Origin of the sequence: Bacillus cereus group sp. BcHK124 (assembly GCF_027712065.1) — a bacterium.
Lineage (GTDB): Bacteria > Bacillota > Bacilli > Bacillales > Bacillaceae_G > Bacillus_A > Bacillus_A pacificus.
In genome coordinates this window covers 1-43,064 of record NZ_JAQFPJ010000029.1, presented here as the reverse complement: position 1 = coordinate 43,064, position 43,064 = coordinate 1, and the positions used below count along the sequence as shown (strand labels likewise).

Sequence of the window (43,064 nt, the reverse complement as noted above, 5' to 3'; positions counted from 1 at the left end):
ATATCGGAACCATCTTTTAAGTGCTTGATTTTTCAGGGCTTTTTTATTAAACTGTCCATTTTATAGGGTACAGTTCACTTTTTTATGTTCCTTATTTACGCTTCAATCGATTGATTTTCAGCAATATTTCTAAATTGTCGTTTGTGCATCCAAGTTAATGAAGCGATTGTTCCAAGTGATAATGCAACGATGAAGATTATGAGCATTCCAATGTTTTGCCACATGAAGTTAAAGTCTCCGCTTGATACGACTGCCTTCAATCCAGATACAGAGTATGTCATCGGTAACCAAGCATTGAATGGTTGTAAAAACTTCGGAATCAATTCTAGCGGGAATGTTCCGGCACTCGTTGTCAGCTGAATAATTAATGTGATGATGGCAATGAAACGTCCTGCATCCCCGAACGCTGTTACTAAACATTGAATTAATGCGATAAACGCTAAGCTTGTAACGATGCTAAAGAGTATGAAATACGAAATACTTTGTACTTCTACACCTAATCCGAATAGTAATATGATATCTGCTACTACAGCTTGAATAATACCGACTGATAGTAAAACGCCGAACTTACTAATAAACCAGCTAAACCTGATTTTGGAACACCAACTGTGTCACGTAATGGATATACGATTGATAATAGTAATGCCCCAACAAATAAACCGAGTGATAAGAAATACGGTGTAAATCCAGTTCCGTAGTTTGGAACTTCTGCCATTTTCTCCGTCTTCACTTTTACAGGGCTTGCAAACATATCATACGTTTTATCCGTTCCTTTTACTTCACTAGTTTTCTCTGCCCCTTCGCCAAGTTTCTCAGCAAGTTCACCTGAACCATCATTTACTTTTACGAGGCCATCCGTTACTTTCCCTGATCCGTCTTCCAGTTTATTTACGCCGTCGATTAGCTGAGTTGAGCCAGTTGACATTTTGTTTAGGCCACCATTTAGATCGCCCAGACCTGTTGTTACTTGATTTGAGCCATCTGCTAATTTGCTTACTCCTACAGATAATGTGCCTAAACCGCCTGTTACTTGACTTGAACCGTCCGCTAATTGATTTATTCCACCTGCCATTTGATTTGCTCCTACAGATAATGTACCTAAACCACCTGTTACTTGGTTTGAGCCATCTGCTAATTGATTTGCTCCTTCAGATAATTGGCCTAATCCTGCTGTCACTTTTCCAGAGCCACTTTGTAATTGCGTTACTCCATCAATTAATTGAACTGATCCATCTTTTAATTTATCGGCACCTATTTTTGCATTACCTAATCCTTCACCTAATCCATGGAACTTACTTACAAATTCGCTTTGTGCATTCGCTAATTTTTTAATACCACTCGTTAAATTTCCTACATCTTCCGGATTCGGCATTTTGCTTTGCATCCCACTTGTCTTTTCACCGATTTCACCTTTTAATTGTTTTACTTCTTCATTTAATCTATTTGTTCCACCTGCTACTCCGGCAGCTTTTTGCTGAACTGTCGTTGTACTTTTTACGGCACTTGTTATGAATGGTTGTAACTGCTCTTGATATTCTTTCGGTAAACTTTCAATTTGCTTTTGTAAATTCGCTACCTCTTGCGCTGCATTTTTTGCATCTCCTGCTGTTGATTGCGTAAGTTCATTTAACTGATTTACATTCTCTCCAGCTCCAGTTATTTTCTCATTTACTGTATTCAATATAGAAGGAACTTTCAACTGCATTTCCTCTAAAGCTCCAGCAGACTTTTGTACGTTACTATTTAATTCCTGCAAACCCTTTTGAATTTCTTGAGACACTTTTTCTAATTGATTTTGTCCTTCAACAAGTTTCCCCATACCATTTGATAGATCCGTTGTTCCTGTTTTTAATTCACCGGATTTACTTACTAATTTGTTCAAACCACCAGTCACTTTCTCAGATCCATCACGCAATTCACCCACTTTACTATTTAACGTATTTAAACCTGCTGTTACTTTTCCGGAGCCATCTACTAATTTCCCTATACCTGTCTGCAATTCACCTGTTTTGCCATTTAGCGTATTTAAACCTGCTGTTACTTTTCCGGAGCCATCTACTAATTTCCCTATACCTGTTTTGCTATTTAGCGTATTTAAACCTACTGTCACTTTCCCTGACCCATCTACTAATTTATTAGATCCATCTGCTAATTTCTGAACTCCATCCTTCATCTCTCCAGACTTCCCTTGAAGTGTATGAAGGCCGTCCGTCACTTTACTTGAACCATCATGCAGCTCACTTGATCCGTCGTGAAGTTTATTTGCTCCTTCCGCCCCATCTGCTAATCCTTTTGAGACGTCTTGAATGGAATCAAACATTTTCTCTGCATATGTTTTCGTTAACGTACTTGATACTTCACCTTTAATTTTTTCAATGGCTGTTCCGCCAATTTGTGAAGATAAGAAGTTCAAGCTTTCGTTTGGAATGTATTCTAAGTTTAATGGTTTTGGATCATCTTTTAATAACGTTGTAGCGTTACTTGAGAAGTCATCTGGAATGCGTACTAACATGTAATACTTTCTACCTTCCATTCCTCTTTTCGCTTCTTTTTCACTTACAAATTCCCATTTAAAACTTGTATTATCTTTTAAATTATCAACGAGCCCTTTTCCGACCTCAATTGGTTTCCCATCAAATACTGCCCCTTTATCTAAATTGACTACCGCAACTGGTAAATCATCTAACTGTTTATACGGATCCCAGAAGGCCCATAAAAACATACCTGCATATAAAATCGGTACGAATAAAACCGCGATAATTGGAATTAATATTTTTTTACTTTTTATAATTTGTGTGAACTCTTTACGAAGTAACTGATTTCCTTTCATTATTTCTCCCCCTTTTTAAAATGACCAAAACGTTCAATTGGTCATTTTCACCCAAACAAAAAGGCTATACTTATTCATACATATGCCTTATCCCCGAATTTATACTATGCAACTGTTCCTTAATTTGAAAGTAATATTTCTATTATCCCCCCTTAAATTGTATATATGACCATTTTGTTCATATGGTCATTTTTATAATAATAAAAGGATTATCTTAATTTGACAATCCTTTTAATAAATAAAGTTCAAATAATTCTGCAATTTTTTCTTTTTCTAGCGGTTCATGATTTTTTTCCCAATCAAAAATAAGCGATACATATAAGCGAAGCATAATAAATGCTGTAATTTCTGGATCACATTTGCTAATTTCACCTTTATCAATCGCAATCTTTAAATACGATTGAATGACAGAAACGATTTCCACATCTACTTGTTGCATGACTTCTTGTACTTCTTTCGTTCCCATATCACGCTCTTCTTGAATTAACTTAATCATGAGCTGATGTTCTTTTCTGAATTCTAATATGCTATATAATGCTCTATGTACATTTTCAAAAAATGAAACTTCTGAACGAATTGCATTTTCTGCAACTTGCTTCATTTCTGTAATTAAATTAGAAATAATCTCGCCAAATAGCTCTTCTTTATTTTTAAAAAAAGTATAAATCGTTCCTTTTCCTACATTCGCTAACTTCGCTACTTGATCCATCGTTGTTGCTTTATAACCGAATGCTGAAAAAGACTTTGTTGCAGCTTCAATAATAGAACGTTTTCGATCTATCGCCACATCTTCACCTCCAAAAATGACCAATTGGATAATATAGTCAATTAGTACATCTTTGATATTACCACACGCTTACATTGTATACAAGTTCTCTTTTTTATTATTTCCATCATAAAAAATTTCAGTCAAGTTATATCATACTTTCCATAGTTTATCAGAAGAAAAGAGAAAAGGAAAAGGTGTTCTTGCGATATACAGCTAAACCTTACTTACAAACAACAAATTTCTCTTTTTTTAAATAATCAAATAAAAAAACAAGAAAATCTTTACATTTAATAGTAATATAGAAAATAGACAAGTTCATCAAAATAGTGGAGGCTTTTTCAGTCATGATGCGTGCGCTTCGTTTAAATATAAAGCAAGCTTTTTGTAATCGTGTTTCTTTAATTATTATGTTTAGTGGATTCGTTCTTATTTGTATTTATCATTATTATTATGTCATTCGTTATTTAGGAGACGCTGCGAGCGGACCTATATCAACAGATATAAAATGGATTGGATTTCGTGATAATGAAATGGATGTTTATTTATTATTAATGCCAGTTATTGCGAGTTTCCCCTTTAGTACAAGTTACAATGCCGATAAGTCAGATGGTTTTAAACCGTTCGTAAGTAAAGGAATTTCGTTATTTCCTTATGCAATAACGAAATATATCGTTACGTTTTTTTGCGGAGGATTTCTTTATACATTTCCGTTCATCTTATCATTATTATTTTGCAAATTAACAATTCCAGACGGAGAACCTATAGCTGGTTCAGGCATCATAAATGATGATGGAATGTTCGCAAACCTATATTTAGATGCGCCTCTCACTTACATTACGGTATATATCGGAATTAATTTTTTATTTGCAGGTTTAATGGCCCTCTTAGGACTCGCTGCATCTGCATGGTCACAAAAGGACTATATGGCGATTCTATTTCCATTTGCTGTTAACTCCATTCCGTACGTCCTGCTAAATACAATATTCCCTACAATAGGCGGAGCACCTATTCATTTATATGACCCAAAGCAACCATTGCAAGGCATGTCATCGTACATTTTAACGATACAATGTGCTTTCTTCCTTCTCGTTAGCTTACTTATGTATATACAAGGAGTAAAGCGGGATAGAAAGAAATATAGAAGAAGACTGCAAAGAAGAGATCGGTGTAGAAAAGCGTTTCAAGTAATTTCAGACTAAATCATTGAGCGAATAAGAGCGTAATTCCCTGAGTTAGCTTAGGAAATTACGCTCTTATTATCATTTACATGTATCAATCGTATATTTTTACTATTCATATCATCACCCTCCCCTTTACGGCGTACCAGCCAATCCCCATAAAATAACGACCGCTACAAAATAAATCGCTTTAATACCTACCACTAAACATAATGAAATAATTGCATATTTACTTAATTCTCTTCTTGCGCCAATTAAAGTAAAAATAACTGCCAAACTAAATGTTATATAAGATGCCGCTGTATGTATTAAGTTATATGTAATATCTAAACTTTGCGTAAGTCCTATTACCTCCGCTACAAATTGGAGCATGACGATTGTACTAAAAAAAATTGCAAGCTGATTTATTAATTTTCCATTTAACCATGCTTGCATCTTCAACCTCCTCGTTAATAATACTGAATTTTTAAATAATGTTAACATAATTTTTACAGAAAAAGAACGCTCAGTATATCTCTAAGCGCTCTTTCTCAACTACTTAAGAAGCTTTCTTCAAATCAATTTGAGCAAGTACTGGGTCGTGGTCACTTACACGTCCATGTTCTTTCATAATGTTTGAGTTTAAGTGTACTGGATCTACGATTGTGTGCGGTGCGATGTTGTTTGTTACTAAAATATGATCTAACACTTGTGCATTTCCTTCATGGATGTACGTGTAGCGGTTCTCTTTTGGCACTGTGTTTAACATATTTTTCAAGATTGTTCCTTCTAACGTTTTTAATGGTTTAGCGAACTCAAAATCGTTCATATCCCCTAACACAACAACTGGTGCATTCGTGTTCTTTTTCTGAATACCTTGTACGAAATTGTTTACTTCTTGTGCTAATTGAACTCGTTTTTCTTCACTTTTTAATACGAGCGGTTGTACTTTTCCAAATGGCGTTGCATCTCCTAGTTTTGAGTTTAAGTGATTTGCAACGACGACAACGTTTTGTCCTTGGAATGTAAATTCTGCCGCAAGTGGTTTACGTGTACTTTCAAACAATGGGTTTTCGTCTCCAATGCGAACGACATTTTTATCAAGTAACTTCGGTACCGCTGCTAATTTCACGCGTGATGGGTTGTAGAAGAAACCGACGCGAATATTCGCTCCTGGCGCTCCACCGTCTAGATTATTATGCGGAGCAATTTCTACATACTCATACTTTGGCCCGCGAATTTCTAGCACCGCATCAATAATACGTTTTGCGCTTAATGAAGCATCTGTTGTACCGTCATTAATCGTTCCATTATTATCTTGCATTTCCTCTACCCCGATAATATCTGGCATTTTTAAATTGTATTTAATAGAATACGCTAACGCCTTTACTTTTTCATCTGTTGTTTCTTTTTTATTCGCCGAGAAGTTTTCAATGTTATATGTAGCAACTGTTAACTTATCAAGACGCGGCTGAATATTCGCCCCTACTTGCTTAAATCCGCCGTCTACTACAGATGGTAATTCCGTTATTGGCGAAATGCGGAACGCACCATAATCATATCCGACTACTCCTGTTATATCTCCAGTGAAAGTATCTCCTACTTTCGCTACATAATCACGAGGTACTTTTACAGAAAGACGCTCTGGATTTAATTGATTTTCATCTAATACAGGTGTGCCATATTTCGTTACGACTTTATTCCCGCCATTTTTCACTGTTACATATAAATTCCCGTTTTTCTGAGGGGCAATAATTTTTGGCGTTGGCATCGTAACGCGCATACCTTCTATACTTTCATAAAAGTCGATTGCATCTTCATTTGGATCAAATAAACCAAATGCATCATTATCGATAATTTGATCAGGAATTTTCACACCGTTTTCTCCAAGTACAATCGGTGCTGGTAAAGCTTGATCTTTTGCGATTACAGCAACGCGGCTCGCTTTAATTTCCGTCGTCGTTAAGTCTGTTTCAAACCTTTCTGCATATCCAGGTCCAACATATTCTTCTACTACTCCATCAACTTGAATAAGATCTCCTACTGCTACATTCGCATCTTTTTTGTATACGTATATACCTTCTGAAGTAGCTGGATCATTATCTGGCTGGTTGTCTTCTATATAAAAACCATTTTTATCAAGCGCTGTTACAACGCCTTCCACATTGTATACTTTCTTCCCGTTGTAAGGAGAAATATGTGATTTTCCTTGAATATCATGAATACGAACTGGCTCATTGTTTACAATAATAAATGAAAAAGTTGAAACTGCTGAAGAAGTAAGCCCTTCTTTTTCAGCAATTGCTTTCACTACACTGTTTTCATTCACTATAATTTGTCCATTATAACGAACACTTTTATTTGTAGGATTAGAACCATCTAACGTGTAATAGATTGTTGCTCCTTCTGTATTCGTTGTTAACGTTATCGCTGTTCCTTTCGCAACTTCTCCGCCACTAGGTGAAGCTACTACATCGCTAACACGGTTTTGTCCTTCTCCTTGAAACTTATGAGCTGTTACTGATTTTAAACCTGGGCTACTAAAATATAATTCAAGTGTCCCTGTTAAACTAACTTTCTTCCCAATATTTTCAGGATGATCTTTTACGTTTACTGCCGCTCTCACATCGCCCTTTGGCAACTGAACAGGCATAATTTTGTCTGGATTCGTTTCATTTGGCGAATCGGCAATTGCCACATTTGTGTCGTCAAACTTAGCCGGATCCTTCGTGTATTTAGAAGGACTTTGCGTATATCCAACGATATATCCTTCCACTATCCCCTTCGTTTTCCCTTGCTGCTTAAATACTTGAATTGCTTTTTCTACTGACATAGAAGTAGTTTCTTCTGCTTGTACTAAAGTTCCAGTAAATGAAAGCAATAGTATGAATGATAAAAAGACACTTAACAATTTCTTCACAGCCATTTCCCTCTCCCTATTTCATATTTTCTCAGCATTTCTATCATATCAAATGATTCGTTATATAGAATGATATTTCGACAAGTTTTACAAAAAATTCATTTAATTTACAAGCTTTCAAACTATAATACAAAATAATAATTTTACACCTTCTACGAATGCGTTTTATAATATGAAAGAGAAAAAAACAGAAATATCGAATTTTAATTGGCATGTAAAATGGATTCATTTGAATAGGAGTGATTGGATGGAAGTGCAAACAGAAACATACCGCGCAGCTATGAATGGAACATTAGAACGTCATTTTTCAGATATGATTGCTGTTATACCAACTAGAATTACAATTGAGCAATTAAAACAGCGGCTAGAAACTATCGCTACTAAAGTTGATGAGTTAAAAATTGTTTATAGTGATGAGACAAGCCTTATCGTTGAGTTACATATGGATGATAAAGTTATACCATATGAACTGCATATTGATGAGGCGAATGACCCAGAAGAATATAAAATGTACAATAGACAAGATTCTACAATCGTAGATCGTAATTTTGAAGATGCGGCTTTCGGTACTGAAATTTTCACTCGTACGCTATTTGTAGGCGATGTACTGGACTGCTTTTTCCAACAGTTACAATTTTTATGGAACCTCGCCCCAGATTTGTTATTTGTAATCGATTCAAGTGCCGCAATGAAGGTGATATCTAGAAGCTATATTGAATATCACGTTGAAAATGAATTATTACCTGACATTCCTGACTTATACGTTATTCATTCCGTTTATGAAGACGATAAAGAAGGCGAGCCTACGCAATATTGGTTTCATACACACGGCCTTTTAAGAGCGGGCGTAACAGAAATAGAATTAATTATTCCAAATCGTATTTCTTCCTACTACGGCATTGGTGACCTCTTTCAAACATTTGCGAATAATGCCGTTGAGAATGGACAAGTCCCTATGAATGAGCCTATCGTTATCGCGCATAGTCAGCAAGGTTCGATACATACAGTAGCTGTTCCGTGGGAAAAAGGATTATCTTATATTGGGCATAAAACGAGTATGGATCAATTATCTTCAATTGAGAATGAAGAAGTGAAGCTACAACCAATAGATGCACAAAACACATTCTTAGGCGGGATGGATGACCGAGATGAATACCATCAATCACCATCTGTTCTCTTGTTCAAATTTCATACTTCAGAAGAATGTATCGAAAGCTTTTTTAAAGAACACGAGGAAGCTACAGGACTTATGTTCTATAAAACAAATAGTGAAACCGATCGTATGGCTTACAATGCGAAGAATACTTTCGGGTATTTCAGCAACATTTTTCAAATTGAACAATCGAATGAAGATTTTCGTTTTCTCGCTAAGTTTGGTGTTTCCTACGAAGAGGGAAAAAGTGAACATATGTGGTTTGAAATGCAAAACATTACGGAAGAATTCATTCAAGGAATACTCATTAACGAACCATATTTTATAAAAGATATGAGTGAAGGAAATAGTTATCATTTAGATTTTGATGACTTAACAGAATGGGTTATTTATGCAGGAGATGCCGTTATAAATCCAAATAACTTATATATGTTTATTGGTGAATAAGTAACAAAACGCCTTCAATGTGATTGAAGGCGTTTCTCTTTACTGTGCGATTAATTCTGTATCCATTACTTTCTCCAAATGAGCTAGCACACGCTTTGCTGCTTTCTCACCTTGATCAATACAGTCCGGCAGACCAGAACCAGCGTAGGAACTACCTGCCAAGTATATACCTGGTAACTCTTTCTCCATAAATGTTGTGAGTTTCTTCATTCGCTCGTTATGGCCTACTGTATATTGGGGCATCGCTTCTTTCCAGCGGCTTACGACTGTAAACTCTGGATCCTCTGTAATATCCATCGTCTTTCGTAAGTCTTCTAGTACGAGCTGAACGAGTTCCTCTTCTGTTTGTTCTACAACTGCTTCATCACCAGGTCGTCCAGCGTAACAACGAAGTAGCATTTTTCCTTCTGGCGTTGTATGTGGCCATTTCTTATGTGTCCACGTACATGCTGTAATTGTGTAATCACTATTTCGAGAGACAACAAACCCTGTGCCATCAATATCGCGCTGAATGGCTGATTTCGGGAAAGCCATTGCTACATTCGCGACTGATGTGGACGGGATGTTACGGAAGAAACGAAACTGCTTGTACTGCGCAAACATAGATGGCAATACTTTATGCGAAGTTGCCACTATGACCGCGTCCGCTTCTATTTCTTTGCCGTTACTAAGAGTAATCGTATAGCCATCACCCTGTTTTGCAACTTTTTCAATGCGAGTTCCCTTTATTATCGTACCTTCATGCATCTTCATTTCGAGAGATTCTACTATAGATTCTAAACCGGTTTTCACTGTTTGAAAGATTCCCTTTTTCGGTTCAGCTTTCTCTGCTTTCGGAGCGAGCGCACGCATACCAAGTGAAATACTGCGATGTTTCTGCTCAATTTGATACATTTGCGGGAATGTTGACATTAAGCTCATTTCATCAATATCTCCTGCATAAATACCCGATAGTAACGGTTCTATTAAGTTTTCAACCACTTCGTTTCCAAGACGATGTCTGAAAAATTGTCCGAGTGATTGGTCACATACTGGCTTTGACCTCGGCATTAATAGATCAAAACCAGCTCTTAGTTTACCAATTGGGGAGAACAGCCCGGAGAATAGAAACGGCGTAATTTGCGTTGGAATTCCCATCATTGATCCATTCGGCATTTTATGTAACCGATTGTTTACGAGGATAAATGATTGACCGGCCTGATTATTTACAAGTTCATCGCCAAGACCTAATTCTTTCACTAATCTAGCTGCACTTTCTTTTCGTGCTAAGAAAGAATCCGGTCCGCGCTCAATTGTAAATCCATCTTTTTGAACGGTTTGAATTTTTCCGCCAAGTTTACCCGATGCTTCTATCAGTAATGTATCAATCGGCAAGTTTTTTTCATGAATATGTTTTTGTAAGTTATACATTGCTGTTAATCCAGTGATGCCTCCGCCGATGATTACAACTTTTTTCCTCAAGCAGGCTCCCCCTTTCTTCTTACAGTACAGATTCTTTTTTCTTTAATACAACATCTGTTAAACAATCAATAAATGAGTCCGATGCATTTGGCATTTCTGGACGATAATATTTCGCGCCAATTTCATCCGTTACAACTTTACACTCAAAGTCGTTGTCATATAAAACTTCTAAATGTTCCGCAACAAATCCAACTGGTGCGTATACGAATGAAGTGTAACCGTACTTTTCATTTAATTCTCTCGTTAAATCTTGTACATCTGGACCAATCCAAGGATCTGGTGTATTTCCTGCACTTTGCCAGCCTACTGCATAGTTTGCTACTTCAGCACCTCTTGCAATATAGTCCGCTGTTTCATTTAATTGATCTGGATATGGATCGCCCATTGCAATAATCTTTTCTGGTAAGCTATGAGCTGATACGATTAATACTGCTTTTTCGCGTTCTGCGTCTGACATACCGTTATATATACCTTTCACTGCATCAACCCAGTACTGGATAAATTTCGGTTCTTTATACCAGCTATCGATGCCGTGAATTGTTAAGTTTCCAAGTTTCTCAGCTTCTTCTTGTGCTCGTCCAACGTATGATTTTACGCTAAACGTAGAATAGTGCGGCGCAAGAACAAGCGCGATTGCATCTTGTATACCATCGTTATGCATATCTTTCACTGCATCTTCAATAAACGGTTCAATATGTTTTAAGCCAAGATACATATGGTACTCTACTTCATCTTGTACTTCATTTAAACGCTTCTCTAACTTTTTAGCTTGCTCTAATGTAATAGTAGCTAAAGGAGAAATACCACCAATTGCACGGTAACGCTCTGTTAAATCTTCTAGCATTTCAGGACTTGGCTTTCTTCCTCTGCGAATATGTGTATAGTAACGTTCAATATCTTCTTCTTTATATGGCGTTCCGTATGCCATTACAAGCAAACCAATTTTCTTTTTCATACAGCAATGCTCCTTTACTTCGCTAACTGCCCTTTAGAGTATTCATGAATAAATGTAGTTAAACGTTTTAATGTATCTGGATTTACTTCTGGGAATACACCGTGACCTAAGTTAAAGATATAACCCGGCTGCTTCATCCCTTGATCTAAAATACCTTTTACATGTTCTTCAATAACAGACCATGGCGCAAGTAAGAATGAAGGATCCATATTACCTTGTACCGCCTTATGAACGCCGCGTGCACGTGCTTCTTCAATTGGTAAACGCCAGTCTAAACCGACTACATCAAGCGGTAAGTCGTGCCATTCATTTACTAAGTGTGCAGCTCCTACGCCGTGCATAATCATCGGTACACCCATCGTACGAACTTCTGCAAAAATACGCTCCATTGCTGGTTTAATAAATACGCGGTAATCTGCTACATTTACTGTTCCAACCCAAGAATCGAAAATTTGAACTGCTTTTGCTCCTGCGTTAATTTGCGCTTTTAAATATGTAATAACCATATCTGCTAGTTTATCCATTAATGCGAACCAAGCTTTCGGCTCTGCATACATGAACGCTTTCGTATTATGGTAGTTACGAGATGGACCGCCTTCAATCATATAGCTCGCTAACGTAAATGGAGCTCCTGAAAAACCGATTAACGGTACGTCTAACATTTCTGTCGTTAATAAACGAATTGTATCTAATATGTACGGTACGTCATCTTCTGGATTGATTTCCCCTAGTTTTTCTACGTCTTGTAAAGAACGGATTGGATTATCAATAACTGGGCCAATACCTGATTTAATTTCTACATCCACACCAATTGCAGGTAGTGGTGACATAATATCTTTATATAGAATTGCTGCGTCTACGTTATATTGATCAACTGGCAGTTTTGTAACGTAAGCACATAACTCTGGATTATGTGTAATTTCAAATAAAGAATACTTTTCTTTTATCTTTCTATATTCCGGCTGCGAACGACCTGCTTGACGCATATACCATGCTGGTACATAATCAGTACGTTCCCCCCTACATGCTTTTAAAAATGTCTCATTTATAGTTCTTACCAAGACCCTTGCTCCCTTCCTTACCAATGCTTCGAATACGTTCGATATTTATCTTTTTTTACTATACAGCTTGTAAAAACAAAATGCATAATATTATGTACGTTGTTCATTAAATTGACACAAACATTCTTAAAAACGCTTACTATTTTCACAACATTCTTATTATAACACAGAGAAAAACTATGGTTTAGCTACTTTTGACTTTTCTCCTTCGCGTTTCGTTTGTGTGTTATATGGCACAACGTAAAAACTCGGTTTTGAAAAGATGTTAACGAACTTTTCCTCATATTCCCCGGCACCGTTTACAGTACCTACATGCGTATGAATTCCGTTTTCCACTCTATAAATACGGTACATAATTCTTTCATCTGGAAGTGGTGTCCAGCTTAATTTCGCTTTAAATAAACCGAAAGGACTAAATGCTAATTTCATTTTCACATCTTCAATCTTGCGTAGACGAATCGGAGCACCGATTGTTTCCACACCTTCTGGCTTCCTAAATTGCTCTTTCTGTTCTACATTTGCTTTCGTTAAAATTTTCTTAAACAATTTCGTTGCTGACGCACTTTCTCCTTGCAACTGATGCTCTTTATCTATGCGGTCATAGCCAATCCAAACAGCACCTACTAAATTTGGCGTATAGCCAACGAACCACATATCTCTAGCTCCATTATCGTCATTTGGTAAGGACGTTGTACCTGTTTTCCCAGCTAACGCCCCGTTATATACACCGGCTTTCGCTGTCCCTTCCTTTACAACTCCTTCAAGCATTTTCGTCATATACCAAGCCGTTTGTTTCGAGAAAATTTTCGTTTCTACTTTTGGCGATTCTCCAATGACTGCGCCGTGTCTATTTAACACTTTATCAATCACGTGCGGCTCAATAATATCACCATTTGCTAAAAACGCACGGTACATTTTCACAAGATCAAATGGTGAAACCCCGTTTTTTAATCCGCCAAGCGCTGTACTTAAACCAACATCGGCAATATGAACATTTCCTTTCTCTAAATATTGCTTTCCTTCTTCTACCCCTAACTCATTTAATAAAGAAACTGCCGGTACATTTGCTGACTCTAAAATCGCATCGTACATCGTCATTTCTTTTGAATACTCATGATTATAATTTCGAGGTTCATACCCTTCAAAAGAATGTCTTTCATTCTTTAATAAAGAATACGGATTATACTTTTTCGTTTCGAGTGCTGGCGCATAAACGATAAGTGGTTTTAGCACAGAACCGGGCTGTCTTTTTGCAAAAATACGATTGAACCCTCTCGGAACGTACTTTCTTCCGCCAATTGCAGCTTTAATACCGCCCGTACGATTATCCATTAATAAAAAAGCACCTTGCGCCCCCTCTTCTTTCCCAGGGAAATTCCTTACATCTTGAAACTGGTTATATGCTACCTTTTGAATCTTTTCATCCATCGGTACAACAAACGTATATCCTCCGCGAAGTACTTCTTGATGAGACAATCCGTATAAACGTGCTGCTTCATCTATGACCATATCAATATACGGCATATATGCGAGTTCATTTTCATCTAAGTTTTTATATAGAGCAATTGTCTTCCCTTGATAACGTACGCTTTCTTCGGCAGTCAAATAGCCTTGTTTATGCATAAGTGACAATACGAGATCACGGCGCTCTTTACTCTTCTCTGGAGAAAAATAAGGTGAATATCCGTTTGGTGACTTCGGAAGACCTGCAAGCATTGCCCCTTCTTCTACTGTTAAATCTTCTACATTTTTATTAAAATATAACTTTGCTGCAGCTTGAATACCGTAAGCTCCATGGCCAAAATAAATATGATTCATATACATTTCAAGAATTTGTTGCTTCGTATATTTTTGCTCTAATTGAAGGGAAATTGCGACTTCCTTCAACTTACGCGTAAATGTTTTTTCACGAGTTAAAAAGACGTTTTTAGCAAGTTGCTGCGTAATCGTACTACCGCCTTCGACCTTCTCTCCAGCTAACGTGTCTTTATACAGAGCGCGGAATATAGACGGATAATCGATTCCTTGATGCTCATAAAAACGAGAATCTTCCACCGCAACGAACGCCTGCTGCACATATTTCGGAATTTGCTCGATTGGCACCAAGTCTCTATTTTCTACGTATAATTTCGTAATTTCTTTCCCTTTCTGGTCAACGATACGTGATGAAGAGTGGAAAACGAGCTGCTTTTCATCCATCATATAGCCACCAGCTAACACAATTAGTTTATAAAGGACAATCGCTAATAGTAGCGTTGCTAACCCACCTAATAAAGTCCACTTTACTTTCTTCATACATCGGCCTTCTTTCCAAATGATGGTACATTTATTATTTGAAAAAGAGGTATCTTTATGTATATAATCTTCGAAGTTTTTTAAGAGAGTTGATATAATAGAAACAAATAAATAAGGGGGCATTAAAATGAAGGCTATTATTTCATACGAAACACCTCTAGAACAAGCACATTTCACTGCAAAAAATGATGAAAAAAATATGTTTTATAAAGAAAATACAGAAGAATCTGTAGAAGGATCTCTTAAGTATGACGTACTAGACGCTGTTGGAGAATTTAAAGGTCAACCTGGCTATATCGTTTGTAATAATATTTCTGTCACAGACGAAGGCCGCCCTGTATTTGAAAACCGTTTCAAAAACCGCGCAGGCCTTATTGAAAACGAACCAGGATTCCAAGCGATCCGTGTTCTACGCCCATTAAGTAACGATACATATGTCATCTTAACGATGTGGGAAACAGAGCAAAACTTTAAAGACTGGACAGAATCACGTTCATTCGAAAACGCTCATAAAAAACGTCCTGCCCAAGCAGAAGGACAAGCTCCGGCGCATCCACATGCAGAACAGCAAAAGAGTATTTTCTCTCGTCCATCTTTCGTGACTACTTTTGATGTGTTAGTTTAGGGTTTTGGAGTTCGAAGGCCACGGTATGTGAAATTATATCGGCGATTTTCCGAATATATCGGCGCAACTTGAAATATATCAGCGATTTTCCGAATATATCGGCGCAACTTGAAATATATCGGCGATTTTCCGAATATATCGACTTATCGACAAATGACGACATAAAAAAGGAAACACCGTTACACGCCAGTGTTTCCTTTTTCTTTATACCAATTATATATACAAAGCGCGTCTTCTTTTTGCATATGTTTCACTTTGTAAGCGTGCCCCGCTACCGATACGACAGCTGTACATAGCTCGTCTTTCTTTTGAAAATACGATTGACTGTATCCGACTGCTTGAACATGCCTTCTTCGCATGATTCCTGTATATTTCGCGAGTCCTCGGTACACCATGACTAACTGATTGTCTCGTATCATATAACCACTACTTGTATACCGCGCGTATGCAAGTAACGTAAATATAATACATAGTGGTATGAGAGTGAATAACGCGATATTTTGTTTAAAATATATACTCGCACCTATGATTGGCCCAGCGAGTACGGCACTTGTAATCCAGCCCATGATGACGTAACGACGTAATGCTGCTTTTGGTAAATGAACGATTTCCGCTTCCATTTCATACGGCAACTGTAAATATGCGAGTAACTGCTGCACATCTTTTTTCTTCATAAAAGGATGTAACATCACTTCATTTCCTGCCGCTTCTATACTTTGAATGACTTCTACTTCGACAGAGCAATATCCGAAAGGCTGGCGGAGAATGCCTTCTTTCACCGTAATCGCTTGAATACGGTGTAATTTTAAAACAAACTCTTTCTTATCAAATAAACCTTGCACGATGCGAACTTCATTTCCGTTTCGCTCAATTTTAAAGTTCGCATATTTTAATGCATAACCTGCTGTTGAAATGACCCACGAAACTGCCATTAAAATCGCCGCCATAACGATTAATTCATATACACCGTTATCCATCACATACGCTTCTACTTTATTGATAAGCCATTCTGGTAGAAATTGATTAAACTCTGTGTAAAGGATGACTAACATAGAAAACACTAATCCGAATCTACCAGATGTAATAGATGCTGCTAAAATCTCTTTCGTTGTTAACTGATATACCGTCTTACTTCCTTCTTCCGCAGGCCCTTCTTCACTCACAACACTTCTTTCTTTATGTAATAAAGCAATGAGTTCCTTCGCTTCTGCTTCTCTAATACCCGCCAACATCACTTCTGGCTCAGTACCGCCGCCTGCCACTTCAATATTTAATTTCGTCAGTCCGAGCACTTGATAAATGATGTTAGAAGACGTACTAATATTTTGCACACGTTCTTTATTTAAATAACTTTCTTTCTTAACGAACACACCGTGCTTTATATGTAAAATATTACTTTCGACCCAGTACACTTTGAAATACCATTTTATCGCTGAGAAAATTGCCATAATGAATAATATGGCTAAAAGAACGAGATGAAAGAAATACCAAGGTTTTACTTGACCATCTGATTTAAATAAAACAAGGAAAATAAAAGGCAATAAACCCGCAATTCGAATACCTAATAAAATCGTGATCGGATGTTGCCTCTTATACATCCTCATCACTCACTTTCGCAAGTTCTCCAATTTGTCTTTTCAGCTGCTCTGCTTCTTCTTTCGTTAAACCTGGAATACTATGAGAAGTTGCTGCTGTTGAAATATGTAATTCTGCTAAATTGTACTTTCTCATAATCGGGCCCTGTTCAATCGTTACGTGCTGCACACGAATCATCGGAATAAGCACACGTTTTACAACGAACATTCCCTTTTGAATCTCAATCTCTTCTTCATTTAATCTATAACTATAATAGCGCTGACGTAAATTTGGAAATACAAAATAATCGAGCGGAATAAATAGAATAGCTCCTGTGACTAACAAGCCAAACAACCAACCCCACCAATTAAAATTGATCATAAAAAAGAAATACGCAATTACGACTGCTAGTATAACTGCCGCCCCAATTAAAGCATGAATTCGCCACACTTTCAGCATATTAGAATGAATCTCCCTTTCTAACGGCTGCATCTCATCACTCCAATTATATGAATTTATTACTTATATATTAGTTGGTATATACATTTTTGTAAAATTATAGTTTTTTACATCGTATCGAGAACTTCTTTAAAATTCCCTTCATTAATGGAATACACTTGAAACTGAATGTAATCTATCTCATTCGTATCTGGCTTAGCAAATGGCAAAATGTTAAATCTAGAAGCCGATCTTCCTAGCATATCTACAATCATAAGAGAAACGTCAATATACTCGAAGTCTACACAGAATATGACTGCTTCTCCCGTACATTCATACTCTTTAATCGCATCATAAGACTTATTAGCACTAATTAACATCACTTTTAATAGTTGGTTCAAATTTTCTGGTTTAAAATTAATCATATACGTGGCTCCTTTTTCAACAAAACACTACAAAAATAGTGTAATCTTATACTTTCATAGCTTCACACATCAATTATATTAAAAATAAAGCTAGTTTTTTATAAATTTTTTGATATAATTACATACGGGAAACGGGAAGAATTTTGTCTTCCCTTGTGTTTTTATTTGCATCTAGTACTTTTGCTAGATGCTTTTTTTATGCTAAAAAGGTATCCTCAAACACTTTGAGGATACCTTTCCATTAATTTAGTGCACTTCAACAATTGTACCATCTTCAAATACTTTAAATACGCCAGTAAATCCTGATCCAGCTGCGCCTTCTATTTTATATGTCGTACGCACTCTAATTTGATAATATTTCTTTCCATTCTCTACTTGCGTATTTTCTAGCGTATAATCATAGTCTTCTTTATATTCATTTTTAATATATTCTTTCGCTTTCTCAAAAGTAAATGCATCTTGAGTCTTTCCTGTCTCTACCTTTTGGTTCTTCTCTGTCGTTACCTCCTGGTTCTTTTCTGTCTCTACTTTTTGAGACTTCTCTGTTGTTACCTTTTGATTCGTTGCTACATTCGTTTTTTCTGCCTTCGCTACTGTTGCATTCTTTTCTGCTTCACCAATTTTAGTAATTAATCCTGAAGCCTTTTTATTATATTCTTCAAGATTTTTGTTATCTTTTGTTTCTGAAACTAGCTTATTTAATATATCTTTCGCTTCTGCGTAATTTTTCTTATTTATTAACTCTTCGCTTTTCACCAGTTGCTCGCTATACTTCTTTTTTTGCTCTAAAATGGCTAGTAATGCTGTTCGTTCTTCCTTTGCCTGCTTTATAAGCGCATTATTTCCATTCTTCGTGTTCTCTACTTTTTCAAATAATTGAATGGATTCTTCTATCTTTGTCTCTTCTTTTAATTTCACCGCTTCTATCATGATTTTCGTTTGTTCTACAAGCACTATTGCATCTGAATCGTCTTTTTTCTCATCCAGCGCTCGTTCAAATGATGATAAGGCATTTTTATATTCTTTATTCGTTAACGCAGTCTTTCCTGCATCCATTTCTTTTTCAAAATCTCCATTACTGCATCCTGCTAACATTAAACATGTAATTCCAATTACCGTTAATAACTTCCTCATTGTTTCTCCCCCTATGTATTCCTAAAACAATAACGTCATATGTATAAAAGCCTGCGTAGTAATTAGACTGAAAGTAAATATGTACTACATTGTGTGTGGGAAAGGAAGTACATTTCATTTACTATCATTAGTTAAAACTCCTAAATAGTTGGTAGTTGGTTTTCTTCTTTTAAGACAGAAAGGAATTTTAATAATGTGCGTAAAGCTCTCATCAGGTTCTTTACTACACACGCTCTTATACACACAGAAAAATTATTTTTAGTTTGGTAGTTTTTCTATGTGTATATTCTCGGATAATCCGTAACATACCGAAAAACAACAGAAAACAAACCGTAACAAAAGTTACACCTTGTAACTTATTTGTAACACAAATGTAACATAAGATTTTAAAACACACAATAGTTTTTTTACATTATTCCCCCCCCCCGCTTTCTATATTTTAAAGCGTTAATCAGGTTCCCCCTTAGTGTAATAAGCATTTTTTTATAACAATCACGCCCCCCAAAAAAGCGGTAATTTACATTTCTAAGTGAACAGGTACAAAATGATTACTTTCGAATATTATAAACTTCTTAATGTGAAGGATATGAAAATGAAAAAACACGCTATTCTTTCCTATGAGCCTACAGGAAGAAAGAATAACGTATTTTTCAAAAATGAGTTCTTTTATACAAACGCTTTAGTTCTATATCACAATTAAAAGGGCAATCAACGCTAATATAGCTGGAAGCCCTTGTTTCACAATAATTGATTTATTAGATGTGAAACCGCCGAACAGAGCTGCTACTACCACACACATTACAAAAAATAATTGAACCATATAACCAATTGAATTGAAACCAAGTATAAGTCCCCAAATGAGACCAACGGCTAAAAATCCATTATATAAACCTTGGTTTGCAAACATAATGGCTACGTTTCGATCTCCTTCTAAATGCTCAGGTAATTTAAAAGCACGTTTTGCCACTTTTGAATTCATAAAAAACATTTCGAGGATCATGATAAATAAATGTTCTAATGCTACGATCCCGACTAAAATAGCTGCGATTATTTCCACAGTATTGTGCCCCCTCTATCTTCGCTTTAATCTTATAGCTTATATAAAAATCCGACATCGTCTGAATAACACGTTTTCAAAAATTCCTCCTTCTTACTTATTAAAACATTAATTGACATATCAATATTTGATATATCAATTAATGTACAACTCCCCTTTTAGTTTTGCAAGTTTTTTTGCTCAATTCGTTTTATCCCACTTTAATGGGCAGTAAGACCACCATCTCAAAATTCAGCGAGAGCAAAGAATTTAAGTGGGGATCAACTGCCCATTAAAGTCCGATTAGTTCAACTAATAATCAGTGGGGATGAAGAAAACCCAAACTGATTAAAGTTTCACTTTATTTTGTTCCATCATCTTTAAATCAATTCAAATCCTATGTTAGCTCCCTAGAAACTATACTGTTTTTTAATAACTCTATAAAAGGAATCAGCTATATCGTCAAAATACATTATTCATTATTTTCACATAAAAAACAGCCCGCCTTCCGCAAAAGACGAGCCATTCCATTTAATTTTCACTTATTCTCTTCTTATACCAATCCTGCATTCTCTCCGCATCCTCTACTCTCGTATGCTCTAATTTATAACTTGATGATGCACTGGAAAACTTATACGTACATAAATCCGCGCGGCGCTGGAAATAGGATTGTGTCTTCTCCATTGATTGGACGTGTCTTCTTCTGACAAGTCCGGTATATTTTCCGACGCTACGATATACAAGCGTAATTTGCTCTCCATTTACACTGTAACCATTTGTTTTAAATGTTGCGTATCCAAGTGTAAAGATGAGAATCGCGAGCGGAATGAGTGCCCACATAATGAAGTGCTTTTCAAAGTATATACTTATTCCAATAAGCGGGATAGCTAGCATTGCGAAGAAGATGAAGCTATCAATGAGATAGCGGCGTAATGCTGCTTTTGGTAATGAAATAATATTTGTATTCAGTTCGTATGGTAGTTGTAAATGCGCGAGTAACTGTTGTACTCGATCTTTTCGAATGATTGGATGGAGTGTAACTTTCTCCTCTTTCCCCTCACTTTGAATGACTTCTACTTGCACAGCACAATAGCCGAACATTTGACGGAAAATGCCTTCTTTTATCGTAATCCCTTGAATACGATGTAACTTTAGGACGAGTTCTTTTTTCTCAAGTAATCCTTGTGAAATGCGGACTTCGTCATTTCTTCGATTTACTGTGAAATCCCCATGTTTTAGCGCATACCCGATTGTAGATATAATCCACGAAAGGGCAAGCAAAATAGCTACCATGAAAATCCAGCCATATATATCATGTTTCATTACATACGACTTTACGCTATTCTCTATCCATTTCGGAATATACTCATCTACTTGGTGATACACGAAAAAGATTAACGAGAATAATAGCCCAAACTGACCCGATGTCACAGAGGCTAATAAAATTTCCTTCCAAGTCAATTTATATTCTGTCGTTTGTTTTTCTTCTGTAATGATTTCTTTTTCTACTGTATTTTCTATTGCTTCGTCTACCGTTTCTTCTGCTTTCACTTCTGGAGTTGGCTCATTGAGTAAGGAAATAAGCTCCTTCGCCTCATCTTCCTTAATTCCAGCTAAGCTTACTTCTGCATCATCGCCTCCGCCAGCTGTTTCGATTTGAATTTTCTTTAAGCCAAGCATTTGATATATCACGTTAGAACTTGTATTAATCGTTTGCACACGTTCTTTATTTAAGTAGCTCTCTTTCTTCACAAAGAGACCTTGTTTCACATGTAATACGTTATTTTCAACCCAATACGTTGTGTAATACCATTTTTCAAACGCTGAAAAAACGGTGAGTAAACCGAATGCAGCGGGAATTAAATACCAAAACGGAAATTTTCCGTTTAAGCTAAACATGAAAATAATGAGTGGGATAAAGTCTGTTATTTTTAATTCTAATAACATCGTGATTGGATGCTGCCTCTTATACATCCTCATCACTCACTTTCGCTAATTCTGCAATTTTCGTTTTCAACATTTCTGCTTCATACATCGTTAAGCCTGGGATGCTGTGAGAAGTTGCTGCTGTTGAAATGTGCAATTCTGCTAAGCCATATTTTCTCATAATCGGCCCTTGTTCAATCGTAACGTGCTGTACACGAATCATCGGTACTAAGACGCGCTTTACGACGAAAAGGCCGTGCTGAATTTCAAGTTCTTCTTCATTTAGTTGGTAGCTGTAATAACGCTGACGTAGTTTTGGGAATACGAAGTACTCCAATGGTGCTAACGCAACTGTTAACCCGATTAACACGTACAAAATCCACGCCCACCAATCAAACTTTATCATGAGGAAAAGGTAAGCTAAAATGACAAGAATACCGATCCCTTCTTCTATTACAGCCCGAACTTTCCACACCTTGACCATGTCAGGGTGAATTTCATTTTTCAATGGCTCCATGTAACCACTCCAAATCTAGTAATCTAATATATGAATAGTCTCAATCTATATTTTACGTAACCTTACAGAAAATTGAAATTTAATCTTCTTTCTTCTCAGGAATAAAATATCCGAACCAAAGTAGCCAAATGAAACCGATTAACTTCATCCAATTTCCATCCGCTTGAAAAGCTTCTATCATGCCTGGAATTTTATACACCCCAATAAACCCAAGAAAACCGAGCCACCAGTTTTTTTGCATTTTCATCTTTACTCCTCCTTCATGACGTTTTTCACATTCCGAATCCAAATTTCTTTATACTTTAACTGGAATCCCATGAGCATGTAGTTGCTCATATTATCAATTACAAGTGCTAGCGTATGAGCGTTTTCTTCCATTGCATCTTGTGACACAACGCCCAGTCCTGCGCCTTTCTTCAATAATTCGTGGAAACCATTTAAAAACTCTTCTTGTATTTCAAATAAGCGTTTCTGATACTTTTCATTTCGCGCCGCAGTTACGATAAATTCATTTATAACGCGCAGTATTCCTTCTTGTCCTTCATACTCAGAGAGCATATGTAAACCATCTGTGATTAACTTTTCTGCAAAATTTTCTTTCGTATATTGCTCTTTATCAAAATAACTCACGAAATGATAACCAGAAAAAATTTCTTCAAATAAAAAATCAACTAACGCTTCTTTAGAAGAGAAATGATAATAAATAGCCGGTTTTGAAATACCTACCTCTTTCGCAATCATGGAAAGACTCATCTTCTCAATGCCGTGCTCTGCCATGAGTTTAAATGACGCCTCTACAATGTTTTGCGATGTTTGTAAATTCTTTGTCATACTGTACCTCACTTATTTTTACTTACCGGTCGGTAAGTAAATTATAAAATGAAACAAAATGATTTTCAAGTTAGTTAGCGCTTCAGGAGGTATTTATTGGAAAATGTAGAAATTTATAAAGTAAAAGCAACATATAACAATAAGGAGGATATCATATGGGACTTGGTGGTAAAGGCGGTAGTGGTGGCACTGGCGGCGGTGAAGCTGGACAAGCTGGTAAGAACGGATTTTCATTCATCATTGTACTTTTTATCGTATTGATTATAGTTGGAGTTAGCTATATCGGACTTAGCTTCTAAGAAAAGGCGCCCTACATTACACATGTAGGACGCCTTCCTTTTAATCCTTATTCAATAATCGCATACGATAACAATTCATCGTTACTTCTCCAAGTCTTTGCAATAATTGATAGTTCGCATATGCGCCGACCGGGGCACCGATTATTGGTACGAGCTGAAGCATTTTTGCTAAATCGATATAGTCTCGGTACTCTGTTTGGAACTTTTCCCAGTCCATATGATTTTCTTCTTCTGTATCCCACGTTTCGATTGCTTTCCATATTTCTTTTCGGTGGTCGTCACTTGAAAAGGCAAGCTGGAAAACATGAAGGATAAAAAGGCGCTCTTCTTTGTCGCTCGTATCAAATCCGTACAATGTTGCTGCATCGAATAAAAATTTAATTTTAATACCGAGTAGAAGCGGAAAGTCAGCAAGGCCAAGGAGAATACCGCCTGCTCCCGTCCCTGCTCCTTCTGCCGCTGCTATTTTTTTGTACTCATCCATTTTTTTACGTACTTCGTCGTCTCGTCTTTGCAATGACCAGTTCGTCTCTTTTAATTTCGGCTTTATAAAGTTTGATCCGGCGCTAATCGTTTGTACCATCATCCGAATCGTTTCTGTTAATACTTTTTGTACTTTCGCCGGAATAAGCTGTTGTACTTTCGTCTGCACTTTCTTTGAGAACCGTGTCATCATAGAAGAATCTTTCATGAATGTAGCTTTCCACTGCTCCAGTTCTTTTATAACCTTTTCTTCATATGTAATCATAGGTTCATTCCCTTCAATTTAAACGCTCAATACGTTTTGCCCCGTATTGATAAACGAAGCCGATACTAAATACTATGCTTACGACTAATAAAATTCCCGTCATCATGAAATCTTTCGTCGCAAGTACAAATATGATTGTAAAGATAATACTACCTGTAATAAGGATCGCATTTAATAAAGTAAGGAAATCTTTCTTCTTCTCTTCTCCGCCTACTGGGTACAAATCAAGCCAAATTTTCATGCGGTGATGTTTCCATAAAGTTAATAGCTGATAACCGATTAAGTATAGGAAGATAAGGCTTACGATAAATCGTCCATATAAAAACGGAATGAAGTAAAGAATAACTCCGCCAAGAACGAGCAGGCGTACATATAAGCCGAAATAGTTACCAGATCTTAAGAAAGTTCTCGTATATAAGTATAAATATGTACGCTTTTCGCCGATCATTGAAAGACTAAAATCAAGCCATTTTCTACGTGCTACTCTCTCTTTTAATGCTGGTACATCAACGAACATATTCGCGATGCGGTACAACAACATCATCTTCTTACCTTCTTCAGAAATTAAATACTCCCAGTTTAGTGGTTTTCCCTTCACCATTTGATACATAATTGCAAGGTATAACACCATGAGAAGGACGATTCCGGCAATAAAGATAACGGAAGTACGTTCTACAAGGAAATACACAAATAAGGCGTTTAAAATAAATCGAATGAACCAATCGGCTCTTTGTATATTTTGGTCTGTTAAAAATGATTTTTCCCACGCTACAAATAAATTCCACACTTTTACAATGACAAATGCGATTACAATCCATATGTAAGTCGCTCCTGTTTGCTCCATTTGCTGGAAGTATAACGGGGCAAGCGCTGCCGCTACAATTGCGATTATGTACAACTGAATCATAAACGTAAAAAGAAACGCCTTTGTAAAATATGGTTTTAATTTTTGTTCAACTGGCAGTAAGTAAACGAGATCCGCTTCTTTTAATAACGTTTGAATAGATCCGGCCGTTAATACGAGTCCAAGTAACACTGCCATAACGAGCGCAGTCGGAAACGAAGGTGTTAACGTTTGTAACCATTGCTGGTAATAATACGCTCCTGCGCCGATGATGAATACGAAAATAAATTTTAAATGATCATTAAATACGTATTTACTATATGTACGAACTTCTTGTAGAAAGTGACGAAATCGTTCTTTCCATAACGCTGTGCTATTCATAATCTTCTTCCTTCGTTAATGCAATATAAATATCATCTAACGTTGCACCTGGCATATGAAACTGTGATTGCAGCTCAGATAACGTTCCCTTCGCTCTTACTTCGCCTTGATGCAGAATAATGAATGAATCACAATAACGCTCTGCTGTCGCTAAAATATGTGTACTCATTAAAATACCCGCACCGCTCTTTTTCATTTGATCCATCATTTGAAGGAGTGATTGAATCGCTAACGGATCAAGCCCAACGAACGGTTCGTCCACAATATAAAGAGATGGCTCCACTAAAAATGCACTCATAATCATTACTTTTTGTTTCATCCCTTTTGAGAAATGAGACGGAAACCATTTCAAACGATTTTTCATACGAAATTCTTGTAATAATTGTCCTACACGTTCTTCATATTGTTTTTCATCTACACCGTACGCCATCGCTGTTAACTTCAAATGTTCTTCTAGCGTTAGCTCATCATATAATACTGGTGTTTCTGGGATGAACGAAAAACTAGAACGGTACGCTGTCATATCATCACGAATTGTTTTCCCATTAATTGTGACAGTTCCTTTTTTCGGTTCCATTAAACCGATAATATGTTTAATCGTCGTACTTTTACCCGCTCCATTTAAACCGATTAAGCCGACAAGTTCGCCTTTATTCACAGAGAACGAAACATCTTTTAATACAGGTCGTTTCGTATATCCTCCTGTAACATTTTCTACACGCAATAACTCGCTCATACGACACCACTTTCTTCATTTATATTCGTTCTATATTTATCTTACCAAAAATTACGCTGTACTACATAGTATCGATGCGTTCAAAAAAAATTTAAATTTGTTCGCATATATTATTACGAAAGCGGACATCATAATTATTGAAGAAGGAACACATTGAAAAAGCGACCACCTATTGATGAGTACAACAACATAGTGAAGTCATCATGAAATGGGGTGTCCATGTTGGACAAAGAAATTTACACATAACCAGATCATTTGTTTCATTTTCGAAACGGGGTGTCTCTGAAAGAGCATATACTGTTTTAAAAAATAAACAATTTCATTTTATAAAAGATTGCAATTCATTTCACTTGAAAATGGGGTGTCTACGGCAGAAACTTTAGCCGATTTACCGTGCATTTCTTAAATAAATGAGGTGTCTGCGAAACGTAAATTACGATAATGCTTTTTCAATCCCTCTTCAGAAAACAGGAAGCTGAGTCAGCTTCCTGTTTTTCGTGTTTGTTCTCTTATGTAATTATGGTAAAATACGGCTAAGGATATTTGAAAGGATGAGATCAATGAATCATACAGCGGACAATTGTATTTTTTGTAAAATTATTGACGGGCAAATCCCTTGCTCAAAAGTATACGAAGATGAACATGTGCTTGCATTTTTAGATATTAGTCAAGTAACAAAAGGACATACTCTTGTTATTCCAAAAGTTCACAAACAAGACATTTTTGCGTTAACGCCAGAAATCGCATCACACATTTTTTCTGTCGTTCCGAAAATCGCAAATGCGATTAAAGCAGAGTTTAATCCAGTTGGCTTTAACCTACTTAACAACAACGGTGAAAAAGCTGGACAAACTGTGTTCCACTTCCACCTTCATTTAATTCCACGCTACGGTGAAAACGATGGTTTCGGTGCTGTTTGGAAATCACATCAGAATGAATACACTATGGAAAATTTACAAAACATCGCAAGTACAATTGCAAATAGCGTGAAATAGTGACACTATAATAAGTAGTCATACATAACAAGCCACTTTCCTAAAGTGATTAAATATGGCACGGCTTGTTTCTCCACTTAAGATGCCAGGGACTGCACACTTTCCTTTCCCTCTTCTTAAAGATATGCATATTTTTTCACATCATGAATACGAACAAAAAATAAGGAGGTCTCCTTTTATGTCAAAAGCTAAATCCTTTATTACAGGTGTCATTTGCGGCGGAGCAGTTGCTGGACTAGCTGTTCTTTTCTCAACTCCTTCTTCTGGCAAAGACATGCGCGGTAAGTTAAAAGAAAAAGGAAATGATATTAAAAAGACTTTAGCTGATATTACAGCTGATACAAAATTATTAAAACGTCAAATCGTTGAAACTGCTTCAGAAGGTAAAGAAGTGTTCCAAGAATTAAAAGACGACATGCACGATACACTTTCTAACTGGAAGCAAGATATTTCTCAAAACAAACGACATATTGAGCAAGAGATTTTGGACATTCAAAAATCAATTGAGAAACTACAAGAAGCTGTTCCGGAAAAAGCGTAAACAAATTCCTGCTTAGTTTTTTGCATATAACAAATATTTTTTATATAAATTGACCTTAACACGGCATATCACATAGATATGCCGTGTTTTTATGCATTTACAATATATGTTATCACTTAACATGTATGGACAACACATGTATTCACGACTCATAAACCGCTTCCATAGTTATGCATGATTTGTATAGAATGTCATTTTTTTAAAAAATTTTCACAATTCTCACAAAAAGACTTTATTAATTTTTATTTTACTGGCATAATAGATAGTAATGAAAAAGAATGTTAAAGTGGGTGAGTATATGAAAAGTGGAGAAAAAGATTACTCGGTAAAAGAAGCGATGATTTTCAGCCAACGCATTGCTCAATTATCGAAAGCGTTATGGAAATGTGTAGAGAAAGATTGGCAGATGTGGATTAAACCTTATGATTTAAACATTAATGAGCATCATATTTTAACAATCGCTTATCATTTAAAAGGGGCTTCTATTTCTGAGATTGCTAAGTTTGGAGTTATGCACGTATCAACTGCGTTTAACTTCTCGAAAAAGCTTGAGGAACGCGGCTATCTTGTATTCTCGAAAAAAGAAGATGATAAACGAAATACGTACATTGAAATTACAGACAAAGGGGAAGAATTACTACTTCGCTTAATGGAGGAGTATGACCCTGAAAATAATTCAGTGTTTAATGGGGCTCTTGCACTTCGTAATTTTTATGGGAAGTTCCCAGAAAATATCGAACTGATTGCTATCTTGCGTAACATTTACGGACAAGACTTCATCGATATTTTTGAGAAATCATTAGAAGATATTGAAGAGAACTTTACAGAATCCGATCAGAAGTTAGTTAAGAAGTAATCTATTTACTTTTTCGCAATCATGCTTAAGAATTCATTCATAAGCGGTTTGAATAAACCTTGTTTTGCTAGCGCTTCCGCAGTTTCGTGTACTTCGAGCTGATGTGGAAGCGCTTTTTCAAATTGATCTAATAGCGCATCGAACAAAAGAAGTCCTTCTGCTTTCTCCACTACATATTGTTCGTTCAGCTTTTCACAAAGATGTAGTATACGTTCAACATCTTTTTTACGAGCTTTTTTCTTTATGATCAAAGAATAAAATGGACACTTTTCTTCATCAATCATTTTAAATAGTAGGTCTACGTAGTATTCAGCTTGTTCTAATCTTCTAACAACGTCCATTTTCTCCCTCACTTTCTAACACAAAGTCTTCTATTTCTGAATTTTATAACACGAACAAAATATCGTATGATACAATATATAAAGTATATGTATTTTAGCCAAAAGGAGGTCTCGCCTCATGACACTTATAACAGTTGTTTTTGTCGCATTCGCACTTCTTGTTATATTTTACACGAATTTCATGACACATACACTGTGTGAACGAAAACAAATATCTGCGAGCCGCCAACCCGGTGTCTTTCGGGTTATTAATGTATGTATAACAATTTTATTAATTTCTAGTTATATAGAAATTATATTTCATGGAAAGTGAGGAAGGAAAGCCCCTTCCTCACTTTTTTCCTCTATAAGCAAATTATACCTACTATAACCAATAAAATAAACAGTACAAGTAATAAAATAAGTTGAGAATTCATCCCCATCCCCTCCTCTATTCTGTATATGCGGCATACGCCCAATATGGTACACCTTCAAAATCTGACACGTACTGGTTAATTTTTCTTTATCAATATGAAAACACGTCGAAATATGATATATTAAATTTTGTACATATTGCTTATACTATGAAATACATGACACGCATCTTAACTTTATCCTAAAGCCTCGGTAAGCCCTGTTAAGCGCGCTTTACCAACAAAAAAAGCAAAAGTATCAGTGAGACTTAATCGGGCTCTGATGAACTAAAATTCATTGGTATAGGATAAATTAAAAATACATAATAGTAGGAGTGTTTATCGAATGAAGAAAGCTATGCTTGCCTTAGCCGCAACAAGTGTAATCGCATTATCAGCATGTGGAACATCATCATCAGACAAAATCGTTACATCTAAAGCTGGTGACATTACAAAAGAAGAGTTCTACGAACAAATGAAAAATTCACAGACTGGTAAACAAGTTCTAAATGGTATGGTTATGGAAAAAGTACTTATTAAAAACTACAAAGTTGAAGACAAAGATGTAGATAAAAAGTACGATGAAATGAAAAAACAATACGGTGATCAATTCGATACACTATTAAAACAACAAGGTATTAAAGAAGAAACTTTAAAAAATAGTGTACGTGCTCAGTTAGCGCAAGAAAAAGCGATTGAAAAAGCAATCACTGATAAAGACTTAAAAGCAAAATACGAGGACTACAAGCAAGAAATTAAAGCTAGCCATATTCTTGTAAAAGACGAAGAGACTGCTAAAAAAGTGAAAGAAGAACTTGCACAAGGTAAATCTTTTGAAGAATTAGCGAAAAAGTACTCTCAAGATCCAGGTTCAAAAGAAAAAGGTGGCGACTTAGGATTCTTCGGACCAAATAAAATGGTAAAAGAATTCGATGAAGCTGCTCGTAAGTTGAAAAAAGATGAAGTAAGTGAACCAGTAAAAACAGAACACGGTTACCATATCATTAAAGTAACTGATACTCACGCTGACAAAACTTTCGATCAAGCAAAAGCTGACCTCAAAAAAGAAGTAGTTCAAGAAAAAGTTCAAGATGCTCAATTCATGAACGATCTTATGATGAAAGAAATCAAAAAAGCTGACGTAAAAGTTGACGATAAAGATTTAAAAGATCTTTTCGAAGAGCCAAAAGCTGACGCTAAAAAAGACGAAAAGAAATAATGAAATAAAAAGCTCGGGCTTAGGCCCGAGCTTTTTACTTAATATCAGTTTCTTCGATTTTCATTAAATTATCAAGAGTTAAATTTACCCCTCGTAAACGTACTGCTTGATTTCGTTTTGTTTCCTCATATACATTACGTACGTACCTTCCGTTACCAAACTGTTCTGCTGTTCGAGCTATTTCGGTTTTCTCTCGAAGTTTCTCATAAGCAGCCTCTGTTAGCTCATATCCGTTCTCTTTAAACATTTTCTCTCCCATTTGCAGTAGCTCATCAACACTATAATCTTTAAATTCAATTTTATTTGGAATACGTGATCGCAGTCCTGGATTTGTATTTAAAAATCCTTCCATTTCATCCGTATAACCAGCAAGAATTACAATTAAATCTTCACGATAGTCTTCCATCGCTTTTAATAACGTATCAATCGCTTCCTTCCCAAAACCATGGCTAGTATTTACATCTTTAGCTAGGGCGTAAGCTTCATCAATAAATAGCACTCCACCAAGAGCCGATTGAATCACTTCTTTTGTTTTTATAGCCGTTTGACCTACATATCCAGCAACAAGGCCAGAACGATCTACTTCAATTACCTTATTAGAAGAGAGAATTCCTAACTGATAAAGTAACTCTGCCACAACTCTTGCTACAGTCGTTTTTCCTGTTCCTGGATTACCAGTGAAGATCATGTGTAATGCGGATCCTTCATCTACTGGCAAACCTAAGTTTTTCCTTGTTTGTGTAATTCGAATTTGATCTTGTAAACTTCTCATAAAGTCTTTCACTTCATTCAATCCAATAATTTTCTGTAAATGTTCTTCTAATTGGAATTCCGCAGTTGCATTATTTTGTTCCTTCTCAAAATCTTCAGGAAGTAAAGTAACCATTTCATTTTCATCTAGAATTCCTTCATTTACAATCCGATTATCTAACTCCCTCTTAGCTTTCTCAATCACATTTCGTACTAGCCTTCCATTTCCTGCATCGGCTTTCAAGCGTTTAACCTCTCTCGCAAGCACTTTCGACAACGGTGCAATTGACTCCTCTGCTAATACAAGTCCTTCTTTTTCTGTCGCTACCTTTGCAATCTCTACTAATTCAGCAACCGAATAGTCTGGGAAATATACATCATTCGGGAATCGAGATTTCAAACCTGAGTTAGCTTGTAAAAAGTCCCTCATTTCTTTCTCGTATCCAGCTAGTATAACGATAACGCTATCTCGATGATCTTCCACTAGTTTCACTAACGTATCAATCGCTTCTCTACCAACATTATCAGTACTCAACGCATATGCTTCATCTATAAACAGTACTCCACCAAGTGCAGACATAAATACTTCTCTTACCTTCTCAGGCGTTTGACCAGCGTAAGGAGAAATAAGATTACTCTTATCCACCTCAACCAATTTACCGCTTTTTAAAACCCCCATTCTCTTTAATAAATCACCAACTACACGAGCTACCGTCGTTTTTCCTGTCCCTGGATTCCCAGTGAAAATCATATTTAAATTTTGAGAAGACTTCTGCCTAATCCCAACGCTTTGGCGAAGTTGCTGGGCAATTAGTTGTTTTTCTAATGAACGGACGAAATCTTTTATGTCTGTCAATCCAACAATTGTTTCTAGTTCTTTTTCTAAATCAAAATCTTTATCTCTTGTATCTACGAGAAAATCTGATGCTTTAAAAGTAATAAGTTCTGTTGAATCCGTGTATTCGTATCCATCTTCACTAATTCGTGCCGACTGTCTACGCTCCCCTTCTTCCACAATATTTCTAATCATTCTTCCGTTTCCTGATTCTGCGGAAGATAGCTGCATTTCAGATTCTACTCTTTCCACTAAAGCTTCTCTTGCCTCTTCTGATAAATGGAATCCTCTACCTTTAATCATGCTTTCTCCAATCGCAACAAGCTCATGTAATGAGTAATCTTTGAAGTCAACATTTAAAGGGAATCGAGATTTTAGGCCGGCATTTGTTTTTAGGAATTCTTTCATTTCCTTCTCATACCCAGCTAGTATAACGATTATATTCTCTCGATGATCTTCCATAAGTTTTACAATCGTATCGATCGCTTCTTTCCCAAAACTATCCGTAGCTAACGCATACGCTTCATCTATAAATAAAATCCCACCTAAAGCTGACATAAATTTGTCAGTTGTTTTCGGTGCTGTTTCTCCTACATATCTCCCAACAAGTCCACCTCGATCTACTTCAACAAAGTGTCCTGATTTTAAAATTCCCATCTCTTTCATCATTGTCCCTAATAATCTAGCGACAGTTGTTTTACCAGTTCCAGGGTTACCAGTAAAGATCATATTCAAGCTTTGATTCATCGTAGAGTGTAATCCAGCTGTCTTCCTTTTCTTTTGCGCTACAAGCTGAAGTTCCATCTCCCTCATAAACTCTTTCACTTGATTGAGACCGATGATTTTATCTAATTCAGCATTTAAGTCAAATGTATTTTCGGCACCTAATCCAAAATCTTCTTTCGTTAACATATTTAATTCTTCATCACTTAAAAATTTTAAAGATTCACCAGAATTTTTGAGTCGACCTGATTGCTCTGCTATAGCTTTCTCAACAATATTTCTTGCCAATCGTCCATTTCCAGAATCATTTTTCCCAGGTATTTGTTTTCTCATAAATTCTTCAATCAAATCATCTTTTAAATCATCTGCAATCGTAAACCCTTCACTTTCTACAATTTTTTCAGAAATCATGAAGAGTTCTTCAGATGTATAATCTGGAAAATCTATATGATTATTAAATCTAGATTGCAGGCCTGGATTTGTCTTTAAAAAATCGTCCATTTCATCCTTATATCCAGCAAGAATGACAACTAAATCTTCTCTAAGGTCTTCCATTCCTTTAACTAAAGTATCAATAGCTTCTTTTCCAAAATCACTTTCTCCACCTCTAGCTAAGGAGTATGCTTCATCGATAAATAAAACCCCGCCTTTTGCAGAATCAATCACAGCTTGTGTTTTTGGCCCTGTCTGCCCTACATATTGTGCAACTAAACGTGCTCGGTCCACTTCCACTAAATGACCACTTGATAAATAACCTAATGCCTTTAAGTATTTCGCTACTAACCTTGCGATAGTAGTCTTACCGGTACCTGGGTTTCCTGTAAAGATAAAATTCATCGTTAAACGTGTTTGTTTCGCCCCGCGAGATTGTCTAATCTTTTGTAGTGCCAAGAACTCTTCCAGCTGAAAAACTCTTTCTTTCACTGCATTTAAACCAATGACTTTTTCAAATTCTTTTTTAATATTTTCTAAATTCTCTGCCCCTGCTTTTTTACGAGTAACTTGTATTTTCTCCACACCATCATCTAAATATAATTCATCTGATGCTGTAAGCTGATAAATGATGCCAGGCTCTATTTTTCCTGATATGCGTAAATTTGTAATGGATTGATAAATATCGTCTTCTATATAACTCTTAATCCCATGTACCCCCATTGTTAAATTAGCTTTCTCAACAATAAAGTCAGATACACCATGTGTGTAGTTCATATTTACTTGTAATTTCGTATGAATACGTTTTTGATATTTTTTCAAATAGCGATCTGATATTTTTGTTAAAGTACGGGGCGGTAATACAGACGTTTGTGGATAATCTATTATTTTCTCTAATACTGTGGCTGGAAACATTGTACGAATATCTTTCAAATCTTTTTCGGTAGATAAAATAATTAACTTATTTTCTATTTGAATCGAATCAATGCTTTTCTCCGCTAAGCTGCTATATGTTTTTTCGAGCGATTGCCAATTCGCATTATAAACATAACGATCCTTCAACTTAATTTTTCCATCCATAATTAATTCTGATAACTTAGAAATTAAATCAGGTGGACATTTATCGACATTATCAAAGTACAGTACATCTGATTCAGACTTGATTCCTCTATACACATCTGATAAAAAAGTACTTTCAATATCTGATGCACCAAGCGAACTGCTAATATCAATATAGTGTACATCTGGTTTTTCATATAAATCATACTCATTCATAATCGCCGTTAAATATTTTACGGATTTATATATACCTGTACCTTTTCGACCAGAGACAAAAATAACATTTTTTAAGTTCGCATCTGGACGTTCGTAAATAAAGCTTCTCATATAGCCCATACATAACTGATCGATAAACTCTTCCTGCCCGAGTATATAGCTATTTAAACGTTTTTTCCCATCTTCAAATACACTTTTATACTTATCGATTTCGTTATTACGATTTTGCTCCCCCGTATTTGAATCGTAATTTGGGTCTCTTCTTCTTTGTTGCTTATATTCTTCTTTAGGGGGTTGCTTCACATTTACTCTTTGAGCATTTAACATTAACTCACGGAATCGATCAGCCCACGAGGAATTCGGATTTCTCATTAAGAACTTCTTACAACACTTTATGCATTGCGCTTCCATTTCTGATTGTAAAAGAGCTTTCGCATAGTAATACTCTAATTCGTCACTCTTTCCGTTTTTCAACGCTTGTTCAAAATATGTAATCGCTTGTTCCACATGTTTTTTTTCAAACAGATAGGCTTGTCCCATTCTAACATTCGCTTCATGGTGCAATGAATCTTGGCTTAAAACTTTATTGAAATAAAATCTAGCTTTCTCATAATTTTCTTGTTTTAAATATAATTTTCCTAACCCCATTAACGTAGTAATATCTGCTTCACCTAAATTATATGCACTTAGAAGCAATGTCTCTGCTTGATTAAGCTGATTTAGTTCTACATATGTTATCCCTAAATACACCATATATTCGCTATTACTCTCATCTAATGATAGCGCTTGCTCAAAATACGTTTTTGCCTTATCGTAATTTTGATTATGTAAAAATAACAACCCAGCTAAATAAAATAACCCCGGATGATCAGAATATTGAGTAAGTAATCCTTCAATTTGAGTCAATGCTTTTGACAACTCTCCTGAATGGACATTTGCTTCAAATAATGATTTAAAGGCCAAAAACTCTTCTTTGTTATACAAATTTACCGTTGACATTGTATCCCTCCTATAAAGCAATTAAAGATTTATGAATAAAGAAAACTCCTATATAGGAGTTTTCAAAGTGTTCATCATCTTCTACCAAATACAACCGCTATGGCGGTTAAAATACTTCGATTTCGCTTCTCTCTTTGGCCTGTATGAACTTCTTTATTATCAAGCCAAACTGGAATTCTACTAATTTTCCAAACAAAATAAAGCAAAGCTCCACTAATTAATAAACTAATAAATGAGAAAGAAAATAGTGCATTTAAGAACCATATTGCTGGAATGAATCCTAAACCAACAAAACGTCCTACAAGGAACTTTGTTTGTAATGCTTTTTCACCCAAATCAATAAATGTTTGAATGTATCCAAGTAACTCTCTATCTGTCGCATAAATCTTAGCTTCTCTTAATAAGATTAGTCCTTGTTCAGCGCTCTCTTGAGAAATAAAGCTATAATAAGTCTCACCATTACTCTCTTGAGGGTAAAGCATTGATAAACACTTATAGTAGTAATTATAAGCTAATTCATTGCCTAGACTTGGGTCTTTCCCATATGTTTCAATTAATTGATGTAAAATGTCAATCGCTTGATCATAATTATCTCTATGTCTTGCGATAACTGCCATTCTGAAACGATATGCTCGCTCATTCGGGTTAATACTTAATGCTTGTTGAGTTAATCTTTCAGCGTGATCTAATCGCTCTTCGAAGCTTAATTTCGGATGATCCAAATAAACATCAGATAAATCATAATAGAATACATCGTTATTCGTTTCGATATCCATCGCTTTTCTATACTCATAAATCGCATCATCAAACTCATTCCACATATAATGTGCTCTCGCTAATATCGCCCATCCGTGTGCGTTAGCTCCATAATCTTCAGTGACTTTTTTTCCTACAACAATCGCATCTGCAACTCTTCCTTCTTCTAATAGACTCCATGCAAGATCTATTAATTCTTGTGCAGTAGTTTCTGTTGGATTATCAAACTGTTCTTGTTGATTCGTATTCACTTCAGGTTTAGAACCTTCTAACATACGATTATACTCGCTTCTCTTCGCTTCATCCAAAAGGATTACCTCAGCCTCAGCAAGAATCTCAACTTTTCGTTCTGCATCCTGTCTACGCTTTAAATCAGGTGCATTCGTTCTCCCTAACCATTTTCGCTGCGCCTCAATTAACTTCTCTTTCAGCTCGCTTGCTCCAATATTCGGATTGACCTGCAGCAATTCATAATAATTCTCCAACGGTTAAACACCCCTATCCGTATAAAATACATCAAAAAAAAATCGTTATTCCACTGAAATTCCTGCTAATTTTTCAGCTTTTTGTTCAATTGCTGCTTCTGTTAAATTTGATTTTCTTTCAATTTGCATTTCACCTAAATGTTGACCAGTATTTTCATCTTTTCCATAAACATGTACAACGCCATTTTCGTCATATGTAAAAATGAAGCGAACTGGGTATCCTTGTGGTTTTGGTCCTCTTAAATCTAGATTCGATTCACCGATAACTTTTACAAAGTCAGGGTCACTGTCTTCCCCTTCTGTTACTTGAACGTGAAGAGATGTTTGCCCATCATTAACTGTATAAAAGACAGCTTCTTCACTAGCTGGAATTGGTGTATTTCGAACAATCATTTTTTGGTTAATGAATCCACCAGTGTTATTATCATGAATTAAAATCCCTAAACTGTGTGAGTTTACATCTACTACTCTCGTTTTTGGTTTAAACTCTTCTGCATTGTTAGACGCTTCATTATCTACTTGTAATAAACTTCCTTGAATAGCAGCTCCTAATGCAACTACTTCATCAGGATTTACATCTTTTGAAGGCTTAATTCCTGTTGTACGTTCAATTAAATCTGATACAGCTGGAACTCTTGTCGATCCACCAACAAGTACAATCTTATCAATGTCTTCCCAAGCTAAATCAGCATCCATCAAAACATTTTTCATAATTAAAGCCGTACGACTTAAAAGAGGTGAAAGAAGTTCATCAAATTTTTCTTTTGTCACTTCGACTTTTACTGTACGCCCTTGAGATGAAAGTGTAATAACCGATTTTTTACGAGATGATAGCATTTTTTTACAAGCTTCCGCTTTCTCACGTAAATCTTGTACTGCATTTAAATCATCATATAAATCTAATCCATGCTCTTCTTCAAATTTCTGTTCTACTAATTCAAAGATTTTGTTATCAAAATCGAAACCGCCTAAGTTACGATCTCCCCCAGTAGCCTTAACAACTACTTCATCTTGATTTAGTTGTATCAGCGTCACGTCAAATGTACCTCCGCCTAAATCGTACACCATTACATTCTGCTTTTGCTCACGATTCGCTAAACCATATGCTAATGCAGCAGCCGTCGGTTCGTTAATTACCTTAAGTACATGTAAACCAGCAATTCTGCCCGCATCTTGCGTTGCTTTTCTTTGCGCATCATCGAAATAAGCTGGTACTGTAATAACAGCTTTCGTCACTTTAGCGCCTATTGCTTCTTCTGCATCTTCTTTTAAACGTTTCAAAATAAGAGCCGAAAGATCCTCAGGTGTAAATACCTCTCCACCTATCGGGAATTTATAACTTGCATTTCCCATCTGTCTCTTCACAAATTGAACAGTATTCGTTGGGTCTGATACAGAAATACTTTTTGCAGTTGAACCTATAACAGGTGATCCATCTTCAAAAAATATAACTGATGGAGTAACTCTTTCTCCCTCACGGTTTGGCAAAATTGTTGGGTTTCCACTATCATCTATGTATGCCACCGCCGAGTTGGTTGTTCCTAAATCGATACCAATAATCACCTAATCAGCTCCTCAATATCCTTTTTTCACTACATATTGTTATAACAAATAAGATAAATCTAACATTTTTTTCACAAATTTACCATAATCACGACTCATTAATTATAATAAATAGTTAAAAAAGTTCCGTCAATGAAAATTTCCCGTAATTTAACTACATCATTTTATGTATATTTTATACCTTCTACAACCATTTTTGTTGTGTTTTTTCAGAAAAATCATAAAATATTTTCTGATATAAAAATATGGCGGCTTTAGCAAGTACGCTACAAGCCACCTTAACTACAAATACATTAAATTTTTTCATCTACAATGCGAATCATAAAGTACTCAACAAGCGATTCAATTGTTGGAAACTTAGTCCCAACTTCGTTCAAGTCCATTTCAAAGTTCAACTCGAAAATATCATGTAATTCAATAAGAGCCGAAATGAACATCCCTACATCCCCAGTGTATGCAACAGGTGATCCATCTATCTTCAACTCTTCTACTGGCTTTAATCCTTTTTCCGAAATCACCGCTAATACCGATGCAATTACAGATTGTATTAAATTCTCTTTTATTGTTTTTAATGTTGACATTTTATCCACCTCATAAATATTTTATTAAACTACTATCTTTTTCGCTTATACAACAGTTTTCCTAATTTAATAGTCAGGCGAGGGATAGCAATCGTAGCATACGTAACGTGACGTCCTAAATTTTGAGCTTCTTCTCCCAATCCTTTCACAAATTCCCTCGTGAATTCTTTTCTTTCTAATAATTCTTTATAATGCGCAATGGCATTTTTCCATTGTTCTACAAATGTATCACCTTCACCATTTTCTTTCCCTTCCTCAACACGTGTACGAATGTGACGAAGAAACGGAACAACTTCTCCTAATATGCATTCCGTTATTTCACTTGCAAGTTCATCCATAATTTCTTCCATTCCCTCTTGTAATGTTTCACTTATTTCTTCGGGAATTTCATCTACACCGAGTTTCTCTTTCACATAATTGTCTACCGACTCTGCGAGTATACTATTATTTCCTTGCAACGATTCTCTATAAGGTCACTTATCTACATTAAAAATCTTCTTCCCACGCTTCTTTTGCATCTATTAATCTTCGCAAAAAAAACTCATAAAAATTATTTGCTTCAATTGTTTCATCAATCCCCATTTGTCTATCCCATACTATTACCGGACACTCATTATTCTCCATTTCATCTGTATATAAACAATAAGCGTATTCTCCGCTATCTTCGATAACAACTAAATTTTTATCTAATCCTAAATCCCTAAACCTTTCTGTTTCAATAACAACAGAAGCTATATTTGACTTTGCTACTCCTAAAATATCAACACCAAACATCCCCCCAGATCCATAGTTAATTAGAAACCATTGATAACTTTTAGGGAATACTACCCCTAGCTTATTTTGAATAGTATTTATTTGCTTTTCATCTATCCCACCTGTGAAATCATCTAATTCCATATTTTCATTAATAAAATTAATTAATTCCTTCTGACCCATAATTCTTTTCACCTCTTAAATTTGTTCATTCTCTATTTGTCTAGCTCTCCATCTCCAATATTTTGTCCTAAAGTTATCATATTGCTTCCTTAATACAGGGTTATTCCTAAAACTCCCACCGTTCTCCACTAAACCATGCAAAATTTTATTATACTCATCATGCATACTCGCTGGAATTTCCACCATTGAGCCTGGCTCTCTTTGAATTAAATGATGAAGCTCTATAGCGGTTCCATCTTTCCAAATTGGTGCTCTTCCTTTTTTCATCAATTGAACGTTCGTCATACCAGTTTTCAAGTCAATTCTCTCGTAATCAATATCTAACCTTTGAAAAACCCGTCTGCTAATATCCCTTGCTTCCCCATCAACTTTAGTTGTCCCAGTATATTCCACAGCTTTATAGTTTTTATATTCTTTACCTAAAGTTTTCTCTGCCACATCAACAACTGTATCATTTAATTCTCGCTGCATCTCTTGCTCTAAATCGTCTTCCACTACACTTTCACTATTTGGAGCAAAAACAGAGTGTGTATTATTTTCTTCAAAATGAGATAGATCTTCTTCATCTATTTGATCCTCTATCCCCTTCCTTTCTATTTCTTGAACTTTTTTGTATCATCTTTTTTCTCAGAAGCCTTATCATCAACTTCATCAAATAACCCTGGTGTGTCCATATATTTGATAAGATACATTCTTCCATCTTCAAACAGATGTCTCGTTTCTCTCTGAATACCTTTTATATTATAATCCCACCATGCTTTTGGGCTCTTATTAGCTACCTCTAGCTGCGCCTTAAAACTACTTATTATCGTATTTGCTTCACCAGCTTCTCTCCATTTTTTATCACGTGCTTCCAAAACATCTCTTGCATCAGCTAACGGCTTATACTTATCAATGATTTTATCCGCTACTTTCATACTATCTTCATAAACTGTTTTTATTTCTCTACTAAACTCTTCTTTATTATATTTAAACCATTCTGCCGGCCCTTGCTTTATCGCTTCTATTTGTGCTTTAATACTACCTTTCAATGTGTACTTTTCGTCTCCAGACTCGCTCCATATTTTCTCGCGTTCTATGACAACCTCTTTTATAGAAAATAGTATTTTATTACCTTCTATCATTTTATTTGCTACTTTCATACTATCTTCATACACATTTTTTATTTCTTTACGAAACTCTTCTTTGTTATATTCCCACAATCTACCTTCTTTTGCTGCATCTATTTGTGCTCTTACACTATTTTTACACATTTCCAATAGCGTTGCGCCCTCGCCATCTTCTATTCGCTTTTCATGTCTCTCTCTCAATGATACTTTTGCATTTGCTATTACCTTATAAGTATCAGTAATTTTATCTGCTATTTTCACGCCGTCTTCATACACATTTTTTATTTCTTTACGAAACTCTTCTTTGTTATATTCCCACAATCTACCTTCTTTTGCCGCATCTATTTGTGCCCTCACGCTATTTTTACACATTTCTAATAACGTTGCGCCTTCACCATCTTCTATCCGTTTTTGATGACGCTCTTCCAGTGACACTTTTATATTTTTTAACGTTTGATAATTGTCGGTAATTTTATCCGCCATTTTTGCACAATCTTCATACGCAGTTTTTATCTCTTTACTAAACTCTTTCTTATTGTACTCCCACCATGCTTTTGGCCCTTGTTTTGCGGCTTCTATTTGCGCCTCAATACTACTTTTCAGTGTGTATTTTCCTTCGCCAGCTTCATTCCATTTTTTATTCCGCTCTTCTAGCACTTCTTTTATAGGACCTAGTATTTTATTATTTTCAATTACTTTATTTGCTAACTTCATTCCATCTTCATACACATGCTTTATCTCTTTACGAAACTCTTCTTTGTTATATTCCCACAATCTACCTTCTTTCGCTGCATCCACTTGTGCTTGTATGGCATTCTTCCACATTTCTTTAAAACTATCACCATAGCCAGCTTCTCTCCAAGCATCTTTTCTTTCTTTTAAAATTTGTCCAATCGTTCGTTGATCTATCTCTTTCTTTTTCTGATCAAACAATTTATCTAGGTCGAATCCCGATTCTTCTTCAGTCTCACTTCTCGGCTCAAACTCTTTTTTAACAGTTTCTTCTCTTGAACCTTCCGACGAATCGGTTTCTTCTATATTCTCTCTTGTCTCAGAGGGGTTCTCATCCTCCTGCACTTCTTGTTCCAATGGTTCTTCTGACTGATCAAGCGCCTTGTCTTCTTCTGTTTCTTCTTTTTTCGGCGTTTCTTCTACTTGTTCTGGGTTCTTTTCCACATCTTCTTCTGTTGTTTCTCCCCACTGATCAAGTTTCTTGTCTTCTTCTGTTTCCACTTGCTCCGGCATTTCTTCTACTTGCTCTGGGTTCTTTTCTCCTGCTTCTTCCGTTGGTTCTACTGTTTGATCAAGCGCCTTGCTTTCATCTGTTCCTTCTTGCTTCGGCGTTTCTTCTACTCGCTCTGGATTCTTCCCTCCAGTTTCTCCCGACTGATCAAGTTTCTTACCTTCTTCTGTTTCCACTTGCTTCAGCATTTCTTCTACTTGCTCTGGGTTCTTCCCTCCAGTTTCTTCTGTTGTTTCTCCTGCCTGATCAAGTTGGTTTTCTCCATCTGTTTCCACTTGCTTCGGTGTTTCTTCTACTTGCTCTGGATTCTTCCCTCCAGCTTCTTCCGACTGTTCTAGTTTCTTACCTTCTTCTATTTCTTCTTGCTTCGGCGTTTCTTCTACTTGCTCTGGATTCTTTTCCACATCTTCTTCTGTTGTTTCTCCCGACTGATCAAGTTTCTTACCTTCTTCTGTTTCCACTTGCTTCGG

Annotated in this window: 36 protein-coding genes and 2 pseudogenes; 9 read left to right on the top strand and 29 right to left on the bottom strand. The window is 36.0% G+C overall.

The genetic code is table 11. The annotated features are described in order from the left end of the window. Positions 1-95: 95 nt before the first annotated feature. Together PDK19_RS25110 and PDK19_RS25105 are read right to left on the bottom strand one after the other, a co-directional pair. Positions 96-2,830: pseudogene (locus PDK19_RS25110) on the bottom strand (YhgE/Pip family protein). 214 nt (positions 2,831-3,044) lie between these two features. After that, on the bottom strand, positions 3,045-3,617 hold the full coding sequence (locus PDK19_RS25105; protein ID WP_000963380.1) for a TetR/AcrR family transcriptional regulator: 573 nt from the start codon (positions 3,615-3,617) through the stop codon (positions 3,045-3,047). 326 nt (positions 3,618-3,943) lie between these two features. Between PDK19_RS25105 and PDK19_RS25100 the strand changes: the two genes are divergently transcribed. Then, positions 3,944-4,798: a hypothetical protein gene (locus tag PDK19_RS25100; RefSeq protein WP_074615181.1), complete on the top strand. Its 855-nt coding sequence runs from the start codon at positions 3,944-3,946 to the stop codon at positions 4,796-4,798. Between the two features lie 114 nt (positions 4,799-4,912). On the opposite strand, the gene PDK19_RS25095 is transcribed toward PDK19_RS25100, so the two are convergent. Both PDK19_RS25095 and PDK19_RS25090 read right to left on the bottom strand, forming a co-directional pair. Further along, positions 4,913-5,212 carry a hypothetical protein gene (locus PDK19_RS25095; RefSeq protein ID WP_014893236.1) on the bottom strand — a complete coding sequence of 100 codons (300 nt, stop codon included), beginning with the start codon at positions 5,210-5,212 and terminating at the stop codon, positions 4,913-4,915. Positions 5,213-5,315: 103 nt separating this feature from the next. Further along, positions 5,316-7,682 carry a DUF6359 domain-containing protein gene (locus tag PDK19_RS25090; protein WP_074615182.1) on the bottom strand — a complete coding sequence of 789 codons (2,367 nt, stop codon included), beginning with the start codon at positions 7,680-7,682 and terminating at the stop codon, positions 5,316-5,318. 241 nt (positions 7,683-7,923) lie between these two features. Here PDK19_RS25090 and PDK19_RS25085 point away from each other — a divergent pair, with 241 nt between their 5' ends. After that, positions 7,924-9,276, top strand: coding sequence for a DUF4026 domain-containing protein (locus tag PDK19_RS25085; RefSeq protein ID WP_049111514.1), 1,353 nt, complete (start codon positions 7,924-7,926; stop codon positions 9,274-9,276). A gap of 39 nt (positions 9,277-9,315) precedes the next feature. Here the strand turns inward: PDK19_RS25085 and hemY are convergent, their stop codons facing one another. The 4 genes from hemY to PDK19_RS25065 all read right to left on the bottom strand — a co-directional run bounded on the left by hemY (position 9,316) and on the right by PDK19_RS25065 (position 15,048). Next, entirely contained in the window at positions 9,316-10,737 is a 1,422-nt protein-coding gene (hemY, locus tag PDK19_RS25080) for a protoporphyrinogen oxidase (protein WP_049111516.1), read from the bottom strand. A 19-nt stretch (positions 10,738-10,756) separates the two neighbouring features. Beyond that, positions 10,757-11,692, bottom strand: a complete 936-nt coding sequence (gene hemH / locus PDK19_RS25075; protein ID WP_000726781.1) for a ferrochelatase — start codon at positions 11,690-11,692, stop codon at positions 10,757-10,759. Between the two features lie 14 nt (positions 11,693-11,706). Continuing rightward, a complete protein-coding gene (hemE, locus tag PDK19_RS25070; RefSeq protein ID WP_000252614.1) occupies positions 11,707-12,753 on the bottom strand; it encodes a uroporphyrinogen decarboxylase in 1,047 nt (348 codons plus the stop codon). Between the two features lie 177 nt (positions 12,754-12,930). After that, on the bottom strand, positions 12,931-15,048 hold the full coding sequence (locus tag PDK19_RS25065) for a transglycosylase domain-containing protein (protein ID WP_000756251.1): 2,118 nt from the start codon (positions 15,046-15,048) through the stop codon (positions 12,931-12,933). A 127-nt stretch (positions 15,049-15,175) separates the two neighbouring features. On the opposite strand from PDK19_RS25065, the gene hmoB reads away from it, so the two are divergent. After that, complete coding sequence (gene hmoB / locus PDK19_RS25060) at positions 15,176-15,673, top strand: heme-degrading monooxygenase HmoB (protein WP_000644055.1); 498 nt, start codon at positions 15,176-15,178, stop codon at positions 15,671-15,673. 179 nt (positions 15,674-15,852) lie between these two features. Here hmoB and PDK19_RS25055 read toward each other — a convergent pair whose 3' ends face one another. The 9 genes from PDK19_RS25055 to PDK19_RS25015 form a co-directional block, all read right to left on the bottom strand. Then, on the bottom strand, positions 15,853-17,271 hold the full coding sequence (locus PDK19_RS25055) for a PH domain-containing protein (protein WP_049111518.1): 1,419 nt from the start codon (positions 17,269-17,271) through the stop codon (positions 15,853-15,855). Next, positions 17,264-17,740 carry a PH domain-containing protein gene (locus tag PDK19_RS25050; RefSeq protein WP_001182705.1) on the bottom strand — a complete coding sequence of 159 codons (477 nt, stop codon included), beginning with the start codon at positions 17,738-17,740 and terminating at the stop codon, positions 17,264-17,266. The genes PDK19_RS25055 and PDK19_RS25050 overlap by 8 nt, the downstream gene beginning before the upstream one ends. Positions 17,741-17,814: 74 nt before the next feature. Next, entirely contained in the window at positions 17,815-18,111 is a 297-nt protein-coding gene (locus tag PDK19_RS25045) for a hypothetical protein (protein ID WP_049111520.1), read from the bottom strand. Positions 18,112-18,357: 246 nt separating this feature from the next. Beyond that, positions 18,358-19,245 (bottom strand): hypothetical protein, encoded by an 888-nt coding sequence (locus tag PDK19_RS25040; protein WP_049111522.1) that lies wholly within the window; start codon positions 19,243-19,245, stop codon positions 18,358-18,360. A gap of 685 nt (positions 19,246-19,930) precedes the next feature. Further along, on the bottom strand, positions 19,931-20,302 hold the full coding sequence (locus tag PDK19_RS25035; RefSeq protein ID WP_000402488.1) for a DUF1304 domain-containing protein: 372 nt from the start codon (positions 20,300-20,302) through the stop codon (positions 19,931-19,933). 510 nt (positions 20,303-20,812) lie between these two features. Beyond that, positions 20,813-22,255: a PH domain-containing protein gene (locus tag PDK19_RS25030; RefSeq protein ID WP_049111524.1), complete on the bottom strand. Its 1,443-nt coding sequence runs from the start codon at positions 22,253-22,255 to the stop codon at positions 20,813-20,815. Then, the gene (locus PDK19_RS25025; protein ID WP_016716716.1) at positions 22,248-22,724 is read right to left on the bottom strand and encodes a PH domain-containing protein; all 477 of its coding nucleotides are present in this window, start codon (positions 22,722-22,724) and stop codon (positions 22,248-22,250) included. Before PDK19_RS25025 ends, PDK19_RS25030 begins: the two co-directional genes overlap by 8 nt. Before the next feature lie 79 nt (positions 22,725-22,803). Further along, on the bottom strand, positions 22,804-22,971 hold the full coding sequence (locus PDK19_RS25020) for a hypothetical protein (protein WP_000783813.1): 168 nt from the start codon (positions 22,969-22,971) through the stop codon (positions 22,804-22,806). A gap of 2 nt (positions 22,972-22,973) precedes the next feature. Beyond that, a complete protein-coding gene (locus PDK19_RS25015; RefSeq protein ID WP_000164855.1) occupies positions 22,974-23,555 on the bottom strand; it encodes a TetR/AcrR family transcriptional regulator in 582 nt (193 codons plus the stop codon). Between the two features lie 155 nt (positions 23,556-23,710). Between PDK19_RS25015 and PDK19_RS25010 the strand changes: the two genes are divergently transcribed. Then, positions 23,711-23,854: a YjcZ family sporulation protein gene (locus PDK19_RS25010; protein WP_000522750.1), complete on the top strand. Its 144-nt coding sequence runs from the start codon at positions 23,711-23,713 to the stop codon at positions 23,852-23,854. A gap of 40 nt (positions 23,855-23,894) precedes the next feature. Here the strand turns inward: PDK19_RS25010 and ecsC are convergent, their stop codons facing one another. From ecsC to ecsA, 3 genes are read right to left on the bottom strand one after another with little or no spacing between them, the layout of a single operon-like run. Further along, a complete protein-coding gene (gene ecsC, locus PDK19_RS25005) occupies positions 23,895-24,602 on the bottom strand; it encodes an ecs operon protein EcsC (protein ID WP_000634125.1) in 708 nt (235 codons plus the stop codon). A gap of 13 nt (positions 24,603-24,615) precedes the next feature. Then, complete coding sequence (gene ecsB / locus PDK19_RS25000; RefSeq protein ID WP_270708165.1) at positions 24,616-25,827, bottom strand: ABC transporter permease EcsB; 1,212 nt, start codon at positions 25,825-25,827, stop codon at positions 24,616-24,618. Then, the gene (gene ecsA / locus PDK19_RS24995; RefSeq protein WP_001292602.1) at positions 25,820-26,563 is read right to left on the bottom strand and encodes an ABC transporter ATP-binding protein EcsA; all 744 of its coding nucleotides are present in this window, start codon (positions 26,561-26,563) and stop codon (positions 25,820-25,822) included. Before ecsA ends, ecsB begins: the two co-directional genes overlap by 8 nt. Before the next feature lie 560 nt (positions 26,564-27,123). On the opposite strand from ecsA, the gene PDK19_RS24990 reads away from it, so the two are divergent. The 3 genes from PDK19_RS24990 (at position 27,124) to PDK19_RS24980 (ending at position 28,955) form a co-directional block, all read left to right on the top strand. Then, positions 27,124-27,558, top strand: a complete 435-nt coding sequence (locus PDK19_RS24990) for an HIT family protein (RefSeq protein WP_001016840.1) — start codon at positions 27,124-27,126, stop codon at positions 27,556-27,558. Between the two features lie 178 nt (positions 27,559-27,736). Continuing rightward, a complete protein-coding gene (locus PDK19_RS24985) occupies positions 27,737-28,099 on the top strand; it encodes a YtxH domain-containing protein (protein ID WP_000030301.1) in 363 nt (120 codons plus the stop codon). Between the two features lie 298 nt (positions 28,100-28,397). Then, positions 28,398-28,955, top strand: a complete 558-nt coding sequence (locus PDK19_RS24980; protein ID WP_000834918.1) for an HTH-type transcriptional regulator Hpr — start codon at positions 28,398-28,400, stop codon at positions 28,953-28,955. Positions 28,956-28,960: 5 nt separating this feature from the next. On the opposite strand, the gene PDK19_RS24975 is transcribed toward PDK19_RS24980, so the two are convergent. Further along, positions 28,961-29,296 carry a YhaI family protein gene (locus PDK19_RS24975; protein WP_262725899.1) on the bottom strand — a complete coding sequence of 112 codons (336 nt, stop codon included), beginning with the start codon at positions 29,294-29,296 and terminating at the stop codon, positions 28,961-28,963. A 118-nt stretch (positions 29,297-29,414) separates the two neighbouring features. Between PDK19_RS24975 and PDK19_RS24970 the strand changes: the two genes are divergently transcribed. Together PDK19_RS24970 and prsA are read left to right on the top strand one after the other, a co-directional pair. Then, positions 29,415-29,609 (top strand): hypothetical protein, encoded by a 195-nt coding sequence (locus PDK19_RS24970; protein WP_000172692.1) that lies wholly within the window; start codon positions 29,415-29,417, stop codon positions 29,607-29,609. 425 nt (positions 29,610-30,034) lie between these two features. Next, positions 30,035-30,907 carry a peptidylprolyl isomerase PrsA gene (gene prsA, locus PDK19_RS24965; RefSeq protein WP_270708164.1) on the top strand — a complete coding sequence of 291 codons (873 nt, stop codon included), beginning with the start codon at positions 30,035-30,037 and terminating at the stop codon, positions 30,905-30,907. Positions 30,908-30,941: 34 nt separating this feature from the next. On the opposite strand, the gene PDK19_RS24960 is transcribed toward prsA, so the two are convergent. The 8 genes and pseudogenes from PDK19_RS24960 to PDK19_RS24925 all read right to left on the bottom strand — a co-directional run. Then, positions 30,942-35,921, bottom strand: coding sequence for an AAA family ATPase (locus PDK19_RS24960; RefSeq protein ID WP_049111531.1), 4,980 nt, complete (start codon positions 35,919-35,921; stop codon positions 30,942-30,944). A 74-nt stretch (positions 35,922-35,995) separates the two neighbouring features. Then, positions 35,996-37,162: a tetratricopeptide repeat protein gene (locus PDK19_RS24955; RefSeq protein WP_049122490.1), complete on the bottom strand. Its 1,167-nt coding sequence runs from the start codon at positions 37,160-37,162 to the stop codon at positions 35,996-35,998. Positions 37,163-37,207: 45 nt separating this feature from the next. Further along, the gene (locus tag PDK19_RS24950) at positions 37,208-38,725 is read right to left on the bottom strand and encodes an Hsp70 family protein (RefSeq protein ID WP_270708163.1); all 1,518 of its coding nucleotides are present in this window, start codon (positions 38,723-38,725) and stop codon (positions 37,208-37,210) included. A 293-nt stretch (positions 38,726-39,018) separates the two neighbouring features. After that, positions 39,019-39,306 (bottom strand): hypothetical protein, encoded by a 288-nt coding sequence (locus PDK19_RS24945; RefSeq protein ID WP_000105691.1) that lies wholly within the window; start codon positions 39,304-39,306, stop codon positions 39,019-39,021. 32 nt (positions 39,307-39,338) lie between these two features. Next, positions 39,339-39,719 carry a hypothetical protein gene (locus tag PDK19_RS24940; RefSeq protein ID WP_049111580.1) on the bottom strand — a complete coding sequence of 127 codons (381 nt, stop codon included), beginning with the start codon at positions 39,717-39,719 and terminating at the stop codon, positions 39,339-39,341. 73 nt (positions 39,720-39,792) lie between these two features. Then, a complete protein-coding gene (locus PDK19_RS24935) occupies positions 39,793-40,242 on the bottom strand; it encodes an SMI1/KNR4 family protein (protein WP_049111581.1) in 450 nt (149 codons plus the stop codon). A 15-nt stretch (positions 40,243-40,257) separates the two neighbouring features. Then, positions 40,258-40,737, bottom strand: coding sequence for an HNH/ENDO VII family nuclease (locus PDK19_RS24930; protein ID WP_229136441.1), 480 nt, complete (start codon positions 40,735-40,737; stop codon positions 40,258-40,260). 98 nt (positions 40,738-40,835) lie between these two features. Continuing rightward, positions 40,836-43,064, bottom strand: a pseudogene (locus tag PDK19_RS24925) (hypothetical protein); the annotation flags it as partial.

Coding starts and splice junctions, on each gene's coding strand:
- PDK19_RS25100 (WP_074615181.1), top strand. CDS start 3,944: ATGATGCGTGCGCTTCGTTTAAATATAAAGCAAGCTTTTTGTAATCGT.
- PDK19_RS25095 (WP_014893236.1), bottom strand. CDS start 5,212: ATGCAAGCATGGTTAAATGGAAAATTAATAAATCAGCTTGCAATTTTT.
- PDK19_RS25090 (WP_074615182.1), bottom strand. CDS start 7,682: ATGGCTGTGAAGAAATTGTTAAGTGTCTTTTTATCATTCATACTATTG.
- PDK19_RS25085 (WP_049111514.1), top strand. CDS start 7,924: ATGGAAGTGCAAACAGAAACATACCGCGCAGCTATGAATGGAACATTA.
- hemH (WP_000726781.1), bottom strand. CDS start 11,692: ATGAAAAAGAAAATTGGTTTGCTTGTAATGGCATACGGAACGCCATAT.
- PDK19_RS25065 (WP_000756251.1), bottom strand. CDS start 15,048: ATGAAGAAAGTAAAGTGGACTTTATTAGGTGGGTTAGCAACGCTACTA.
- hmoB (WP_000644055.1), top strand. CDS start 15,176: ATGAAGGCTATTATTTCATACGAAACACCTCTAGAACAAGCACATTTC.
- PDK19_RS25055 (WP_049111518.1), bottom strand. CDS start 17,271: ATGTATAAGAGGCAACATCCGATCACGATTTTATTAGGTATTCGAATT.
- PDK19_RS25050 (WP_001182705.1), bottom strand. CDS start 17,740: ATGCAGCCGTTAGAAAGGGAGATTCATTCTAATATGCTGAAAGTGTGG.
- PDK19_RS25045 (WP_049111520.1), bottom strand. CDS start 18,111: ATGATTAATTTTAAACCAGAAAATTTGAACCAACTATTAAAAGTGATG.
- PDK19_RS25040 (WP_049111522.1), bottom strand. CDS start 19,245: ATGAGGAAGTTATTAACGGTAATTGGAATTACATGTTTAATGTTAGCA.
- PDK19_RS25030 (WP_049111524.1), bottom strand. CDS start 22,255: ATGTATAAGAGGCAGCATCCAATCACGATGTTATTAGAATTAAAAATA.
- PDK19_RS25025 (WP_016716716.1), bottom strand. CDS start 22,724: ATGGAGCCATTGAAAAATGAAATTCACCCTGACATGGTCAAGGTGTGG.
- PDK19_RS25020 (WP_000783813.1), bottom strand. CDS start 22,971: ATGAAAATGCAAAAAAACTGGTGGCTCGGTTTTCTTGGGTTTATTGGG.
- PDK19_RS25015 (WP_000164855.1), bottom strand. CDS start 23,555: ATGACAAAGAATTTACAAACATCGCAAAACATTGTAGAGGCGTCATTT.
- PDK19_RS25010 (WP_000522750.1), top strand. CDS start 23,711: ATGGGACTTGGTGGTAAAGGCGGTAGTGGTGGCACTGGCGGCGGTGAA.
- ecsC (WP_000634125.1), bottom strand. CDS start 24,602: ATGATTACATATGAAGAAAAGGTTATAAAAGAACTGGAGCAGTGGAAA.
- ecsB (WP_270708165.1), bottom strand. CDS start 25,827: ATGAATAGCACAGCGTTATGGAAAGAACGATTTCGTCACTTTCTACAA.
- ecsA (WP_001292602.1), bottom strand. CDS start 26,563: ATGAGCGAGTTATTGCGTGTAGAAAATGTTACAGGAGGATATACGAAA.
- PDK19_RS24990 (WP_001016840.1), top strand. CDS start 27,124: ATGAATCATACAGCGGACAATTGTATTTTTTGTAAAATTATTGACGGG.
- PDK19_RS24985 (WP_000030301.1), top strand. CDS start 27,737: ATGTCAAAAGCTAAATCCTTTATTACAGGTGTCATTTGCGGCGGAGCA.
- PDK19_RS24980 (WP_000834918.1), top strand. CDS start 28,398: ATGAAAAGTGGAGAAAAAGATTACTCGGTAAAAGAAGCGATGATTTTC.
- PDK19_RS24975 (WP_262725899.1), bottom strand. CDS start 29,296: ATGGACGTTGTTAGAAGATTAGAACAAGCTGAATACTACGTAGACCTA.
- PDK19_RS24970 (WP_000172692.1), top strand. CDS start 29,415: ATGACACTTATAACAGTTGTTTTTGTCGCATTCGCACTTCTTGTTATA.
- prsA (WP_270708164.1), top strand. CDS start 30,035: ATGAAGAAAGCTATGCTTGCCTTAGCCGCAACAAGTGTAATCGCATTA.
- PDK19_RS24960 (WP_049111531.1), bottom strand. CDS start 35,921: ATGTCAACGGTAAATTTGTATAACAAAGAAGAGTTTTTGGCCTTTAAA.
- PDK19_RS24945 (WP_000105691.1), bottom strand. CDS start 39,306: ATGTCAACATTAAAAACAATAAAAGAGAATTTAATACAATCTGTAATT.
- PDK19_RS24935 (WP_049111581.1), bottom strand. CDS start 40,242: ATGGGTCAGAAGGAATTAATTAATTTTATTAATGAAAATATGGAATTA.